The organism is Pseudomonas veronii, assembly GCF_001439695.1.
Classification (GTDB): domain Bacteria; phylum Pseudomonadota; class Gammaproteobacteria; order Pseudomonadales; family Pseudomonadaceae; genus Aquipseudomonas; species Aquipseudomonas veronii.
Map to the genome: position 1 here is coordinate 1 of NZ_JYLL01000045.1, position 40461 is coordinate 40461.

The following is a 40461-nucleotide window of genomic DNA, read 5'->3' on the forward strand; positions in this document are numbered from 1 at the left end:
ATGTAACTATCCACTGGGTAGGCTAGACAGCAGTGCAAGCCGGCTGTCCAGCACCCAGAAACGTAAAGGATGTCCCCGGTCTCGTTTGTAAAGGATGTCTCCGTCTGTACACCCCGATAGCGGAGTGAAGGCAATACACGGTTGACTGATCTGCCGCTATCGGGGGCAAGCCCCCTCCCACATTTGGATCGGTGTCGGCTTCAGGATTGCTGTGCGGCCTGCCATTCGGGCGGCGCGTGGGTAAGTAAAGCGACTTTCAGTGTGAGGGTTGGATCTTCAACGATAGCCACAACGCCGCATGACCCATGTGGGAGGGGGCTTGCCCCCGATAGCGGAGTGAAGGCAATACACGATTGACTGATCTGCCGCTATCGGGGGCAAGCCCCCTCCCACATTTGGATCGGTGTCGGCTTCAGGATTGCTGTGCAACCGGCTTATTGACCGCTCAGTCTCCTAAGTGGCTCTGCCGGAAAATATCAGCACCTTTTGCTCCACCGCCAGACGCTCCAGACTTTCACTGCCTCAGATACAACAACTAACGCAGCCATTAACACCACGTTGTAGTTGGGAACAAGCTGAGCCCCCACTAGCAACAGCGAAACAGAAGGCACAATAAAAGCCAATCGCAAGGGTGTTTGAAGGTAAGTAACCCATCTCACCTGTTCACGTCCAAGAAAGAACAGCAGGCACGAGATCACGATGGAAACTTGCAGCAGCATGGCAAAGCCGAACATGTATAACTGCACAACGCTATGATCACGCAGCACCCATAAAGCACTTTCAAGATCACTTAAAAAAGGAATCCTTGCCTGTATTACGGCGGCCACTGCATAGCGAATCAGATAAAGGGCATCCATGGCTCCCCAAAACCAAAAAACATGCTTGCGCGTCATTTTCCTGCGTCCTTTGATCTTTTTTCCCCAGAACAACAAACAGGGGAAATATTGCATTCACCAAGAAGGTCACTCAGTCCCTGCAACGCATAAGGCGCACGGAAAAACTCCCTTACTTTGCTGCCGGCAAAATAGGGACTCTCGATTTTTGTGAGGTCATATTGTTCAATTTCAGCGCGGGGGATCAGTCGTTTCATGTTGTGTTCAGAAGAAGGAGTCAGCCCCGTTGATAAGGGTTCCTCACTCTGCCCACCATCATCCACTTCCTTTTAGTCGATAGGAAATTTCCCAACCTCGTGTATCACCCGCCCCAGCGCGCAGGTCGATTGCCATGGTGCGAAGCTTTCCAGAAAAAATTAACTGGGCCGCTTACAGCCCATTTTTTTACCGCACACCAATTTTTTTACATTACGGTATTTCATCAAAGATTTTTTACACCTTTCGACCAAACCGCAACAACAGGTTCAACTCATCCACCACTTCAGCCCAATCCGCATCCTCCAGAATTTCCTCACGCAAAAACGCTTTCTGGCTATCCGTCCAGAAAAACGCATCGGCCAGTTTCAGGTCCGCCTTGAGCGGTGAGTGCGCGGTGACGAACTGCTCGATGCCGACGGGGTCGTCGGCCAGGCCGAGTTGTTTGAACAGGGAGGGCAAGCTGTGTTCAGGCGATTGCATGATGAGCTCCGGATAGGTGGGTTTATCCGAGTCTAGCCCTCACCCACGGCAGGCGCGAGCTTGCGCTACAGGGTTTGCAACCAGGCCTGCAGTTGTGCGACGCATTGCTGCACGGATAGCTGGCCGGTCTCCAGGACCAAGGCGGCTTGCGGCGGCGGTTCGTAGGGTGAGCCGATGCCGGTGAACCCCGGCAGTTCGCCGCGTCGGGCGCGGGCGTAGTGGCCTTTGGGGTCGCGGCGTTCGCAGATGTCCAGTGCGGCGTTGCACCACACTTCCCGATAGTCCGCGCCCAGGCGTTCGGCGAGTACCGCGCGTAATTCGACCAACGGCGCGATCAGCGCCAGGATCACGATTTGCCCGTTGTCCACTAGCAACGCCGCCAGTTCGGCGGCGCGGCGGATGTTTTCCAGGCGGTCGCCGTCGGCAAACCCCAGGTCTTTGTTCAAGCCGCCGCGCAAGGCATCGCCGTCGAGCACGATGCTGTGTCGGCCTTGTTCGAACAACGCCGCCTGCAGCCCTTGGGCCAGGGTCGATTTACCCGACGCCGGCAGGCCAGTCAGCAGGATCGCCACGCCGCGATGACCGTTGCGAGCCTCACGCTGGGCACGCGTGATGCTCGCGGTCGGTGCCACCAGGTTACTTGACGGCGGCACGGGGCACCGGGGCGGCGATGTTGCCGGCGGCCCATGCCGATTCGCGGCCGGCCAGCGCGGTGGCGATGGACTGCACGCGGTCGGAATCGACCTGCTCCGGCAACGGGTCGAGCCCGGCGCTGGCGAAGATCTGGCCGTAGGCGTTGCGCAGGTCGGCGTAGGCCAGGTCGCGGCGCAGGTCGGCTTGCAGGGTATTGAGTTCGCCCTGGATCAGGTCCAGTTCGCCCAGGCCTGCGGCTTGGTGACGGTTGCGCAGTTGGGTGAGGATCTGCCCGTCGATGTCGGCCAGCTGTTCGTTGGTCTTGAACTGGCGCACGGCGTCCTGGAAGTTCGCGTTGGCGACGTAGAGTTGCGCCAGCACCGCGATGGACATGGCCTGGCGCCGTGCGGTGGCGACTTCTTCGCCGGCCTTGGCGACGTCGATGGCCGCCGGGGCGGAGAGCACGTTGAACAGGTTCCAGGTGACCTTGGCGCCGTAGTCGGCCCAGCGGTTGTCCACCAGGAACGAGTTGCTGTCGTAATGCCCACCGGCCGAGAATTCCAGGCCCGGCAGCAGGCGCAGCATGGCCTTGCGGGTTTCGGCGGCGCTGATGCGGGTCTGGTAGTCCTGCTCGCGCAGTTCAGGGCGGTTGGCCAGGGCTTCCTGTTCCAGGCTGGCGAAGTTGACCTTGAGCTGCGGCACGGCGTAGTCGTCCGGCGTGGCCAGCTTGAGGTCGGTGCCCATGGGCAGGTTGATCAGGGTCGACAGTTCAGTCTTGGCCAGGGAGAGCGCGCGGCGCTGTTCCTGCAATTGGCGCGTGGCTTCGATCAGCGAGCGCTGGTAGCCCAGGGCCTGGATCGGGTCGCCGATACGCTGCTCGCTCATGCTTTGGCTGTTGCTCTGGGCCTGGTCGACCCGCGCCATCAGGCTGTCGATCTGGGTCAGCAGGCGTTCGGCCGCGACCGCCCGCCAATAGGCCGAGCGCACGTCCTGGACGATGGTGTTGATCACCTTGCGGCGCCGCTCCTGGACGATCAGGCGTTGGTCGCCTTGCTGTTTGGCACTGATGTAGCTGACGCCAAAGTCGAGGACGTTCCACACCATGGTCAGGTCGGCCACGCGACGGTCGCGGTCCTGGGATGTCGACGGCTCCAGGGACTGGGTGCCGGTGCGAACACTCTGGCTGCTGGAGGCGTTGGTGTTGTTGCGCCCGGCGTAACCGGCGGACAACGCCATGCGCGGCAGCATGTCGAAACTGGCGAGGTCGAGTTGGCGCTTGGCCAGCGCCTCCTCCATGATCTTCAAGCGCCCTTCGAGGTTGTATTTAACCGCCCGGGCCATGGCCTGGTGCAGTGTCAACGGGCCGTTCAATGGCTCCTGATCCTTGTACATACCGTGCAGGTCGCTGCGGGCTCGCTGCTCGCTGACACTGCGCTCAATCGGCTCGCTGGTGACCGCACAACCGCCGATCGCCAGCGCCAGCACGCTGGCGCCGAACAACTTATGAACTGTATTCATCCTTGGACTGCCCCTGTTACTGCGCCTTGATTTAAGTGTGTCAGGCCTGCATTTCGCTGATGCCGACCTGTTGCAATGCCTTCGCCAGGTCAATCACCTGACGCTGTTCCACGTCTTTGATCTGCTGCAATTGCTGGCCCAGGGTCGGGGCGCCGAACACGCCCCGCAGGCCTTGGGCCGCGTCACCGCCGCCCTGGATCGCTCGGCTGTCGAACGCCTTGAGGCCACTGTCCTCGCCACCACTCTCACGATTGAACAACCCCGACAAGGTGCTTGAGCCAAACACCCCGCCATCGCCGCCGCCAAAACCGAGGAAGCCCTGCGCGCCGCCGTTCGCGCCACTGTCGCTGTTGAACACCTGGGCAATGAAGCTGGGCGCCAAGGCACCGTTGCGAATGAAGATGTTACCGATAGGCGGCAAGCCCGCGCCCATCTCGCGCTGTTCGAACAACGCCGGGAAGCCAATGGGTGAACCCAGGTCGCCCACGGGCCGGCCAAACACGATCGGTTGCAGCGGCACATCCGGCGCGCCGGGTGGCGGTGCCGGCTCGGTGACGCGGAACAGCGGGTCGCCGGTCAGGGCAATGGTGTTGATCGCGTAGTTGTTGGAATTGGCATAACCGCTGCCAGCGTTGCCCGTCATGTCATTCACCAGGCCCGTGTCGAGGGTGATGAAGTTGCTCGGGTCGTTGAGGTTGGCCGTCGGTGTGAGGGTCGCGGTCCAGGTTTTGCCGCCGTCGTTGCTGGCCAGGTTGGACAAGGTGCCGTTGGCCACGCTGAGGTCATCCAGCACGAAGCCGCTGACTTTCTCACTGAAGGTAAACGTGACGGTGGTGGTCTGGCCGACGGTCAGGTTCGGGTTGGCAATGGTGATGGTCGCCGTCGGGCGTTCGCCATCGATCACGAAGTTGTTCGAGATCGCAATGCCGCTGCCGGCGTTACCGGCAGCATCGTTGACCTGGCCGGCGTCCAGCACGATCACGTTGGTCGCATCGGTAATCGCCGCCGTCGGGGTCAGGGTGGCGGTCCAGGTTTTGCCGCCATCGTTGCTGGCCAGGTTGGACAGCACGCCGTTGGCCACGCTCAGGTCAGACAGATCGAAACCGCTGACGGCCTCGCTGAAGCCGATGGTGACGGTGGTGGTCTGGCCGATGCCCAGGTTGCCGTTGGCCACCGAAATGGTCGCGGTCGGGCGCTGGGTGTCGATCGCATAGTTGTTCGAATCGGTGCTGCCGCTGCCCGCGTTGCCGGCGGCGGTCTGTACGCCGCTGTTGTCCAGGATGATCAGGTTGCTGGTGTCGGTCACGTCGGCCGTCGGCGTCAGGGTCGCGGTCCAGGTCACGCCGCCGTCGCTGGAGCCCAGGTTGCTCAGCACGCCGTTGGCCACGCTCAGGTCGGCCAGGGTGAAACCGCTGACAGCCTCGGAGAAGGTGATGGTCACCGGGGCGGTCTCGCCGGCCTTGAGGGCGGTGTCGCCGACCACGATAGTCGCCGTCGGCAGCACGGTGTCGATGCTGTAGTTGGCCGAGTCGGTCGTTCCCGTACCGGCGTTGCCGGCCAGGTCGGCAATGCCGGTATTGGCCAGGGTGATCACGTTGCTCGCGGCGCGGATACCCGCCGCCGGTGTGAAGAGAGCCGTCCAGGTGATGCCGCCGTCGCTGCTGCTGACCGCGCTCAGGGTGCCATGGGCGACGTTCAGGTCGCTGTTGTCAAAACCGCTGACGGCTTCCGAGAACGTGACCGTGACCAAGGAGGTTTCGCCGGCACTCAATACAGGGTCGGCCATCACGATGGTCGCCGTTGGCCGCTGGCTGTCGATGGTGTAGTTGTTCGAGTCGGTGGTGCCGCTGTCGCTGTTGCCCGCCAGGTCGGCGATGCCGGTGTTGTCCAGGGTGATCACGTTGCTGGTGTCGGTGATGCCGGACGTCGGGGTGAACGTCGCGGTCCAGGTCACGCCGCCGTCCGCGCTGCTCACGGTGCTCAAGGTGCCGTTGTTGACCGTCAGATCGGCGTTGCTGAGCCCGGTTACCGCCTCCGAGAAGGTGATCACCACCAGTGAGCTGTCACCCACGCCGAGGGCCGGGTTCGCGACCACGATGGTGGCCGTTGGGCGCACGGTGTCGACGGCGTAGTTGTTCGAATCGGTGGTGCCGCTGCCGCTGTTGCCGGAGCCGTTTTGCACACCGCTGTTGTCCAGGGTGATCACGTTGCTGGTGTCGCTGATCGCGCTGCTCGGCGTGAAGGTGGCTCTCCACGTCACGCCGCCGTCGTTGCTGCTGACGGCGGTCAGCGTGCCGTTGGCGATCGTCAGGTCGGCGTTGGTAAAACCGCTGACCGCTTCGGAGAAGGTAATGGTGACCAGCGAGGTGTCGCCGATTTTCAGGGCATTGTCGGCGACGACGATAGTTGCGGTTGGCTGCACCGTGTCGATGGTGAAGTTGCCCGAGTTGGTGACACCGCTGCCGGCGTTGCCGGCCAGGTCGGTGTAGCCGGCGTTGTTCAGGCTGATCAGGTTGGTGGTGTCGCGGACGTTGCCGGTCGGCGTGAAAGTCGCCGTCCAGGTCACGCCGCCATCCGAGCTGCTGACTGTCGAGAGGGTGCCGTTGGGTACGCTCAGGTCGCTGTTGTCAAAACCGCTGACGGCTTCCGAGAAGGTGACCGTGACCAAGGAGGTTTCGCCGGCACTCAATACAGGATCGGCCATTACGATGGTCGCCGTTGGCCGCTGGCTGTCGATCATATAGGCGTTGGACGACGTGGTGCCAGACCCGACGTTACCGACGCCGTCGACCACGCCGGTGTTATCCAGGACAATGTGATTGTTGTTCTGAGAGACGCCTGCCACAGGCGTCAACGTCGCGGTATAGGTGATGTTGTCGCTGGTGCTCAGGCTGCTCAGGGTGCCATTGTCGGTGGTCAGATCGGCCAGGCTGAACCCGGTCACTGCTTCGCTGAAAGTGATGGTCACCAGCGACGAGCCGCCGATCCCCAGGTGGTCGTTGTTCACCACCACCGTCGCGGTCGGGCGTTGGGTGTCGATGGCGTAGTTATTGGAATTGCTGGTACCGACGCCGACATTACCCGACACCGCCGCCTGGACGCCGCTGTTGTCCAGGGTGATCTGGTTGGTGGCGTCGCTGATCGCGCTGCTCGGGGTGAACGTCGCGCCCCAGGTAATGCCGCCGTCGCTGCTGCTGACCGCGCTCAAGGTGCCATTGGTGATCGTCAGGTCGGCATTGCTGAAACCGGTCACGGCCTCGTTGAACGTAATCATCACTTGGGAGGAGTCACCGATTTTCAGCGTCGGGTTGGCCACCACGATGGTCGCCGAAGGCAACACCGTATCGACGGTGTAATTCGCCGAGTTGGTGGTGCTCGCGCCTGCGTTGCCGGACAGGTCGGCGATGCCGGTGTTGGCCAGGGTGATCACGTTGCTCGCGCTGTTGGTGTTCGTTCCTGGGGTGAAGGTCGCGGTCCAGGTGATGCCGCCGTCGGCGCTGCTCAGGCTGCTCAGGCTGCCGTGGCTTGCCGTCAGGTCGGCGAGGGTGAAGCCAGTCACGGCTTCGCTGAAGGTGATCGTCACCAGCGACGTTTCGCCAGCGGTCAGCGCCGGGTCGGCGACCACGATGGTCGCGGTGGGGCGCACGGTGTCGATGACGTAGTTATTGGAGTCGCTGGTGCCGGTGCCGGTGTTGCCGCTGGTGTCGCTGTAGGCGGTGTTGTCCAGGGTAATCAGGTTGGACGTATTGGTGATGTTAGCCGTTGGGGTGAAAGTCGCATGCCAGGTGATACCGCCGTCACTGGAGCTCACCGCACTCAACGTACCGTTGGCGACGGTCAGGTCGGCGTTGGTGAAACCGACGACAGCTTCACTGAACGTCACGGTGACCTGCGAGGTCTGGCCTATCGCCAATGTGCTGCTGGCGACCACCACCGTGGCGGTCGGACGCACGCCGTCGATGGCCACGTTGTTCGACGTGGTAGTGCCGCTGCCGGCGTTGCCCGCCACGTCCTGGACCCCGGAGTTGTCCAAGGTGATGTGGTTGCTCGCGCTGACGATACTCGCCGTCGGGGTAAAGGTGGCGGTCCAGGTGGTACCACCGTCGTTGCTGCTGACCGCGCTCAGGGTGCCATTGGACACTATCAGGTCGGCGTTGGTGAACCCGGTCACGGCTTCGCTGAAGGTGATGGTCACCAGCGAGGTCTGGCCGATGCCCAGGTTGGTGTTGGCGAACACGACAGTCGCGTTCGGCCGAGCGGTGTCGACCGCATAGGTGTTGGAATTGGTGGTGCCACTGCCGGCGTTGCCCGCGCCATCACTGACCGCGGTGTTGTTCAGGGTGATGACATCGCCGGTATGGGAGGCCCCAGGGGTCGCAGTCAGGGTTGCGGTCCACGTGAGACCACCGTCGTTGCTGCCCAAGTTGCTCAGGACGCCGTCGGCGACCGTGAAGGCGCCGGCGGTGAGCCCGGTGACCGCCTCGCTGAAGGTGATGGTCACCAGGGACGTGTTACCGCTGATACTCAGTGCGGTATCGGACACCACAATGGTCGAGGTCGGCAGCACCGTGTCGATCGCATAGGTGTTGGACGTGGTCGTGCCGGTACCGGCGTTGGTCGCGGTATCGGTATAGAGGGTGTTGTCCAGGGTAACGACATTGCCGCTGCTGCTGTTGCTGGCGCTCGGTGTCAGGGTCGCGGTCCAGTGGATATTGTCACTGGTGGTCAGGTTGCTCAGGGTGCCGTTGGACGCCGACATGTCAGTAAGGCTGAAACCGCTCACCGCTTCGCTGAAGGTAATGTTCACCGTCGAGTTGACCGTGGTGCTCAACGTCGGCGCAACGACCGTAACGGTCGCGGTTGGGCGCACGGTATCGATGCTGAAGCTGTTGGACGAGGTGGTGCCGGTCCCTGGTGTCCCCGTCGACGTGGCGGTGACGCCGGTATTGTCGAGGACAATCTGGTTGGTGGCGCTGGTCACGCTCGCGCTCGGCGTAAAGGTCGCGGTGTAGGTGATGTTGTCGCTGGTAGTCAGGGTGCCCAGGGTACCGTTGCTGATCGTCAGATCGGCGCTGGTAAAGCCGGTCACGGCCTGGTTGAAGGTAATGGTCACCTGCGAGGTGCTGCCGATGTGCTGCGCGGTGTTGCTGACCACGATGGTCGCGACAGGGGCCGGACTGTAAGCGGTGTTCGCCGTTCCGCCGATATCGTTGAACAGACCGTTGACTGCTGTGGGTTTGCTGCCCGCCGAGGCGTTGGTGGCCAAGCCTCCGTTACCACTGGCACCGGTGTTGGCCGAACCGCCCAGCGCCGCGAAGTTGGCCGCCGTGATCAATACCGTGCCTTTGTTCCAGATGGCACCGACACCCAGGCCACCGTCACCGCCATTCAGAGTAGTGCCGCTGCCGGTAGCCGAACCGCCACCGCCGCCGCCGCCGGCACCGATGTTACCGGTAATCGAGCTGGTGCCGACGATGGTCAGGGTGGCGCCGCTGGCGTTGTAGATACCGCCAGCCGCTCCGCCGCCCTTGCCACCGGCACCATCCCAGCCGGAACCACCCCCGCCGCCGCCGATCGACAAGGCGCCAGAGCTCGCTGTGCCACCCGCGGAGCCGTTGGTATAACCCCCGACACCGGTCGAGCCGGCGCCACCGACGCTCGAACCACCGCGACCGCCCATGGTGTAGGCGCCCCCGCCTGCCCCCCCAAGGTTGGTTGAACCTGCGATACCGGCGTACAGGTTGGCCCCGGAGTTGCCGCCAGTCCCGCCGATGCCGCCGCCCAACGCGCCGCCACCACCACCGCCACCGCTGGCATTACCAACGCCCGCGCCACCACCACCGCCGCCGCCTGAGGCCGCGTTCGCTGTCACGCTGACATTATTCAGGGTCAGGACACCGAAGTTACTTATCCCCGCCCCCAACAAATTGGCTGCGGTGGCACCGCTGCTATTGGCGCTGCCATTGCCGCCGTTGCCAGCCGCTAGACCCTGGGTGATAACCAAGCCGTCCAAGGTCGCGGTGACACCGCTGTTAACCTTGAGCACCTGGGTCTTGTGCTGCCCGCTGAGGGTCACATCAGCAACGCCATCGAGGTTCAGGTCGCCCTCGACGGTCAGGTTCTTGCTGATGACCAGTTGCGAATTCAGGTTGACCGTCATGCTGGAGTTGAAGGTGACGATATCACCCGCCACCGCGCTGCTCAGGGCCGAACGCAGTGAACCGACGCCACTGTCAGCGTTGCTGGTCACGGTAATGGTCGCCAGGCCGTACTGATACGCCGACATCGCCTGGTACGACAACGCCGTATGACTTTCGATGGAGCCGGTGGCGACTTCCAGGGTCCAGTCGCCGCCCAGGCCGGTGCGGTTGGTGGACGCGGCAACATCGCGCCCGGTCAGTTGCGCCAGGGAGTCGACAAAGTTGATGCCTTTGTCGCCAGCGGCGGTGTTGCAGGCGTAGATCAGGATATCGCCGCCCACGTTCATGTCCTGGCCGATCTGCGCCAGCACTTCGCTGCGGGCCGCGACGTTGTCGGCAGACAAATAGGTACTGCCCAGCCACAGATCACCGGCATTGCCGTGGGCGATGATCTGCACCGAGCTGACGCCCTGATGGCTGCCCAGGTAATCGGCGATCTGCTGCAGGCCGTCCTTGCTCGCATCCAGTTGCACCACTTGGGTGCCGGGTGCGACGCCTTTGAGCAGCTCGGCGGAATCCTTCACGCGGGCATCGACAAACACCACGCTCTGCCCCGGCACGGCAACCGGCGCGGGGGTGGCGGGCGCGTCGGACTGCGCGTGGCTTTCGCTACCGGTGGCGGCGTGTTCGGTGGTCGTCGGCGCCTTGGCCGCAGCATCTGCGGTGGCGTGGCTGTCGGCCTGGGCCGCATCGGCCACGGTGGCGGCCACTGCGCCGTCGAACAGCATGCGCGGTTCCAGGGACATAATCATCGGCGTCGCCAGGGTGCTGGCATTGGTTGTTGCTGGCCGTGCCTTAAGGTTGTTCCACCACATGCTGCTCACCCGTTGGTCGAATGCTGATTTGCGCAATGAAAAAAACCGCGATCAACTGATCGCGGCATCGGCTTTGGTACGGATCACATTGGCGGCGCTGGAAGTGCCATCACGCCAAAAAGACATATGCGCGAACTGCTCGAAGAGATCGGGCGGCAGGATGGTCCGCCGGGGCTGCAGTTCCACCTTCGGCTTGACCCGATGCAAACCGCTCACGCCGAGGGCGTCGTCGAAGTCCGGCGCGTCGTAGCTCAGGTGCTCGAAATCGTGCTCGAACCAGGGCTCGCCGATAAATTCGTAGACCAGCCGCATGACCCGCTCGGGGGCCTGAGAGAGCAAGTCGTAGTCGACCACCAGCATCGAGTCGGCATGTTCGCCGTAGTACGCCTCTTTGAGCGCCGACCAGGCGTACCCCACCAGGCGATTGCGCTGGCCAAGGGTTTCGACACGGCTGTAGACGGTGTTGCGCTCGACGTCGTCGTTGAACAGCTTGGTGTTTTCGAAGGGGTTGGCGCGGTACACACGCTCGAGGCTGTCCATGATCCACGCCACATTACGCACGCAGGCGATCACCTTGGCCTGGGGGAACAGGTCGTGCAGCGCCGGCATGCGGGCGCACCATTGGCGATTGGTGTCGAACACCACCGGCACAGGGGCGCGGTCGGCGTAATAGGCATCGAACAACCCGCGCAGCAAGCGGCGCCGGGTGTTGGCATCGATGACCGAGCCGAACTCGCTGCCAGCACTGCATTGCCCCAGCACGCCGTTGAACAGAGTGCCCACGGGGCTGCTCATGCCAGCGTGAAAGCGCGGGTTCTGCAAGAGGATCGCAGACAGCAGCGTCGAACCGGAGCGGGGCAAACCGGAGATAAAGTGATACTGCATCCCTTCACCACTTTTGTAGGACAAAAATCCATTTGTATACGAATCGTAACTGATGATTACAAAGTTCACTAGTGGTCAAATGCCACTGTTTTGATATTCCCTTCATTCCAAATGGATATTAGCGGCAGGCCTCTGGCTGCGAAGGCTCTGGGCCGAGGCATAGCACGAATAATCGCGCCCTGGCACCGCCCCCGTCCTGCTGCATTTTTTCACGCCATCCGTCCGGTAGCGGCGCAAAATCGTCCGGTGCTTCGTTGCTGCTGATCAGCCAGACACGCTGGGTATCGGCCGGTAATGCCGACAAACGGTCGAGGTAAATACGCCCGCCGTCCTGATCCACCAGCGTGCCAAAACCATAGGAGTTCGGCCGCGTCGGCGTGCCATCCGGTTTGGGCGGGGTGTAAAGCTGCAATTGGGCGTCGGTCCGGTCGTAATACACGTAGCTGAGGTACCACAGCATGTCGCTGAGGACGATGCGGTCACCTTCCTGGTAGTTGCGATTGACGAACTCCACCGGCACGTTGAACTGATCATCCACATCCACGGTGGCATTGTTCTTCACCCCCAGCAGTTCCACACCGACGCACAGCACGAACAATGCCGCGCCCAGCCATGAAAGACGTCCGGGCAGGCGGTCGATGGCCAGCGCCAGGATGATCGGCAAAGCCAGGGCATAGACGGTGAGGTAACGCTCGATAAACACCGACGAGATAAACGACACCCCGTACACCAGTAGCAACGGCAGCAAGAAAAACAGCGCCAACAGACCGGCCGACCGGTAGCGCGTCTGATCGCGCCAGGCGCAGACGCCGACCACGGCCACCAGCAGCAGCGGGAATGACCAGAACAGCACAGGCGATAAGCCAAGACCCTCGTCCTGCAACATGAACTGCCAGATCATCGACGGCACGGAGAACAGGTTGATCGGCTCTTCCCAGCCGATGTCGCCGCCGACCTTGAGCTGTTCGACATGCTGCACCAGGCCCACCAGGTTCGGCAGCCAAGGCAGGTACACCAGCACGATCGCGACGTTGGCCACCCACCAGGCCGGACGCGTGATCAAGCGCCGACCGGGGGGCTGGGACGCACTCAACAGGCCCAGCCAGGCCCAATGCACCAACACACACAACGCGGTGAAGTAATGGGTATAGAAACCGGCGGCCATCAGCAGCCCATACCCCAGCAGGTAGCGCGTGCGCTCGGGGTGGCGCACCCAATACACCAACGCCAGCGTCGCGCCCAGCAGCCACACGCCGAGCAGCGAGTACATACGCACTTCCTGGCTGTAGCGCACCGCGCTGGGAAACAGCGCCAGCAGCACACCCGCCAGCACGGCGGCACGAAGGGTGGACAACTGCCGCGCAAGGCAGATGCCCAGGCCCACCACGACCACACCGGGAATCGCACTCATGCTGCGAATCGACCAGATGCCGTCGCCGAACAGCTCGATCCAGCCGCGCAGCAAGAAGAAATACAACGGCGGATGCACATCGTGGGCGGCGTGAAACCACAGGTCGGTCGCCGCATATTGGCTGAGCAGCAGGCTCGAGCCTTCGTCGCCCCAGATCGCCGCGGCCGTCAGGCCATAAAAACGCACGGCCAGCGCCAGCGCCAGAATCGGCACCCACCATAACTGGCGCAACCAATCGCCACCGTCACGGCCCTTTGCGAGGCGATTGACAGCAGAAATCACCCCAACTTTGTCGTCTTGCTCTACCACAGACCGTCGCACCCCGATTCCCCCGCCACTGCCCATTTCCAGGGCCAAACCTGCGCATGCGCAAACAAGCGCCACTCTAGGACAAAAGCCCCGGATTCGCTCGTTGTTTCGCAACCGGCAGGCAGCGCTCAAAACCTGCGTCTACGCTCTGCGATGAAGCCGGATCGACTGGCTTTATATCCCCTTGAACAGCTCACACAAGGATGAACGATTCATGGAAGTATTCATCGGCACCATCCAACCTTTCGCCTTTAATTTCGCCCCAAGAAACTGGGCGTTCTGCGCCGGCCAGCTCCTGCCCATCAGCCAATACCAGGCGCTGTACGCGCTGATCGGCACGACATATGGCGGGGACGGCACGCAAACCTTCAAGCTGCCTGACCTGCAAGGTCGCCTACCCATCGGCCAAGGCAATGGCCCGGGCCTGTCGCAGCGGTTGATCGGCGACGTCGACGGCGTCGAAAGTGTGATGGCCACCCAGGCCAACCTACCCACGCACACCCATAGCACGGCGGCGCTGGCAGTCAGCGCGGCGGTGCAACTGGCCGCCACCGCCAGCAACCCGCTTACAGCGCCGAGCGCCGCCAACGCGTTTATCGGCGCCTCCGGCGGCGGGCCGGGCAGTGCCTCGATCTTTTCCGACCAGCAGGGCGCCAGCCCGGTACCGCTCAAAGGCGTCAGCACGAGCTTGACCGGCACGCTGGCCTTGGCCGGCCAAGGGTTGCCCATGGACACGATGAACCCGTTCCTGGTGATCAACTTCAGCATTGCCCTGAACGGGGTCTTCCCGTCACGCGACTGACCCGCACCCGGGCCGAGGCACTTGGGCCTCGGCCTCTCTGACACGGAGCCGATGTATGTTGAACCTGGTCACCCCCGAGCACTTTCGCCCTCTGCTTGCGCGCACGAGTGTGTTGTACCTGCCGGATGGGTCGGCGCTGCCGATCCAGATCCAACAGGTGACTGATGCGCCCAAAGCCAGCGTGCCGGGCAGCCCGCGCACGGCCTTCAGCGTGTTGCTCGACAGCCTGGAGCCGACGGATTTCGTCGACGGCCTCTGCCGTTTGCCGCTGGCGCAGACCTGCCTGGAGCAGGTGTTTGTGTCCCGCGAACCCGCCATGGGCCGCGACAACGCCCGCGGTTATTTCTGCATCGTGTTCAACTGAGACGGGTACCACACCAGCCGCTGCGCGGCGGGCGTCTCTTCCTCCAACCGAAACCCCAGCGCCAGGTAATGCTGGCGCGCATGGGGGTTGCTCGCCCACACCACCGTGGCCACCGGGCAACACACCTGCTGCGCGGCCCGTTGCACGCCGTGCAGTACTGCGCGGCCAAAACCCTGGCCTCGGGCAGCGGGGATAAACGCCAGGTACAGCACACGGATTTCATTCGGGCCGAAATCGGCACTCAGGGCGCCAATGGGCGTGTCGAGTTTTTCGATCACATAATGCAAGGCCCCGGGAAAATGCTCGCCCATGCCGTTTTCCTGCACTTGAAACTGTTGCGCGATCACCGCCTCGACCAGCCCCTGCTCACCGTCGATCCACTGCAAATCGGCACGCGCCGAGCGGTAGAGGCTTTGCAGAAATGGCCCGTCGGTGGGCCGTGACGGGCGCACCACCAGGCCCTGCGCCAAAGCGCCATCCTTGTTCAACATGCCTTTGCACTCCTGTCAGAATCCGCTTTCCCGCACACCCAAGGCCGCCGCTCGACGCCAGGCCACGCCCAGCACCGACTCGCTGCGCCCTTGCAACACCACCACGCCGCGCAGCGGTTGATGGGGGGTGGCGATCGGTTGCGCACTGCGCAACCGCACGCCGTACTGCGCCTGCACCGGCGCCGGGCGCTGGTTTTCGTCGCGGCGCACGGCAATCGGCCCGTGGTGGTCGGAGGTCAGGGCTTCCTGGTCCAGATAGGCCACGCCGTTGGCATCGATATCGGTCAGCACCACCGGGATGGCGGCGCGCATCGGGTCATCGGCGATAAAGCGCCCGCTCGCCCCCGGCGTCACCCGCCACAGCTCGGCTTCCGCCAGATACCCGCGCAGGCGCGCGCCCTCCTCGACCACTCGCGCCAGCGCGTCTTTAGGCGACAGCCAGCGGCCCACGCTCAATTGCGGCAGCACGTCGCGCACGGTGCCGGCATGGGGCGCACGCAACAGCAGGCGTTCGCGCTGGGCGGCAAGCCCGCGGTATTCGGCCAGGGCCTGGGACAGGCGCTGATCGTTGATCCCGGCGTCGGCCGCGGTTTCACTGCGTCCGGCCTGGCGACGCATCTGCAACTGCAGGATCTCCACTTCGCGGCGCACGATGCTTTGCCGCGCATCCAAATCCGGCGATTCCAATTCGATCAGCACCTGGCCCTGGGTCACGACTTGCCCATCCACCACCCGCAACTGTTTCACCCGCGCCGCCACCGGCGCGTGCAAGGCACTGGCGCGCCCGGCCTCGAGCATGCTCGGCAACTCCACGGCACTGCGCCACGGCACCACCAGGGCCAGCACGATCAACAGCAGGCCCAGGCCGCTGAGCAGCACCCGCGGCGCATGGGCCTGGCTGCGGCGACTCCACCATTCGCGCCACTCCTTGAAGATCGGCAGGCAGATGAACCACACCAGTTCCACCAGCATCAGGAAGATCCCCAGCAGCTTGAAGAACAGGTGATACACCGCCAGGGCAATCCCCAGGAACAGCGCCGCCCGCCACAACCAGGCCAGGTAACCCCACCACAGCAGGCGCCGTTGCATGTTCGGCGCCCAGGGTTCCGGCGCCGGTTCGCCATAGCCGAACAACCACTCGCGCAGGCGCCAGCGGCAAAGGGCGAAGGCGCGACCTTGCAGGTTGTCGACGCCCCACAAGTCGCTGATCAAAAAATAACCATCGAAACGCATGAACGGGTTGAGGTTGATCGCCAGGGTGGTCAGCCACGTCGCACTGGCCAACATGAACGCCGCCGTGCGCGCCGCGCCGTCCGGCAGCAGCGACCAGGCCAGCAAGGCCACGCAGGCCAGCAACAACTCGGCCATCACCCCACCGGCGCCGATCAGCAATCGCGCACGCCGATCATTGACCCGCCAGGCGTCACTCACATCGGTGTAGAACATCGGCAGCAACACCATGAACGCCACGCCCATGCTTTGCACGCGGCACCCGGCGCGCTTGGCCATGAAGGCATGGCCGAATTCATGGCACAGCTTGGCGAAGAACAGCGCCACGCCAAACGCCAGGGCACCGCCGAGGCTGAACAGGTGCGGGAACGTCGCCAGAAAGCGCTGCCAGTCCCGCGCCACCAGAAACACGCCCAGGCCCAGGGTCAGCGGCAAGCCGTAGCGCAACAGCCCCGGCCCGAAGCGCGCCAGCCACGGCCAGGCGCGGTTGAGGAACGCGTCCGGGCGCCACAGCGGGATGCGGAAGAACAAATATTGATGCAGCAGGATTTGCCACAGGCTTTGCTTACGGGCGGCGGCCTTGTAGGCGTAACTGGCACGTTGCTCCGGGTCCAGCGCGGCGATCAGGTCATGGGCGCGCAGGAAACTCAGCAGCTCATCCACTTCACTGGCGCCCAGGGGCAGGCCCGGCTCACGGTTGGCGGCTTGCAGGACGTGTTGCGGGTCGCCCAGGGACCAGTGGCGCAGCAGCCGAATGGCGGTGGCGCCGAGCTTGAAGTAACGCCCGCGCACCGGGTCGGCCAGGGTCCAGCGCGGCGAGCCGTCCAGGGCCGCGCCAGCGCTGGACAGTTGCAGGTCTTCGCGCAGTGGGGGCAGGTTCATCAGAGGCCAACGCTCTGGCGCAAGCCGGCCAATGGCCGACGCAACAGGTACAGGGCCAGGGGCGCGCGCTCACCGAAGAGCTTCGCCGTGCCGCGCAGGCCGATGCGTGGCGGTGCCTCATCGAAGCGCGCATCGAGGCGATAGGCGAGTTGCCCGCCGGGTGTGGGCTGCGCCTCGTAGGCGGCGCGTTGCAAGGTGGCGAGGTGGCGCTGCAAGGGGTCGCTGTCGAGGAACAGCGCAACCTGGGCGTCGGGCGCCAATGCGATGGCATCGCCCACCGCCAGTTCGATGCGCAACTCTGCCTGGCCGGGGTCGGCGATCTGCAGCAGACGCTCGCCGGTCTGTACCGGTTTGCCGGTCCAGCGTTCGGCGTCGGCAAACACCGCGATACCGTCACGCTCGGCGCGTACTTCGCTGCGCTTGAGCAGTTCGCGGGCGTAGTCGCGCTCGGCGCGTTTTTGCTCGACCCGGGCCGCCAGCAGGTCGATACGTGAACTCGATTCGGCATCGGCAAAGGCGCGCTGGGAATTGGCCTTGAGCTCCGCTTCGGCCACGCCCAGGGCACGCGCTGCCACATCGGCCTGGGCCGTGAGGGTGGTGCTTTCGAAGCGCAGCAGCAGGTCGCCGGTTTTCACCGTCTGGTTGGGCTTGACCAGGAACTCGGCGATCACCCCATCCAGCGGCGCCGCTACCACCTGGCCGGCCAACGGCACCACTTCGGCGGGCGCCAGTACCGATTGGCGCACCGGAATCAGCAGCATCAGCAGTAACGCGACGACCACCAGCACCTGGCGTTTGCGGGTCAGGCGCAGGCGCCACGGCTGGCGCGGTTGCAGCGCACGCCAGGCGTGGCTGTAGGTGTCGCCCAACTGCGCCAGCAGCACTTGCTCGGCCGGGTTCCAGGGCGTATCCCGCGCCAGCCACACACCGCCGAACACGCGGCCTTGCGGGTCGATCAAGGGCAACCAGAACACATGGCCGGCGGACAGGCTCTGCCAATCGGCCTGCAGTTGCGCGCTCAATTGCGCGGCCGGCACTTCCCGGGCGGTCTGGCCCAGCCCGTGTTTGTGCAATTGGGCCACGGCCTGCTCGACGAAGGCCACGAACGGCGCGTTCGGGTCGACGCTGCTCACCGCCGTCACCGCCCGCACCTTGCCGGCGATCAACAGCGCCGCATGGCGATAGCCGAACAGCGGTTGCCCATCGTTGACCAGGCTGTAGGCCAATTGCTCAGTGCTGTGGGCGGCGCGGGTCTGGCGTTCCAACTCGAGAAACTGCGCGAATACCCGCTCGGCATTGCCCGTCATCGGTGCGTTCATTGCAGTTGTGCAAAGTGCGCGGTGCCGCTCATGCCGGCCATCAACCCACTGGCATTGGGCAAGGTCGCGACCAGCAACAGGGTCTGGCTGCCTTCGTCGATGCGCGCGCCAAGGCGTTTGACGGTGGCGTTGAATGCCTGGCCGGTTTCGTCGGGGGTGAAGCTGAACGTCTGCCCGGGCTTGAGTTTGCCCATCCAGCGCGACGGCACCAGCAGGTGGATCTCCAGGCTGCGGTTGTCGACGATTTCCAGCAGCGGCGCGCCGGCCGAGACGCTTTCATAACGTTGGACTTTGCGCTGCACCACCTGGCCGTCATACGGCGCCAGCACGCTGCAGCGCTTGACCTGCACCTGATAGACCTGGGACTGGGCCTGGGTTTCGGTGAGTTTGGCTTCGGCGCGGGCCACTTCGAACCGGCCGACCGAATTCAGCGCCGCCAGTTGTTTGTTGTGGGCCAGTTCTTCGCCGGCGCCACGGCTGGCGGCCGAGGCGGCATTGAGTTGGGCCTGGTAGGCCGAGCAATCGAAACGCGCCAGGGTGTCGCCTTTCTTGAACGACTCGCCCTCGCTGAACGGCAGTTCGACAATCCGCCCCGACAATTCACTGGCAAGCATCGCCTGGTCACGGGCGCGCAATACACCACGGGCTTCGCTGTCGGCGCTGACGGCCGCTGCGGGCGCGTGGTCCAACAGCGGATCGTCCGCCATGACCATCGGCGCCAGGCTCACCAAGCAGGAAAATCCCAGTACCGATCTACATAACTGCTTCATACATTCGACCTCCCTGACGATGTGCGCAGTCTAGGGCAGCGGAGTTAAATTGCCACTACCCCCAGTCAGACAAATCAGCATTTTTTGTAGGCCTTTGCCGAAGCCTTCGCCGGATCACGTTATGATTGCCGACCTCCAAGGACTCAGGATCAAGGACACGTCATGCACATCGGTTTTCTGTCACCCCTGGCACTGGCCCTGCTCGCCGGTCTCTCCCTGCCGGCACTCGCCAGCTCCGACGACTCGTGCTACCCCGACTGGAGGGTCTCGCGGGACAGCCTGGACACCTGCAACAACCTGCCGTTCCTGAGCCCCGGCAATGACAGCCGAACCAACCTGCGCCTGTTGCTGGCCGACAAAAAAGCCGCGCCCCTGGCGCCGAACGCCTTGAGCGAGGACGACCTGTCCCAAGGCTTCGGTCCGGTGCCGTTCCCGGTGTACCGCCTGGTGCCGATCGCCGCCGCGCCGGCCGAAGCGGATAACACATCGCACACCTCGCCCAGCGCCGAACTCGACACCCTGCTCCAGCCTTTGGGCATCAAGCGCGACGAATACAAATCGGCGGGGGCTGACTTCCTGAATGGCGAAGGCAGCCGCTGCCGCAGCAACGACGATGACAGCGCCACCGCGTTTATCCGCCAGGTGCTCAAGGCCGACATGCCGGCAGCCGAACGCGAGCTACTGGTGAAGGCGCGTTTGCAATTGCTCACGGCCTGTTCTTGGGAAGGCCAAGTGCTGGATGCACAGCAGATCCAATCCAGCGAAGGCCAATTGTTCCGCACTTATCTGCAGGCCGCCGCCGACTTCTATAGCGGCCGTTTCAGCGACGCCGAGCGCGGTTTCGCCGGCGCCAGCACCAGCAATGTGCCCTGGCTGAAGGAAACCGCGCTGTACATGACCGCGCGGACGTCACTGAACCAGGCGCAGGCCAACGCCTTCGACGAATACGGCATGCCGCAACTCGAGCATGTGGATAAGTCCGCCCTGAGCGACGCCGAAGAAGGCTTCCTCGGTTACCTGAAGACTTATCCACAGGGTGATTACGTCGCCTCCGCCCGTGGCCTGCTGCGCCGGGTGTATTGGTTGGCGGACGATCAAGCCAAGCTCGCCGAGGCCTATGCCTGGCAACTGACCCAGGCCACCGACGCCCAGCGCAATGTGTCCGTGGATGAGCTGGTGGCCGAAGCCGACGTCAAGCTGCTGATGGTCAACGGCAAGGCAGTCCAGAACCCGATGATCCTGCTCGTCAGCGACCTGATGCGGATGCGCGCTCACACGCCGCCGGCCCTCAGCCGCGCCGATCTCGATCAGCAAAAAGCCGTGTTTGCCGACACGCCGGCGCTGTTCGACTACCTGCAAGCGGCGTATGCCCTGTACGTCGAGCATCAGCCCGACAACGCGTTGAAACACCTGCCCCAGGACGTGCCGTCGAACCCGGATTACTTCGCCTTCAGCCAACAGACCCTGCGCGGCCTGGCCCTGGAAGCCAAGCAAGACTGGAAAGCCGCCGAAACCCTGTGGCTGCAACTGCTGCCGCTGGCCAAGCAACCGTTGCAACGCGACCAGTTGGAGCTGGCACTGGCGATGAATTACGAACGCAGCGGCCAGTTGGCCAAGGTGTTCGCCGCCGATTCGCCGATCAGCGCCAAACAGGTGCGCTACATCCTGCTGCGCCACATCGCCGGGCCGGACTTGCTGCGCCAACAGATCGCCCAGGCCCATGACCCGCTGGAGCGCCAGACCGCCCAATTCGTGCTGCTCTATAAAGACCTGCTGCGCGGCCAGTTCGCCACCTTCGACGACGACCTCAAGCAACTGCCGGCGTCGGTCCCGGACGACAAGCTGGGCACCAGCCTGGGTTATGTCTACAGCGCCAGCCAGACGTTGAAACTGTTCCAGTGGAACGGCGAAAAAGCTGAATCCGGCTACGCCTGCCCGAGCATTGCGCAAACCGCCGCGACCTTGCAGAACGACGCGAAAAACCCACAAGGCCTGAACTGCTTCGGCGAGTTCATCCTGCGCAACAACCTCGACGGCATGCCCCTTGAACAGGCACGCGCCGCCGGCAGCCTGGGCAGCACGCCATCGGACTTCAAGGGTGACACCTTCTCGCGGCTCGACGGCTACCAACAGGTGATCGGCAACCCCAAGGCGCCGAAAACCGACAAAGCCTACGCGCTGTTCCGCGCCATCAACTGCTACGCGCCCGCCGGCTATAACAGCTGCGGCGGCGAAGACGTCGCACCGGCCGTGCGCAAGGCCTGGTTCCGTCAACTCAAGACGGGCTTTGCCGACACGCAGTGGGGCAAATCCCTGCAGTACTACTGGTGAAACCGCTGTGGCTCGGCTTGCTGTTGCTGGCAAGCCCGGCTTTCGGCGCGGTCGACGCCCGCGACTATGACGCCTTCTGGCTGTGGAGCGGGGTCACGCCGCAGCCGGTGCTCAAGCAGGCAAACACCCTGTACATCCTCCAGGGCCAGATCAACGCCACCCGCCGCGCCCCCCAACGCGGCGTGCAATTGATCGCCCAGGGCATAAGCGTGCCGCGCATCACCCAGGGCGACATCTGGCTGGTCTACCGCGCCCACACCCTGCGCTGGCCGGACCGCGTCTACACCCAACTGCTCGGCCAGGTACAACGCTGGCGCGACGCCGGCAACCCGGTGATCGGCATCCAGATCGACTTCGACGCCCGCACCCAGTACCTGCACGAATACGCCGACTTCCTGCGCGACCTGCGCCAGCGCCTGCCCGCCGACCTGCGCCTGAGCATCACCGGCCTGATGGACTGGAGCAGCAACGCCGACCCAACCGCCATCGCCCGGCTCAACGGCGTGGTGGATGAGGTGGTGGTGCAGACGTATCAGGGGCGCCAGAGCATCCCGGATTACGCCGCGTATCTGCCACGGATGAATCGGCTGGGGCTGCCGTTCAAGATCGGCTTGATCCAGGGCGGGGAATGGACGGCGCCGGGGTATTTGAAGGGGAGTGAGTGGTTTCGCGGGTATGTGGTGTTTTTGCGCAACCCCTGATCAATCCTGACGCCCAATTAAAATATGCAAGAAGCCATGCGTCTTTGCTCCAACGGAGGCCCGAGCTAACCTCGACCCCTTTCTAAATCTTCGCCTCGCAGGAAATGACGAGAAGATTTTCCCATTTCAGCGTCGAACGTCCGTCAACGGGTAGACCGACTCCCAGCCGCCGCCCAGCGCTTTATACAACCCCACCATCGCCAACGACACGCCGGTAGAGCTTTCCACCCACTGCTCTTGCGTGGTCAGCAGCGCGCTTTGCACGGTGAGTACGTTGACGAAATCCACCACGCCTTCGACGTACTGGTGTTGCGCGGTGGACAGGGCGATCTGGTTCTGGCGCACCGCTTCGGCGAGGCTGTCGCGGCGCAGTTGGCTGGTGTTGTAGCGGGTCAGTTGATCGTCGATTTCATGCCAGGCACGCAGCACGGTGTGTTGGTAGGCCAGCGCGGCTTCCTGCTGCTGGGCTTCGCGCAGGTTCAACATGCCTTGCAAGCGCCCGCCGTTGAACAGCGGCAGGCTGAATTGCGGGCCGAAGGCAAATGCGCGGGAGCCCCAGGAGCCGAAGTCCGACAGTTGCATGGCCTGGGAGCCGAGACTGCCGGACAGGGTGATGCGCGGGTAGAAGTCGCCCCGGGCCACGCCGATGCTGGCGGTGGCGGCGTGCAGGCGCGCTTCGGCCTGGCGGATATCGGGGCGGCGTTCGGCGAGTTGCGAAGGCAGGCCGATGGCAACCTGACGCGGGGTCTGCGGCACGGCCGCGTCCCTGGACAGTTGCGCATGCAGGGCTTGCGGCGGTTCGCCCATCAGCAGGCTGAGAGCGTTGATCAACTGGTCCTGGCGTTGCTGCAAATCCGGCAGGCGCGCTTCGATGGCCGCAACCTGGGCGGCGGCTTCAGCCACGTCCAGGTCCGTCGCTACACCGTCAGCCAGGCGAAGTTGCGACAGTGAGAGGCTGCGGCGGGCGACGGCAAGGTTTTGTTCGGTGACGGCGCGGGTGTTCTGCACGCCGCGCAGTTGGATGTAGTCCTGGGCGGTCTCGGCCAGCACCGACAGCAACACGGCGCGGCGGTCGTTTTCGGCGACGTGCAGGGTGGCGTCGGCGGCCTCGGTTTCGCGCTTGACGCGGCCCCAGAAGTCCAGTTCCCAGGAGGCGGAGAAGCCCATGTCCCATTGGCTGAATGCCGAGCGGCCATTTTCGCCGGAAGGGTCGCTCAAGCCTTTGCCGCTGTTGCGTTTGCGTTGAGAGCCACCCGTGGCATCGACATTGGGGTAACGTTCGGCGGTGATCACCTGGCGCATGGCGCGGCTTTGTTGCAGGCGGCTGCTGGCCAGTTTCAGGTCCAGGTTATCGGTGAGGGCGCGACGGGTGAGGGCCGACAGTTGCTCGTCATGGAACACGTCCCACCAGCGCTCTTGCAGCGCATCGCTGACCGCGCGACTGGCCGCCTGACGGCCCTGGGGTTCGGCCCATTGCGCCATGGGCGGGCCTTGTGGCCGCTGAAAATCCGGGCCGACGCTGCAGGCGCTCAGGCTGATGAGGCTCAAGGTAAGCCAGGCGACCTGTCTCATTGCTGGGCCACCTCACGCTGTTGCGCGACGGACCGGGTGTCGACGCTGGCTTCCACCGACATGCCGACGCGCAGGCGTTCGGTCAGCGCTTGGTGGGGTTCGAGGACGATCTTCACCGGAATGCGCTGCACCACCTTGGTGAAGTTGCCGGTGGCATTGTCCGGTTTGACCGCGGAGAACGTCACCCCGGTCGCGGGTGCCAGGCTTTCGAGGTGACCGTCGAGCAACTCGCCGTCGAGGCTGTCGACGCGCACCTGCACGGCCTGGCCGGCATGCATATGGAGAAGCTGGGTTTCCTGGAAGTTAGCGACCACGTATGCCTCGGCCAACGGCACCACCGCGAGGATTTTGCTGCCCGGCGTGACGTAGGCCCCGACCCGCACCGCGCGTTCGCCGACCATGCCATCCAGCGGCGCGACGATGCGCGTATAGGACAACTGATAGCTGGCCATTTCCAGAGCGGCCTGGGCGCGCTTGAGTCCACCGGCGGCGGCGTCGCGCAAGGCGCTGAGGATCTCCACCTGCTTGCGCTCGGCCGCCAGCACCGCCGTGGCATTGGTCAGGCGCGCGGTGGCCTGGTCGATGCGCGTCCTGGCTTGCTGGGCGTTCTGCACAGTGCCCGCACCGACACCGGCGAGGTGGTTGTAGCGGTTCAGTTCGTGTTCGGCGAAGGCGACTTCGGCGCGCTCTGCCGCCACCGTGGCCTGGGCCTGGGTGATCACCGAGCTTTGGCGCTCAAGGGTGGCGGTGGCGTTTTTCAGTTGAGCCTGGGCCACCAACATATCCGCATCGGCAGCCTGGGCGGCGGCGCGAAAATCGCGGTCGTCGATCAGCGCCAACAACTGGCCGGCCTTGACGCGCTGGTTGTCTTCCACCAACACCTCCTTGATAAACCCGGCCACACGGGGTGCGACCAGGGTGAAGTCGGCGGCGACGAAGGCGTCATTGGTGGTCTGGCGCTGGCTGCCCAGCAGACCCGGCACAGCCTGGTACAGCAGCACGCCGACGGCGAACACAGCGATGGCGGAGACAGCCATTTTGTCTTTGCGTTTCATGGAAAGTCCTTAGGGCTCGGTGAGCAATCAAGTCGGCGCGCGGGGCGGAAAAATCCGCGTGGGCATCCAGAAAATCAGCAGGATCAACGTCGCCGCGACAACCGCCATGACGTAATAGAGATCCGAGGAAGTGAGTACCACGGCCTGCGCGTGCAGGCGCTGGGCCAGGCCCGGCGCGTCGCTGTCGGCCAGTGGCGAGTTGCCCAGGCGGTCGACCAGCACAGTCGAGTGGAAATGCAGGCGCCGGGTGGTCAACACATCGAGAACGGCGGTGGCGATCACGGCGGCCAACCCCTTGACGGTGTTGAACCAGGCCGAAGCGAACGGCCCGTCCGCCGGTTGGATGCTGCCCGTGGAGAGCATCAGCAGCGGCAACACGGCCATGGGTTGGCCGAAGATTTGCAGCAGATACAGGCCATAGAAATCGTCGCGCACCCACGCCGACGTCAGGTGCACACTGCCGATGCAAGACAGCGCCAACAGGCCCAGCCCGATCCCCAGCACCCAACGGCAATCGACCCAACGCAGGTTGCACATCGCCGCCACCAGCGGCAGCGCGATCAATTGCGGCAGCGCCATCAGCAACATCAGCGGCGCGGTTTGCAGCGGCCGGTAACCCTGAATCTGGGCAAGGAAACTCGACGGGATGATGATCACTGAGGTCAGCACTATCAACACCCCCGCGAGCACGATCAGGGCAAACGCTAAGTTACGCAGGCCAAGCATCTGCAAATTGAAAAACGGCATCGGGTGCGACCATTCATTGAACATGAACAGCACCAGCAACAATGCGCCGCCACCCAGCAAGCCGGTGATCAGGCCCGACTCGAACCAGTCCAGGCGGTTGCCCTGCAACAGGCCGATCACCAGCATGCAGATCGCCGGAAAACCCAGCAGCAGGCCGCGCCAGTTGAACTGCTTGAAGCGCTCCAGCCGCAGCGGGTCTTGTGGCAGGCCGTAAGCCACGGCGGCCATTGCCAGCAGGCACGGCCCGACGATCTGCCAGAACGCCCATTGCCAGCCGACGTATTCGGTCCACAACGCCGCCAGCGGCGTACCCAGACTCGGCCCGAAGGTGGCCGTGAGCGCGTAGCCGGCCAGGCCATACAGTTTGACGTCGGCCGGCAGAAAACGCAGCGCCACGGTCATCAGCATCGGCGGCAACGCGCCGCCCGCCAGGCCTTGCACAGTGCGCAACAGCAGCAGGCTTTCGTAGTTCGGCGCAAACGGACACAGGATGCCGAGCACGGTGAACAGGCCGATGGCGCACAGGGTGAAACGGCGCAGAGAAAACGTCACCGAACACCAGGGCGCAAACGCCATGGCCGCTACGGAAGTGGCCGTGTAGGCCGCGACCAGCCAGGTGCCTTCGTCAAAACCGATGTACAGCGCGCCACGGATATCGGCGAGGGCGACCTTGGTGACCATTTCGTTGAGACCGGACACCAACACCGCGAGCAAAACGCCGACCAGGCCAACGATGATACGCGGGCCGAACACGGGCGGGCTCGGGGCAGTGGGTTTGGCCGCGGCCAGGGGGGCCGGGGCAGCGAGGGACGTCATGAACAAGTAACTCGGGATGAGAAATACCCGAGCAGTTTAATTGGGCACATTCATGACAAAAAGTTACTTATCGGAAGGTTATAAGTGCGCCGGACGCAATCCTGGGCTCACCCCTTCCACCCTTGATCATGCACGCTTAAAGCCTGGGCAGGCTGGGCTTCCAACCAGGTGGCGTGGCAACTCTCGCGCAGGGTTTCGCGCAGCCATTTGTGGGCCGGGTCCTTGTCGAAACGCGGGTGCCAGAATTGGGCCAGGACCAGGGTCGGCAGGGAAATCGGCAACGGGAACACACGCAACGGCAACTTCAAGCGATTGACGCTGTAGAGCGCTTCCTTGGGCACCGGCAGTAACAGGTCGGAGTCGGGCAACATGAACATCGCGCCGTGAAAACCCGGGGCGATCATTGCCACGTGGCGCTCCAGGCCCAGGGCGTTGAGCGCAGTGTCGATCGGCCCGCGGGCGATGCCGCGTCGCGAGATGCTGATGTGGGAATAGCTGGCGAACCGTGCGGCGGTGATCTCCTCATCGAACAAGGGATGATCTTCCCGAGCGAGCCCGACGAAGGTGGTGGAGAACAGGTTCTGCACCTTGACTTCGGGACTGGCGGGCAGGGTATTGCTCACCCGCAAGTCCAGGCGCCCTTCGCGCAGCGCTTCGTCGTCGGTATCGCCTTCGGGCACGAAGCACAGCTCGCATAACGGTGCCGAACGCTCCAGGGTGTCGAACAGACGACCGCCATACACACCGATGAAAAAGTCGTTGGCCCGCACGCTGAAGCGCCGGCGCAGGGTGCTCAGGTCAACCTGATCCGCCGAACGGAACAGCAGCGCCGCCTGTTCCACTACGCTGCGCACCTGGCCCTGCAACGCCAGCGCCTTGGGCGTCGGCACCAGGCCACGCCCGGCGCGTACCAGGATCGGGTCACCCACCGCCTCGCGAATACGCGTGAGGGTGCGGCTCATCGCCGCCGGGCTGAGGTTCATCCGCCGCGCAGCACCGACCACGCTGCCCTCGTCGAGCAATGCGTCGAGAGCGACCAGCAGGTTCATGTCCGGTAGTTGCATGCCAAGCACTCGTGATCGATAGGGAGTGAACTGGGCGCAATCGTAACAGGGATGTCGCGTGGGGCTACAGCATCAACGCTGCATGCCCCAACGCTTCACGGTGAGCCGCTCGAACGTGTCGAACACCAGGTTCTCCACCAACAAGCCGATCAGGATCACCACCGCCAGCCCGGCAAAAACCTTATCGGTGTACAGCTCATTGCGGTTCTGGAAGATGTACCAGCCCAAGCCACCTTTGCCGCTGGTGGCGCCGAACACCAGCTCGGCGGCAATCAGCGTGCGCCAGGCGAATGCCCAGCCGATTTTCAGGCCGGCGAGGATCGACGGCAGTGCCGCCGGGATCAGGATGAACAGCACGAAGCGCATGCCCTTCAACCCGTAGTTGCGACCGGCCATGCGCAGGGTTTCGGACACGCCGAGAAACCCCGAATAGGTGTTGAGCGCCAACGCCCACAACACCGAATGCACCAGCACGAAAATCAGGCTGTTCTGGCCCAGGCCAAACCACAAGAGCGCCAGCGGCAACAGCGCAATCGCCGGCAGCGGGTTGAACATCGAGGTCAGGGTGCTGAGCAGGTCGCGGCCCAGTTGGGTCGAGACCGCCAGTGTGGTCAGGGCAAATGCCAGCACAATGCCGATCAGGTAACCCTTGATCAGCACCACCAACGAAATGCTGACTTTGCTCAGCAGCTCGCCACTCAGAAGCCCGTCGTAGAGCGCGTGAAACGTCTGCAAGAAACTCGGCAGCAATAGGTCATTGTTCTGGTAGCGCGCGACCGCTTCCCAGAGGATCGCGAGCACGATCAGGATCAACCCTTTGCGCAACCAGCCTTGTTGCCACACGCGTTGGCGCAGGGGCAGCTCGCGCTCCACGGGGACGCTGAGCAGCGGTTCGAGGGTGACTTCATATTCCTGGCGCATGGGAGGGGCCCTTCAGTAAGCGATGCGGATATCGGCGAAGCCCAACTCACGTTCGGCTTCGGGCGCTTCATCGAACAGCAGGCGATGAATCCTTCGCGCCGAGGCCTGGAATTGCGCACCGCCAAGGCTGTGCAGATCGTATTGATGGCTGTGGATTTCCGCGCGCACACGCCCGGGATGGGGCGACAGCAACAGGATGCGATTGCCCACCACCAGCGCCTCTTCGATGGAGTGGGTGACGAACAGCAAGGTGAAACGCACCTCTTCCCAGAGCCGCAGCAACTCTTCCTGCATCTTGCGTCGGGTCAGCGCATCGAGGGCGGCGAAGGGTTCGTCCATCAACAGGATTTTCGGCTGCATCGCCAGGGCGCGGGCGATGGCCACGCGGGCTTTCATGCCGCCGGAGAGGGTGTGCGGATAGGCGTCGGCAAAGGCGCCGAGGCCGACTTTGTCGAGGTAGTGCAACGCGCGTTCTTCGGCGTCCCGACGCTTGAGGGTGTTCGACGCCAGCAGCGGGAACATGACGTTTTGTTTGACGGTTTTCCACGGCGGCAACTGGTCGAATTCCTGGAACACCACGATGCGGTCTGGACCGGGCTGTTCGACCTTCTGCCCCAGCAGGCGGATCTCCCCTTCGCAAGGCTGGATAAACCCGGCGATGGACTTGAGCAAGGTGGATTTGCCGCAACCCGACGGGCCGAGCAACACGTAGCGGTCGGCCGGGTCGATGTCGAAACTGACGTGGTGCGTGGCCCGCACCACGCGCTCGGGGGTGCGGTATTCGAGGCTGACGTTGTCCACCGCCAGCAGCGCAGTGGCGGTGGGCAGGTTGCTGGCCGTGTGGCCTTGCAGGGGCGCGTTCATCTCAGCTTCCTTGCAGGGGCTTGGCGTCCTGGAAGAAGTAGTCCTTCCACGATTCCGGCTTGTTCTTGATTGCGCCGACGCGGTAGAGAAACTCCGCCAGCGGGTAAGTGTTTTTCGGCGTGACACTGAACTCGAATTGCGGGTTGTCGATGATTTTCAGCAGCTCGGCACGGTCGATCTTGGCCTTGGTCACGCGGATGTAAGTGTCGGCGGCGGCGCCTTTGTCGTGCTGGGCGAATTGCGCGGCTTCGGTCAGCGCATCGACGAATGCCTTGTAGGTTTTCGGGTTGTCGTTACGGAATTTTTCAGTGGCGAACAACACCGTCGGCGAGTTCGGGCCCAGCAGGTCATAAGTGTTGAGCACCACATGCACATTGGGGTTCGCCAGGGCCTGGTCCTGGAACGGCGGGTTGGAAAAGTGCCCGGTCAGCTCGGTACCGCCGGCGATCAGCGCCGCCGTGGCGTCGGGGTGCGGGACGGCGACGGTGTACTGATCGAGGCGATTGAATTGCTTGTCGCCCCACTGCTTGGCAGCTGCGTATTGCAGGAAGCGCGACTGCACCGACACCCCCACCGCCGGTACCGCGATGCGGTCGTTATCGGTGAAATCGGCGATGGTCTTGACCTTGGGATTGTTGCTCACCAAGTAGTAGGGAAAGTTACCGAGGGAGGCGACGGCCTTGACGTTCTGCTTGCCGCGGGTACGGTCCCAGATGGTCAGCAGCGGCCCGACGCCGGCACCGGCAATGTCGATGGAACCGGAGAGCAACGCATCATTCACGGCCGCGCCGCCGGAGAGTTGGGTCCAGTCGACCTGGATATCGAGGCCTTCCTGCTTACCGTATTTTTCGATGAGGTGCTGGTCGCGCACCACGTTGAGCAACAGGTAGACGATGCCGAACTGCTCGGCGATGCGAATCTCACCTTCAGCCTGCGCCACCGTCGGGGCGACGAGGCTGCCGGCCAGCAGGCTGATACCCAGGCCGAACGTGGCGGCCAGCCGCGCAAATGGAATGTTTCTGGACATGGTCATGCTCCGAATCAGAAAGGCGCGTCGCCCTGGATGGTGGTGCGGTACAGCTTGCGGCGCAGATGGCTCGGGCAACCGGTAGCCAGGTGGATCAGCGAGCGGTTGTCCCAGAACACCAAGTCGTGGGGCTGCCAGTGGTGGCGGTAGATATTGTCCGGCAGCACGCTGTGGGCGTAGAGCTGGGCCAGCAGGTCGCGGCTTTCGTCTTCCGGCAGGCCGACGATGCGGGTGGTGAAACCTTCACTGACGAACAGCGCCTTGCGGCCGTTTTCCGGATGGGTACGCACAATCGGGTGGACCACTTCGGCGACCTGGGCGAGCTGCTCGGGAGTCAGTGTCGGGCGCCAGCTGCCTTCGAATTTGGTTTCGCTGTAACGCGCGGTGTAGGAATGCGCAGCGCTGCGGCCGTGTACGGCGTTGCGCAGGTGCTCGGGCAAGTGGTCCCAGGCCTTGTGCATGTCGGCAAACAGGGTGTCGCCGCCTTCGGCTGGCAGTTCCCGGGCATGCAGCATCGAGCCCAGGCTGGGCAGTTCTTTATAGGAAAGGTCCGAATGCCAGAACTTGCCCGCATCGCCCAGGCCGATGGCTTGGCCGTTTTCGATGATGTTGGAGACAATCAGGATTTCCGGGTGGTTGGCCAGCAGGAACTGCTTGAGCACATGGATCTGCAGCACGCCAAAGCGGCGACTGAAGGCGATCTGCTGGTCGGGGGTGATGCGCTGGTCGCGAAAGACCACCACATGGTGATCCAGGTGCGCGCGGTGAATGCGGGCGAAATCCTCGTCATTGACCGGGCGGGACAAATCCAGGCCGATGATCTCGGCCCCCACGCTGCCGGGGAGTGGACGAATCTCAAAGGTTTGGGCGTTAGGGATCGCTGCTGGAACAGTAGAGGTGGCTGACATGAATTCACTCCCGATCGGACAGGAGAGTGACTTTATAGATATAAGAACTGTATTTTAAATACTGTTAGAGAATATGCATAGACAGGAATGCACCGACGAAACCCTGCGTTGGGCGGCGGGAATGGCACAAACGATGGCGGTGAAGTGTTCAATGCAGGGCAATCCGACACCACCGTGTAAGACACCGCAAAAGCTCGATGTGGGCACCCAGAGTGGCGTGTTTAGCCGCTTACAAGCCGAAAACCTTGCTCGTTTGACAAGCCTGTAGGCAATCTCTAGTGTGCATTGGATCCAATAAGCCATTGCCATTCTATGAGGAGGCTAGCGTAGCCGTGACGCAAAAGCCGAGCCCTTTGAGCAGTATCAAGGTCAGCGGGCCTATTCCCGCCCATCTTGCTCGTTCCGTAATCGAAGAAACCTTGCGCAACGCCATCCTCGATGGCCGATTGCCTTGTGGTACCGCCATGCGCCAGCAGGAGCTGGCCAGCCTGTTCGGCGTCAGTCGCATGCCCGTGCGTGAAGCCCTTCGGCAGCTGGAAGCCCAGTCGTTGCTGCACGTCGTGACGCACAAGGGGGCGGTGGTTGCACCGCTGATCGAAGACAATTCGGCCGAGACCTACGCCCTGCGCATGCTGCTGGAGTCCGAAGCGCTGCGCTTGTCGATTCCGTTGCTCAGCGCAGACGACATTGCCCAGGCCGATGCCTTCATCACGGCGCTGGAACAAGAGAAAGACTATACCGAGATCGGCCGGCTCAACCGCCTGTTCCACATGGCGCTGTATGGCAAGGCCCCCAACCGGCGGCTACTCACGTTGGTCGAACACGGTTTGAATGAAGAGGAGCGCTTCCTGCGTTTCAACCTTGAGGCGATGGGGCTCGGCGAGACGTCCCAGGAAGATCACCGCGAACTGCTGAGCCTGGTGGCGCAGAAGAAGGTCGACGAAAGTATCCTGACGTTGCGCAATCACTTGATGCGAGGCATGGAGGTCATCAGCACTTACCTCAAGGGCCTTAAGGCGACCGGCAACTGAACTTTCCCAGCCTGCTTCACCGATCAAGCATTGCGGGGCGGCCTTCGCTGTTGGCAGAACCTGCATCAAGGCGCCCCGGTTAAAACTATTCGACTGCGTAATGCCTGCTAATGCTCGAGAAACTTCCCACGTTTAATAATATAACTTACCCACAATCGGAATCTTTTCGAAAAAACATCTAATACATTTATAAGCTCGCCCAAACGTTTAATCGGCTTATTATCTTTCTTCAATAAACCAAGCACCTCAACAGCCTGCACGAACCCTTGTTTGGGCAGCGCTGCGCGCGCTGCTTGGCTAAACGTTATCTGTCCGCTTTTGGGCTGCAAAAGCCCAGCACTGTTTTCAGAGCAGTCGCAACAACTTATAGGCATCAACTATGTATCAAGGTTTACTTAAACAAAAAAAACTGCAGTTATGCAGCCATCCGTTATTTGAAGAAATAACTTCACTTGGCAAGTTACAACTCTTTATGGAAAACCATGTATTTGCCGTTTGGGACTTCATGAGCCTCACCAAACGCCTGCAACGGGACCTGACCTGTACGCAATTACCCTGGCTCCCGCCGACCGACCCGCAAGCCGCCCGCCTGATCAACGAAATCGTGCTGGGCGAGGAGTCGGACGAACACCCCCGGCGCGGTCATTGCAGCCACTTCGAGCTGTACCGCGAAGCCATGCTCGAAGTGGGCGCCAGTACCCACGCTATCGATACGTTCATCACGCTGCAACGTCGGGGCGTCGAGGCCAATGCCGCCCTGGGCCAGGTCGATGTGCTGCCCGGCGTGGCCCGCTTCGTCGCCAGCACGTTGCACATCGCGTTGAATGCGCCCACCCATTGTGTGGCCGCCGCCTTCCTGCACGGCCGCGAAAGCATTATCCCGAGCATGTTCGAACGGCTGTTGCAGGGCAGTGAGATCATCAGAAGCCAGGCGCCAACCTTGGGCGAGTACCTCAACCGCCACATCGAACTGGACACCCAAGACCACGAGCCAGGGGCGCAGAGGATGCTCCAGGGCCTTACCGACAACGCACCCGAGCGCCAGCAACAGGCGGCTGAAACCGCGGTCAACGCCGTGGAAAACCGCATCAAGCTCTGGGACGACGTACACACCTTGCTGCAACAGGTGCGCCCATGAACATCAGCGCCTACCGCTCCATCGCCGAAGACTGGGAACGCCGCGCCACCATCCGCACACGCCCTCGCCGCCTGCTGGAAAACGACGACAAACTGATCTACCCGCTGTGCCGCCAGCCCCTGGTGCTCAGCGCGACCTTCCTTGAACATTGCCCGCAGTGGCGCGACTTCGTGCTGTTGCAAAGCTTCTACAAATTCATCAATGACGTGGTGATTTTCGAAACCGAGATCGTCGACAGGACCGCGCGCAACATCGCCAAGAACCGTTTCGCCCTGCCCTTCCCCCTTGTGTGTCGCTATGACGCGATGACCGTCGTGGTGGACGAGGACTATCACGCCCTGGTCGCGCTGGACTTCCTGCAACAGACCGTGAAGATGACCGGTATATCACCGCTGGATCTGCCCGGGCAGATCGAACTGAGCCGCGCCCTGCCGGCGGCGCAGGCGCAAGCCCCGGCGCACCTGCGCGATGCGGTGGAATTGATTGCCGTGGCCATTGCCGAAAACACCGTGACCCATGACGTGGCGGCGTTTTCCAGGGACGACAGCGTCAAGGCCTCCATCCGTGGCTTGATGGCCGATCACCTGTTCGACGAAGGGCGCCATGGGCAGTTCTGGACACGCCTGGTGCGCCTCTATTGGCAGGCGGCAAGCCCGGCTGACCGCGATAGCATTGCGCCGGTCTTGCCCATCTTTCTGGCGCATTACCTGACCAACGAGCTGCAAAAATCCTTCGACCTGCAACTGATCGATCAGTTGGACGTCAGCGCTGACGTTCGCCATGCGCTGCGGGCCGACATGGCGGCACTGGAGTTCCCCATCACCCGCCACCACCCGCTGATCGGCAACATCATGGGCTTTCTGCAACACAGCGGTTTGCTGCAGACACCGAGCGTGGCCCTGGCATTGGCCGACTATCTGCCGGTGGCCGGGAGAGCGGCATGAGGCGCCTGACAATTGGATGGTTGGGTATCAGCCGTGCCCTGGATGCGGTGAGGGTGGAGTTGGAACAGTATGGTCATCTGTCGGGGCATGACGCTGCCGACCTGGTGATCGAGGACGGTAGCGAGTCACTGCCCGAACACCTGGCCGCCGCTCCACGCATCAGCCTGCGCCTGGGCGTCGGCCCGCTGACGGAGCATGGGTTGCCGCGGCTGCAGTTACGCGCTTATGCCGCCGGCCAATGCTTGCTGGCCGTGCTGGACCTTGCCGACGCGCCCAGCGGCAATGGCCAGCGACTGCGCCTGCAAGCGACAAGCGCGCTGGTGGAATGGGTCGCCGTGCTGGTCAGCGGCTTCGCCCGCGACCCGGAGTATTGCCCCGCCGCGGCCGGCACCAATGCCTGGCCCGAACACAGCTTGCAAAAGCTGGAGGCACTGGCGTTCGTGCATCGGTTCAATCACACCGCCGATGTGCAATTGCTGCAGGCAGCGCAGGTGCCGATAATCGAACGACTGCAGGCCAGCCTGCTCACCTTCGCCGCACGACCGGCGCTGAACATTGCCGGCCGTGTGCTGACCTACCGACAATTGCACGCTCAAGCACGGGCGATCCAGCAACGCCTCGGCCCACTGCTGGAAGGCCTCGAGGTACCACCGGTGGTCGGGGTGTGCCTGGAAAAAACAACGGCGTTGTATGCCAGCATTCTTGCGGTGCTGGGCTGTGGCGCGGTTTACCTGCCGCTGGCACCGGATCATCCGGCGCAACGCCAACAGGCCATGCTGGACAGCGCGGGAGCCAGGCTGTTGCTGGATGATGGCGGCCACCCGCTGCGCGAGTACTTCGTTTCATTGGATGTCAGTGCCCTCGATCAGCACGACACGTCACCGTTGCTGCAGCATCGCCCCTCCCCGGATGCACCGTGCATGGTGCTCTTCACCTCGGGCACCACCGGTCGCCCCAAAGGCGTGTTGCTGAGCCAGAGCAACCTGGCCCATTTCACCGCCTGGTTCGGCGGTTGCATGGGGCTGGACGAGCAGAGTCGGGTACTGCAGTTCGCTTCGTTGAGCTTCGACGCCTCGCTGATGGATATCTTCCCCAGCCTGATTGCCGGCGCCGAGTTGATTGTTCCAAGCGAGGCGCAACGACGCGACCCGCAGCAGTTGGTAGAACTGATCCGCCAGCAGCAGATCACCCATGCCTTCCTGCCACCGGCGCTGCTGAGCATCCTGCCGCTGGACCAACCGCTGGGCCTGACGCACCTGCTGACCGGCGGCGATGCCTGTGAACCCTATGTGATCGAACGACTGGCCGGCCAATGCCAGTTGCACAACCTCTATGGCCCCACCGAAGCCACGGTGCTGGTCACCCATCGCACGTTGCGGCCCGGGGACAGCAATCGCAACGCCGGCCGTCCCATCGCCAACAGCCAGGTGCTGATACTCGATGAGCATTTACAGCCGGTGGACGAACAGGTGATGGGCGAGCTGTACATCGTCGGGCCGGGCGTGAGCCTGGGGTACTTGAACGCAACACAACTGCACGACGACCCTTTTGTCGAACTGGTACTGCCGGGAGGACAACCCGTGTGCGCCTACCGCAGCGGTGATTACGCAAAGTGGACCGGCGACGGCATCGAGCTGGGCGGGCGTCGGGACGAGCAAGTGAAGATTCGGGGGTTTCGAGTCGAACCCCAGGAGATCGAACAGTGCCTGCGTGCCAGCCGCCTGTTCCGCCAGGTGGCGGTGGTGATCGACGGTGATCGCAGGATTCGCGGTGTGGTCGCCCAGCCGGAACCGGGTGCCACGATGGACGACCTCAAGCAGCATGCACGGCAGTGGCTGCCTGATTACATGCAACCCGAGCGGTGGATCGAACTCGCCGGCCTGCCTTACGCGAGCAACGGTAAAGTCGATCGCCAGGCCTTGTTGCAACTGCCGGTGCAGCGCCCTTCGAATCACACCGTAAAGGCCGCGCAAACGCCGCTACAGGTTGAGCTGTTGGGGCTGTGGCATGAGTTGTTGCAGCTTCCCACGGGCACGTTGTCCATCGATGACAGCTTCTTTAACGTCGGCGGCCACTCCATTTTGCTGTCGAGCCTGCTGCTGCGGGTTCGCGAACAATTTGGTCGCAGCCTGCCCCTGAACAGCTTTTTTGAAATGCCGACCATTCGCACGCTCGCGGCGCTGCTGGAGGACGGCCCGCGCGCTGCCGCACCCGTCGGCCAGGCGGTTCAAGACGCACAGCGGGAACCGGCTTTTGAAGTGCTGCCCGAGGACCGCGCCGGTGATCGTCGCAAAGTGATCGTGACGGGGGCCAACAGTTTTATCGGGGTCCACATTGTCGAAGCCTTGCTGGCCGGCGGTGCGACCGAAGTGGCATGCCTGGTGCGGGAACTGCCGAACCAGCCGGCAACGGTACGGTTCACCCAGGCGTTGCAGGAGTACCGCCTGGAACATCTGGACCGGAGCCGGGTGCAGGTGTACGCCGCCGATGTCAGCCAGCCTGGCCTGGGCCTGGCTGCCGAGGTGTACGAGCGCCTCGCCAGGGACTTTGGCGTGCTGGTGCATAACGCGGCGCGGGTCAACCATGTGATGGACTACGCGTCGCTGGTGAAAGACAACGTCGACCCGGTACTGGAATGCGTGCGCCTGTGTGAAACCCACAGCAAAAAAGTCTTCAACTTCATCTCGACACTCTCGGCATGCAGCGCCATCGACGCCGCGGGGCAGGTCCTCGAGTCGCCTGCTGCGGCGACACCGCCGATCTACATCAAGAATGGTTACAACCTGTCCAAATGGGTGGCCGAGCGGCTATCGGCGCGCGCGCTGGAGCAAGGTGCCTGGGTGAATATCTATCGTCCGGGCAATATCAGTTTCAACAGCCAAAGCGGTGTTTGCCAACCACAGAAAAATCGCCTGATGCTGATGCTCAAGGGCTCGCTGCAGTTGGGTCTGGTTCCGCGGTTAGCGGTGAACTTCGACCTGATGCCGGTGGACTTTTTTGCACGCTTCATCGCGTTCCACTGCGCTCATTTCGCAACCGGGCGCAGCGTGTACAACCTGCATAACCCACAACCCCTGAGCTGGGAGCAGTACCTCGATGCATTCCGCGACGCCGGCTACACATTCGAGCGGGTCAGTGTCGCGCAGTGGCAACGGCAACTGCGAACGGTGGGCCGCGAAAATGCGCTGTTTGGCGTGCTGGGTTTTTACCTGGACGGGTTGGGTGAAGACATCGGCGATACGTCGATGATCCGTCACGACAACGCACGCCGGGGCGTGGAAGAAATGGGTAAGCCGTACCCCGAGAAAAGCCCCGCGCTGTTAGGCAAAGGCTGCGACTACCTCAAGGCCATCGGCTTTCTCTGAACCGCCTCAGGACAACCTCATGAAACCGTTGCAACCCGATACATTGATCCGCAACCCCCGGGGCACACCAGTGGTGGCCTCTGTCGTAGTCACCTGCGAGGCCGCCAGGCTGTGGGGCTTGGTGGGGGACTTTGCAGGCTTTGATGCGTTCATTCCCGCCTTGTCGCACATCGAAATGACCGGCACCGGCGTAGGCGCTTTACGCACGAAGTATTTCCACGATGGCCATTGTGCGGTGGAGCAGCTCAACAGCCGCGACGAAGAGGCCATGTTCATGACCTGGACCACGGTCTACAACACCTTGGGCGTGGCCCGCTTGTGGGCGGCAATGCGTGTGGAGCCAATTGGCTGCGGATGCTCCAGGGCGACTTGGACGCTCATCGGCGAACCGGTCGACACCGCGCAGGAAGGGTTCGAACACTTTATGCAGAACTTCGCCGACGGCGCCCTGGAAAATGTCCGACAAATGCTCGGCTAAGCAGTAGGAGCGAGAGGCCTCGCTCCTATGCCGTTGAGGTCAGATCTTGAAACTGTCGACCAGTTGTTTCAAGCGGCTGGCCTGTTGAGACAACGCGTCACAGTCCTTCAATGTTTCATTGAGGTTGGCCACGCCTTGCTGGTTCAGCAGGTTGATCTGGTTGATGTCGACATTGAGGGTTTCCACCACCGCGGTCTGCTCCTCGGTGGCAGCGGCGACCGACTGGTTCATGCCGTCGATTTCAACAATCCGCTGCGTCACGCTGATCAGGCGCTCACCGGCCTGGTTGGCGACTTCGACGCTCTCTTCGCTGGAGGTCTGGCTCGCGTTCATGGTGGTCACCGCTTCACGCGAACCCACTTGCAGCGAAGTAATCATTTTGTGGATTTCCTCCGCCGACTCCTGGGTACGGTGAGCCAGGTTGCGCACTTCATCGGCGACCACGGCAAACCCGCGACCCGCTTCCCCGGCACGGGCGGCCTCGATCGCGGCGTTGAGCGCGAGCAGGTTGGTCTGCTGGGAGATACCTTTGATCACATCGAGAATGTGGCCGATGTTATCGGTGCTGGCGTTCAAGGTTTCGATCTGGGTGCAGGACAGGCTGATCTTTTGCGACAGTTCCGACATCGCCAGGATGGTTTTTTCCACCACTTTGCGCCCATCGTCAGCCTGCTCGCTGGCACCACTGGCGTGCTGGGAAGCGTCAGCGGCGTTACGCGCGATTTCCTGGGTCGCGGCGCCCAGTTCGTTGATTGCCGCGGCTACGCTGTTGGTGCGCGCGCTCTGCTCGTCAGAACCGACGATCGAAGCGTTGGACGACGCCATTACGCGCTGGGACAAGTCATGCACCTGGCGTGTTGCCGAGGACACCTCGGAAATCGAGGCGTGGATACGCTCGACGAACTGGTTGAAGGCACTGCCTACCTCGCCAAACTCATCTTTGCTGGTCACGTCCAGGCGGCGGGTCAGGTCACCCTCACCCTGGGCGATGTCCTGCATGGCAACGCCCATGGTGGTCAACGGCCGCAGCAGTACTTGGATCAGCAAGCTCAAGAGCACCGCAATCGCCACCACGGCAATCAGCATGGCAATCAGCGCGGAGGTGCGGAATTTACCCAGGGGTGCGTAGGCTTTGTCTTTATCAATCGACAAGCCGATGTACCAGTCCGCACCTGGCAAGCCGGCGATCGGGGTGAAGGACAGAATGCGATCCTGACCGTTGAGGACAACATCTTGGTTAAGCTTCTCGATGCGGACGCTGGTGCCTGGGTAGATGTCCTTGAGGTTCTTCATCACCTGGCCCTGATCGGGGCTGACGATGACCTGACCGTCGCCGCTGACCAGGAACGCATGGCCGATGCCGCCGAAGTCTACCGAGTTGATGATCTTCACCAGCGTTTGCAGGCTCAGGTCACCACCGACCACGCCCAGCAACTCGCCGTTCTTTTTCACCGGCATGGCGATGGTCACGATCTGCCCACCCACGGCTGCCATGTAAGGCGGGGTCAGCATGGGTTTGTCAGCCGCCACGGCTTGCTTGTACCAAGGACGCTGGCGCGGGTCATAGCCATCGGGCATTTTTGCGTCGGGGCGTTGGGTGAACACGCCGTTGGTTTGGCCGACGTAAGTGAACTGGAAGTTCGAGGTGAGTGCGGGCTGATCAACCAAGCCTGGAAGATCTGCAGTACTGCCCTGGTGGGCCATGTTTTGTGCCAGGTTTTCGAGTATCAACACGCGGCCACTGAGCCAGTTCTGCACACTGCTGGCGGTGAGTTCTCCGGATTGCTGGATGGACGACTCCAGGTTCTGTTTGATGGTGCTGCGCTGTAAGTAATCGTTGTACAACGTGAATAACGCGAAGGCCAAGACCACGACGCCTGACGCGGCCAACAGAATTTTATGACTGAACTTTAGATTCATTTCATCGACTTCTTTTGCCAAAGGGGGGGAGCGTGCTGGGTGGAACATTCCATGTAACGCCTGGGCAGACGCTTGATCTGCTCCAAATCGGTGCACGCATGGCTCGTCAGGCTTTCGGCCAAATGAAGTGGAATCTTAAGGTTTTGTCAGAAAGATCCTCTTTTTGAGTGGGAAACAGACCGGCGGTACAAGCAAGGCGTCCGAAACTGCAAAGTCTTGCAGTTTTCGAGGACGGATGAGCATCGATCAGATGTAAGCGTCCAGCCGCCCCACCTTTACTCAGGTTGAGGCGCGAGGGGTAATAGCTCATCGATCCGGCTGTTGGGCCAGCTGGGTAGTTTTTCCAGCGTATCCTTGAGCCAAGCGGCGGGTTCGATGC

At 62.8% G+C, this 40461-nt stretch carries 31 protein-coding genes; 9 read left to right on the plus strand and 22 right to left on the minus strand.

What is annotated here, in order from left to right; all coding sequences use genetic code 11:
* Positions 1-476: 476 nt before the first annotated feature.
* The 8 genes from TU80_RS29455 to TU80_RS29485 all read right to left on the minus strand — a co-directional run bounded on the left by TU80_RS29455 (position 477) and on the right by TU80_RS29485 (position 13354).
* A complete protein-coding gene (locus TU80_RS29455) occupies positions 477-893 on the minus strand; it encodes a hypothetical protein (RefSeq protein ID WP_057006025.1) in 417 nt (138 codons plus the stop codon).
* On the minus strand, positions 890-1090 hold the full coding sequence (locus TU80_RS32895; protein WP_134939275.1) for a hypothetical protein: 201 nt from the start codon (positions 1088-1090) through the stop codon (positions 890-892). Before TU80_RS32895 ends, TU80_RS29455 begins: the two co-directional genes overlap by 4 nt.
* A 235-nt stretch (positions 1091-1325) precedes the next feature.
* Positions 1326-1571 (minus strand): DUF2789 domain-containing protein, encoded by a 246-nt coding sequence (locus tag TU80_RS29460; protein ID WP_057006026.1) that lies wholly within the window; start codon positions 1569-1571, stop codon positions 1326-1328.
* Between the two features lie 65 nt (positions 1572-1636).
* Positions 1637-2224 (minus strand): adenylyl-sulfate kinase, encoded by a 588-nt coding sequence (cysC, locus tag TU80_RS29465; RefSeq protein WP_046385115.1) that lies wholly within the window; start codon positions 2222-2224, stop codon positions 1637-1639.
* Positions 2208-3722: a TolC family protein gene (locus TU80_RS29470; RefSeq protein WP_057006027.1), complete on the minus strand. Its 1515-nt coding sequence runs from the start codon at positions 3720-3722 to the stop codon at positions 2208-2210. The genes cysC and TU80_RS29470 overlap by 17 nt, the downstream gene beginning before the upstream one ends.
* A 40-nt stretch (positions 3723-3762) precedes the next feature.
* The gene (locus TU80_RS29475; protein WP_057006028.1) at positions 3763-10737 is read right to left on the minus strand and encodes an Ig-like domain-containing protein; all 6975 of its coding nucleotides are present in this window, start codon (positions 10735-10737) and stop codon (positions 3763-3765) included.
* Positions 10738-10788: 51 nt separating this feature from the next.
* Positions 10789-11622: a sulfotransferase family protein gene (locus TU80_RS29480; protein WP_017845533.1), complete on the minus strand. Its 834-nt coding sequence runs from the start codon at positions 11620-11622 to the stop codon at positions 10789-10791.
* A 118-nt stretch (positions 11623-11740) separates the two neighbouring features.
* Positions 11741-13354, minus strand: a complete 1614-nt coding sequence (locus TU80_RS29485; RefSeq protein ID WP_057006041.1) for a glycosyltransferase family 39 protein — start codon at positions 13352-13354, stop codon at positions 11741-11743.
* A gap of 202 nt (positions 13355-13556) precedes the next feature.
* Here TU80_RS29485 and TU80_RS29490 point away from each other — a divergent pair, with 202 nt between their 5' ends.
* Both TU80_RS29490 and TU80_RS29495 read left to right on the plus strand, forming a co-directional pair.
* Entirely contained in the window at positions 13557-14144 is a 588-nt protein-coding gene (locus TU80_RS29490) for a phage tail protein (protein ID WP_046385118.1), read from the plus strand.
* Positions 14145-14199: 55 nt separating this feature from the next.
* On the plus strand, positions 14200-14508 hold the full coding sequence (locus TU80_RS29495; protein ID WP_046385119.1) for a hypothetical protein: 309 nt from the start codon (positions 14200-14202) through the stop codon (positions 14506-14508).
* Here the strand turns inward: TU80_RS29495 and TU80_RS29500 are convergent.
* From TU80_RS29500 to TU80_RS29515, 4 genes are read right to left on the minus strand one after another with little or no spacing between them, the layout of a single operon-like run.
* Positions 14484-14999, minus strand: a complete 516-nt coding sequence (locus TU80_RS29500; protein ID WP_046385120.1) for a GNAT family N-acetyltransferase — start codon at positions 14997-14999, stop codon at positions 14484-14486. The two genes, TU80_RS29495 and TU80_RS29500, sit on opposite strands and share 25 nt — an antisense overlap.
* 15 nt (positions 15000-15014) lie before the next feature.
* On the minus strand, positions 15015-17111 hold the full coding sequence (locus TU80_RS29505; RefSeq protein ID WP_057006029.1) for a site-2 protease family protein: 2097 nt from the start codon (positions 17109-17111) through the stop codon (positions 15015-15017).
* On the minus strand, positions 17111-18430 hold the full coding sequence (locus TU80_RS29510; protein ID WP_046385122.1) for an efflux RND transporter periplasmic adaptor subunit: 1320 nt from the start codon (positions 18428-18430) through the stop codon (positions 17111-17113). The genes TU80_RS29505 and TU80_RS29510 overlap by 1 nt, the downstream gene beginning before the upstream one ends.
* Positions 18427-19143 carry an efflux RND transporter periplasmic adaptor subunit gene (locus tag TU80_RS29515; protein ID WP_231590069.1) on the minus strand — a complete coding sequence of 239 codons (717 nt, stop codon included), beginning with the start codon at positions 19141-19143 and terminating at the stop codon, positions 18427-18429. Before TU80_RS29515 ends, TU80_RS29510 begins: the two co-directional genes overlap by 4 nt.
* Before the next feature lie 219 nt (positions 19144-19362).
* Here TU80_RS29515 and TU80_RS29520 point away from each other — a divergent pair, with 219 nt between their 5' ends.
* Together TU80_RS29520 and TU80_RS29525 are read left to right on the plus strand one after the other, a co-directional pair.
* Positions 19363-21531, plus strand: coding sequence for a PA5441 family protein (locus TU80_RS29520; protein ID WP_057006030.1), 2169 nt, complete (start codon positions 19363-19365; stop codon positions 21529-21531).
* Positions 21528-22232, plus strand: coding sequence for a DUF3142 domain-containing protein (locus TU80_RS29525; RefSeq protein ID WP_046385125.1), 705 nt, complete (start codon positions 21528-21530; stop codon positions 22230-22232). The genes TU80_RS29520 and TU80_RS29525 overlap by 4 nt, the downstream gene beginning before the upstream one ends.
* A gap of 126 nt (positions 22233-22358) precedes the next feature.
* Here the strand turns inward: TU80_RS29525 and TU80_RS29530 are convergent, their stop codons facing one another.
* The 8 genes from TU80_RS29530 to TU80_RS29565 all read right to left on the minus strand — a co-directional run bounded on the left by TU80_RS29530 (position 22359) and on the right by TU80_RS29565 (position 31206).
* Positions 22359-23804, minus strand: coding sequence for an efflux transporter outer membrane subunit (locus TU80_RS29530; RefSeq protein WP_057006031.1), 1446 nt, complete (start codon positions 23802-23804; stop codon positions 22359-22361).
* Positions 23801-24859: an HlyD family secretion protein gene (locus TU80_RS29535; RefSeq protein ID WP_046385127.1), complete on the minus strand. Its 1059-nt coding sequence runs from the start codon at positions 24857-24859 to the stop codon at positions 23801-23803. The genes TU80_RS29530 and TU80_RS29535 overlap by 4 nt, the downstream gene beginning before the upstream one ends.
* 27 nt (positions 24860-24886) lie before the next feature.
* Complete coding sequence (locus TU80_RS29540) at positions 24887-26422, minus strand: MFS transporter (protein ID WP_057006032.1); 1536 nt, start codon at positions 26420-26422, stop codon at positions 24887-24889.
* Between the two features lie 107 nt (positions 26423-26529).
* Positions 26530-27486, minus strand: coding sequence for a LysR family transcriptional regulator (locus TU80_RS29545; RefSeq protein WP_057006033.1), 957 nt, complete (start codon positions 27484-27486; stop codon positions 26530-26532).
* 72 nt (positions 27487-27558) lie between these two features.
* Complete coding sequence (locus TU80_RS29550; protein ID WP_057006034.1) at positions 27559-28407, minus strand: ABC transporter permease; 849 nt, start codon at positions 28405-28407, stop codon at positions 27559-27561.
* A 12-nt stretch (positions 28408-28419) separates the two neighbouring features.
* Positions 28420-29271 carry an ABC transporter ATP-binding protein gene (locus TU80_RS29555; protein WP_057006035.1) on the minus strand — a complete coding sequence of 284 codons (852 nt, stop codon included), beginning with the start codon at positions 29269-29271 and terminating at the stop codon, positions 28420-28422.
* Position 29272: 1 nt separating this feature from the next.
* Complete coding sequence (locus TU80_RS29560; RefSeq protein WP_017845545.1) at positions 29273-30298, minus strand: ABC transporter substrate-binding protein; 1026 nt, start codon at positions 30296-30298, stop codon at positions 29273-29275.
* A gap of 14 nt (positions 30299-30312) precedes the next feature.
* A complete protein-coding gene (locus tag TU80_RS29565; protein ID WP_057006036.1) occupies positions 30313-31206 on the minus strand; it encodes a TauD/TfdA dioxygenase family protein in 894 nt (297 codons plus the stop codon).
* 332 nt (positions 31207-31538) lie between these two features.
* Between TU80_RS29565 and TU80_RS29570 the strand changes: the two genes are divergently transcribed.
* The 5 genes from TU80_RS29570 (at position 31539) to TU80_RS29590 (ending at position 38162) form a co-directional block, all read left to right on the plus strand.
* A complete protein-coding gene (locus TU80_RS29570) occupies positions 31539-32237 on the plus strand; it encodes a GntR family transcriptional regulator (protein ID WP_057006037.1) in 699 nt (232 codons plus the stop codon).
* A gap of 379 nt (positions 32238-32616) precedes the next feature.
* Positions 32617-33375 (plus strand): DUF3050 domain-containing protein, encoded by a 759-nt coding sequence (locus TU80_RS29575; RefSeq protein ID WP_057006038.1) that lies wholly within the window; start codon positions 32617-32619, stop codon positions 33373-33375.
* Positions 33372-34319: a diiron oxygenase gene (locus TU80_RS29580; RefSeq protein ID WP_046483732.1), complete on the plus strand. Its 948-nt coding sequence runs from the start codon at positions 33372-33374 to the stop codon at positions 34317-34319. Before TU80_RS29575 ends, TU80_RS29580 begins: the two co-directional genes overlap by 4 nt.
* Positions 34316-37684 carry an amino acid adenylation domain-containing protein gene (locus TU80_RS29585; protein ID WP_057006039.1) on the plus strand — a complete coding sequence of 1123 codons (3369 nt, stop codon included), beginning with the start codon at positions 34316-34318 and terminating at the stop codon, positions 37682-37684. Before TU80_RS29580 ends, TU80_RS29585 begins: the two co-directional genes overlap by 4 nt.
* A gap of 19 nt (positions 37685-37703) precedes the next feature.
* Positions 37704-38162 (plus strand): SRPBCC family protein, encoded by a 459-nt coding sequence (locus tag TU80_RS29590; protein ID WP_057006040.1) that lies wholly within the window; start codon positions 37704-37706, stop codon positions 38160-38162.
* A gap of 39 nt (positions 38163-38201) precedes the next feature.
* Here the strand turns inward: TU80_RS29590 and TU80_RS29595 are convergent, their stop codons facing one another.
* Both TU80_RS29595 and TU80_RS32290 read right to left on the minus strand, forming a co-directional pair.
* Entirely contained in the window at positions 38202-40082 is a 1881-nt protein-coding gene (locus tag TU80_RS29595; RefSeq protein ID WP_046385139.1) for a methyl-accepting chemotaxis protein, read from the minus strand.
* Positions 40083-40357: 275 nt separating this feature from the next.
* Positions 40358-40461 (minus strand): transposase domain-containing protein (locus TU80_RS32290; RefSeq protein WP_156422911.1); only part of this gene is annotated, 104 nt, incomplete at its 5' end.

Bases quoted from the DNA above. Each gene is read 5' to 3' on its own strand.
- TU80_RS29455 (WP_057006025.1), bottom strand. From the start codon at position 893: ATGACGCGCAAGCATGTTTTTTGGTTTTGGGGAGCCATGGATGCCCTT.
- TU80_RS32895 (WP_134939275.1), bottom strand. From the start codon at position 1,090: ATGAAACGACTGATCCCCCGCGCTGAAATTGAACAATATGACCTCACA.
- TU80_RS29460 (WP_057006026.1), bottom strand. From the start codon at position 1,571: ATGCAATCGCCTGAACACAGCTTGCCCTCCCTGTTCAAACAACTCGGC.
- TU80_RS29470 (WP_057006027.1), bottom strand. From the start codon at position 3,722: ATGAATACAGTTCATAAGTTGTTCGGCGCCAGCGTGCTGGCGCTGGCG.
- TU80_RS29475 (WP_057006028.1), bottom strand. From the start codon at position 10,737: ATGTGGTGGAACAACCTTAAGGCACGGCCAGCAACAACCAATGCCAGC.
- TU80_RS29480 (WP_017845533.1), bottom strand. From the start codon at position 11,622: ATGCAGTATCACTTTATCTCCGGTTTGCCCCGCTCCGGTTCGACGCTG.
- TU80_RS29490 (WP_046385118.1), top strand. From the start codon at position 13,557: ATGGAAGTATTCATCGGCACCATCCAACCTTTCGCCTTTAATTTCGCC.
- TU80_RS29495 (WP_046385119.1), top strand. From the start codon at position 14,200: ATGTTGAACCTGGTCACCCCCGAGCACTTTCGCCCTCTGCTTGCGCGC.
- TU80_RS29500 (WP_046385120.1), bottom strand. From the start codon at position 14,999: ATGTTGAACAAGGATGGCGCTTTGGCGCAGGGCCTGGTGGTGCGCCCG.
- TU80_RS29505 (WP_057006029.1), bottom strand. From the start codon at position 17,111: ATGAACCTGCCCCCACTGCGCGAAGACCTGCAACTGTCCAGCGCTGGC.
- TU80_RS29510 (WP_046385122.1), bottom strand. From the start codon at position 18,430: ATGAACGCACCGATGACGGGCAATGCCGAGCGGGTATTCGCGCAGTTT.
- TU80_RS29515 (WP_231590069.1), bottom strand. From the start codon at position 19,143: ATGGTCATGGCGGACGATCCGCTGTTGGACCACGCGCCCGCAGCGGCC.
- TU80_RS29520 (WP_057006030.1), top strand. From the start codon at position 19,363: ATGCACATCGGTTTTCTGTCACCCCTGGCACTGGCCCTGCTCGCCGGT.
- TU80_RS29530 (WP_057006031.1), bottom strand. From the start codon at position 23,804: ATGAGACAGGTCGCCTGGCTTACCTTGAGCCTCATCAGCCTGAGCGCC.
- TU80_RS29535 (WP_046385127.1), bottom strand. From the start codon at position 24,859: ATGAAACGCAAAGACAAAATGGCTGTCTCCGCCATCGCTGTGTTCGCC.
- TU80_RS29540 (WP_057006032.1), bottom strand. From the start codon at position 26,422: ATGACGTCCCTCGCTGCCCCGGCCCCCCTGGCCGCGGCCAAACCCACT.
- TU80_RS29545 (WP_057006033.1), bottom strand. From the start codon at position 27,486: ATGCAACTACCGGACATGAACCTGCTGGTCGCTCTCGACGCATTGCTC.
- TU80_RS29550 (WP_057006034.1), bottom strand. From the start codon at position 28,407: ATGCGCCAGGAATATGAAGTCACCCTCGAACCGCTGCTCAGCGTCCCC.
- TU80_RS29555 (WP_057006035.1), bottom strand. From the start codon at position 29,271: ATGAACGCGCCCCTGCAAGGCCACACGGCCAGCAACCTGCCCACCGCC.
- TU80_RS29560 (WP_017845545.1), bottom strand. From the start codon at position 30,298: ATGTCCAGAAACATTCCATTTGCGCGGCTGGCCGCCACGTTCGGCCTG.
- TU80_RS29565 (WP_057006036.1), bottom strand. From the start codon at position 31,206: ATGTCAGCCACCTCTACTGTTCCAGCAGCGATCCCTAACGCCCAAACC.
- TU80_RS29575 (WP_057006038.1), top strand. From the start codon at position 32,617: ATGTATCAAGGTTTACTTAAACAAAAAAAACTGCAGTTATGCAGCCAT.
- TU80_RS29580 (WP_046483732.1), top strand. From the start codon at position 33,372: ATGAACATCAGCGCCTACCGCTCCATCGCCGAAGACTGGGAACGCCGC.
- TU80_RS29585 (WP_057006039.1), top strand. From the start codon at position 34,316: ATGAGGCGCCTGACAATTGGATGGTTGGGTATCAGCCGTGCCCTGGAT.
- TU80_RS29590 (WP_057006040.1), top strand. From the start codon at position 37,704: ATGAAACCGTTGCAACCCGATACATTGATCCGCAACCCCCGGGGCACA.
- TU80_RS29595 (WP_046385139.1), bottom strand. From the start codon at position 40,082: ATGAATCTAAAGTTCAGTCATAAAATTCTGTTGGCCGCGTCAGGCGTC.